Origin of the sequence: Lentzea pudingi (genome assembly GCF_014646255.1) — a bacterium.
In the GTDB taxonomy this organism is placed as follows: domain Bacteria; phylum Actinomycetota; class Actinomycetes; order Mycobacteriales; family Pseudonocardiaceae; genus Lentzea; species Lentzea pudingi.
On the sequence record NZ_BMNC01000004.1, the window covers coordinates 110,296 to 167,351 of the forward strand.

General features: G+C 70.4%; 54 protein-coding genes and 1 riboswitch (2 of these 55 only partly in view). Of the genes, 35 read left to right on the forward strand and 19 right to left on the reverse strand.

Annotation, left to right across the window (positions count from 1 at the left end; all coding sequences use genetic code 11):
• Both IEY88_RS15995 and IEY88_RS16000 read left to right on the forward strand, forming a co-directional pair.
• On the forward strand, positions 1-697 hold the 3' portion of the coding sequence (locus tag IEY88_RS15995) for an amino acid ABC transporter ATP-binding protein (RefSeq protein WP_189155558.1). Its footprint begins 62 nt before the window's first position; only the last 697 of its 759 coding nucleotides appear in the window; its start codon lies beyond the left edge, outside the window; its stop codon occupies positions 695-697.
• Between the two features lies 1 nt (position 698).
• The gene (locus IEY88_RS16000; RefSeq protein WP_189155559.1) at positions 699-2,369 is read left to right on the forward strand and encodes an aminotransferase class V-fold PLP-dependent enzyme; all 1,671 of its coding nucleotides are present in this window, start codon (positions 699-701) and stop codon (positions 2,367-2,369) included.
• On the opposite strand, the gene IEY88_RS16005 is transcribed toward IEY88_RS16000, so the two are convergent.
• Both IEY88_RS16005 and IEY88_RS16010 read right to left on the reverse strand, forming a co-directional pair.
• Positions 2,347-2,529, reverse strand: a complete 183-nt coding sequence (locus IEY88_RS16005) for a DUF397 domain-containing protein (RefSeq protein WP_189155560.1) — start codon at positions 2,527-2,529, stop codon at positions 2,347-2,349. The two genes, IEY88_RS16000 and IEY88_RS16005, sit on opposite strands and share 23 nt — an antisense overlap.
• A complete protein-coding gene (locus IEY88_RS16010) occupies positions 2,501-3,343 on the reverse strand; it encodes a helix-turn-helix domain-containing protein (protein WP_268241240.1) in 843 nt (280 codons plus the stop codon). The genes IEY88_RS16005 and IEY88_RS16010 overlap by 29 nt, the downstream gene beginning before the upstream one ends.
• A 217-nt stretch (positions 3,344-3,560) precedes the next feature.
• Here IEY88_RS16010 and IEY88_RS16015 point away from each other — a divergent pair, with 217 nt between their 5' ends.
• From IEY88_RS16015 to IEY88_RS16035, 5 genes are all read left to right on the forward strand, one after another.
• Positions 3,561-6,044 (forward strand): chitobiase/beta-hexosaminidase C-terminal domain-containing protein, encoded by a 2,484-nt coding sequence (locus IEY88_RS16015; protein WP_229693429.1) that lies wholly within the window; start codon positions 3,561-3,563, stop codon positions 6,042-6,044.
• A 66-nt stretch (positions 6,045-6,110) separates the two neighbouring features.
• Positions 6,111-6,500, forward strand: a complete 390-nt coding sequence (locus IEY88_RS16020; RefSeq protein WP_373294119.1) for a TIGR03618 family F420-dependent PPOX class oxidoreductase — start codon at positions 6,111-6,113, stop codon at positions 6,498-6,500.
• A gap of 4 nt (positions 6,501-6,504) precedes the next feature.
• Positions 6,505-7,626 (forward strand): precorrin-6y C5,15-methyltransferase (decarboxylating) subunit CbiE, encoded by a 1,122-nt coding sequence (cbiE, locus tag IEY88_RS16025; RefSeq protein WP_229693430.1) that lies wholly within the window; start codon positions 6,505-6,507, stop codon positions 7,624-7,626.
• The gene (gene cobM / locus IEY88_RS16030; RefSeq protein ID WP_189155564.1) at positions 7,623-8,363 is read left to right on the forward strand and encodes a precorrin-4 C(11)-methyltransferase; all 741 of its coding nucleotides are present in this window, start codon (positions 7,623-7,625) and stop codon (positions 8,361-8,363) included. Before cbiE ends, cobM begins: the two co-directional genes overlap by 4 nt.
• Positions 8,360-9,061, forward strand: a complete 702-nt coding sequence (locus tag IEY88_RS16035; RefSeq protein ID WP_189155565.1) for a cobalt-precorrin-6A reductase — start codon at positions 8,360-8,362, stop codon at positions 9,059-9,061. Before cobM ends, IEY88_RS16035 begins: the two co-directional genes overlap by 4 nt.
• Here the strand turns inward: IEY88_RS16035 and IEY88_RS16040 are convergent.
• The 3 genes from IEY88_RS16040 to IEY88_RS16050 are packed head-to-tail and all read right to left on the reverse strand — an operon-like array spanning position 9,033 to position 12,153.
• Positions 9,033-10,484, reverse strand: a complete 1,452-nt coding sequence (locus tag IEY88_RS16040; protein WP_189155566.1) for a precorrin-2 C(20)-methyltransferase — start codon at positions 10,482-10,484, stop codon at positions 9,033-9,035. The genes IEY88_RS16035 and IEY88_RS16040 overlap by 29 nt on opposite strands.
• The gene (locus IEY88_RS16045) at positions 10,481-11,101 is read right to left on the reverse strand and encodes a precorrin-8X methylmutase (protein WP_189155567.1); all 621 of its coding nucleotides are present in this window, start codon (positions 11,099-11,101) and stop codon (positions 10,481-10,483) included. Before IEY88_RS16045 ends, IEY88_RS16040 begins: the two co-directional genes overlap by 4 nt.
• A complete protein-coding gene (locus IEY88_RS16050) occupies positions 11,098-12,153 on the reverse strand; it encodes a ferredoxin-like domain-containing protein (protein WP_189155568.1) in 1,056 nt (351 codons plus the stop codon). The genes IEY88_RS16045 and IEY88_RS16050 overlap by 4 nt, the downstream gene beginning before the upstream one ends.
• An 8-nt stretch (positions 12,154-12,161) precedes the next feature.
• Positions 12,162-12,296, forward strand: a riboswitch (cobalamin riboswitch).
• Positions 12,297-12,331: 35 nt separating this feature from the next.
• Here IEY88_RS16050 and cobN point away from each other — a divergent pair.
• A complete protein-coding gene (cobN, locus tag IEY88_RS16055) occupies positions 12,332-15,898 on the forward strand; it encodes a cobaltochelatase subunit CobN (protein WP_189155569.1) in 3,567 nt (1,188 codons plus the stop codon).
• A 37-nt stretch (positions 15,899-15,935) separates the two neighbouring features.
• Here cobN and IEY88_RS16060 read toward each other — a convergent pair whose 3' ends face one another.
• On the reverse strand, positions 15,936-16,451 hold the full coding sequence (locus IEY88_RS16060; protein WP_189155570.1) for an EF-hand domain-containing protein: 516 nt from the start codon (positions 16,449-16,451) through the stop codon (positions 15,936-15,938).
• Between the two features lie 56 nt (positions 16,452-16,507).
• A complete protein-coding gene (locus tag IEY88_RS16065; protein WP_189155571.1) occupies positions 16,508-19,063 on the reverse strand; it encodes an AAA family ATPase in 2,556 nt (851 codons plus the stop codon).
• A gap of 281 nt (positions 19,064-19,344) precedes the next feature.
• Between IEY88_RS16065 and IEY88_RS16070 the strand changes: the two genes are divergently transcribed.
• The gene (locus IEY88_RS16070) at positions 19,345-21,825 is read left to right on the forward strand and encodes a helix-turn-helix transcriptional regulator (RefSeq protein WP_189155572.1); all 2,481 of its coding nucleotides are present in this window, start codon (positions 19,345-19,347) and stop codon (positions 21,823-21,825) included.
• Here IEY88_RS16070 and IEY88_RS16075 read toward each other — a convergent pair.
• From IEY88_RS16075 to IEY88_RS16085, 3 genes are read right to left on the reverse strand one after another with little or no spacing between them, the layout of a single operon-like run.
• Positions 21,779-22,168, reverse strand: coding sequence for a LapA family protein (locus IEY88_RS16075; protein WP_189155573.1), 390 nt, complete (start codon positions 22,166-22,168; stop codon positions 21,779-21,781). The two genes, IEY88_RS16070 and IEY88_RS16075, sit on opposite strands and share 47 nt — an antisense overlap.
• A gap of 48 nt (positions 22,169-22,216) precedes the next feature.
• Positions 22,217-22,747, reverse strand: coding sequence for a DUF742 domain-containing protein (locus tag IEY88_RS16080; protein WP_189155574.1), 531 nt, complete (start codon positions 22,745-22,747; stop codon positions 22,217-22,219).
• 39 nt (positions 22,748-22,786) lie between these two features.
• Positions 22,787-23,710, reverse strand: coding sequence for an anti-sigma factor RsbA family regulatory protein (locus tag IEY88_RS16085; RefSeq protein ID WP_189155575.1), 924 nt, complete (start codon positions 23,708-23,710; stop codon positions 22,787-22,789).
• Between the two features lie 101 nt (positions 23,711-23,811).
• Here IEY88_RS16085 and IEY88_RS16090 point away from each other — a divergent pair, with 101 nt between their 5' ends.
• Complete coding sequence (locus IEY88_RS16090; RefSeq protein WP_189155576.1) at positions 23,812-24,633, forward strand: MerR family transcriptional regulator; 822 nt, start codon at positions 23,812-23,814, stop codon at positions 24,631-24,633.
• 19 nt (positions 24,634-24,652) lie between these two features.
• Here the strand turns inward: IEY88_RS16090 and IEY88_RS16095 are convergent, their stop codons facing one another.
• From IEY88_RS16095 to IEY88_RS16105, 3 genes are all read right to left on the reverse strand, one after another.
• On the reverse strand, positions 24,653-25,279 hold the full coding sequence (locus IEY88_RS16095) for a GTP pyrophosphokinase (RefSeq protein ID WP_229693431.1): 627 nt from the start codon (positions 25,277-25,279) through the stop codon (positions 24,653-24,655).
• A gap of 25 nt (positions 25,280-25,304) precedes the next feature.
• Positions 25,305-26,276 carry a D-cysteine desulfhydrase family protein gene (locus IEY88_RS16100; RefSeq protein ID WP_189155577.1) on the reverse strand — a complete coding sequence of 324 codons (972 nt, stop codon included), beginning with the start codon at positions 26,274-26,276 and terminating at the stop codon, positions 25,305-25,307.
• 73 nt (positions 26,277-26,349) lie between these two features.
• Positions 26,350-26,880 carry an NUDIX domain-containing protein gene (locus tag IEY88_RS16105; RefSeq protein ID WP_229693432.1) on the reverse strand — a complete coding sequence of 177 codons (531 nt, stop codon included), beginning with the start codon at positions 26,878-26,880 and terminating at the stop codon, positions 26,350-26,352.
• Between the two features lie 178 nt (positions 26,881-27,058).
• On the opposite strand from IEY88_RS16105, the gene IEY88_RS16110 reads away from it, so the two are divergent.
• A complete protein-coding gene (locus IEY88_RS16110; protein WP_189155578.1) occupies positions 27,059-27,409 on the forward strand; it encodes a hypothetical protein in 351 nt (116 codons plus the stop codon).
• Between the two features lie 65 nt (positions 27,410-27,474).
• Positions 27,475-28,533, forward strand: a complete 1,059-nt coding sequence (locus IEY88_RS16115) for a transcriptional regulator (protein WP_189155579.1) — start codon at positions 27,475-27,477, stop codon at positions 28,531-28,533.
• Here the strand turns inward: IEY88_RS16115 and IEY88_RS16120 are convergent.
• Positions 28,466-29,809: an IucA/IucC family protein gene (locus tag IEY88_RS16120; RefSeq protein WP_189155580.1), complete on the reverse strand. Its 1,344-nt coding sequence runs from the start codon at positions 29,807-29,809 to the stop codon at positions 28,466-28,468. The two genes, IEY88_RS16115 and IEY88_RS16120, sit on opposite strands and share 68 nt — an antisense overlap.
• Before the next feature lie 22 nt (positions 29,810-29,831).
• Here IEY88_RS16120 and IEY88_RS16125 point away from each other — a divergent pair, with 22 nt between their 5' ends.
• Entirely contained in the window at positions 29,832-31,271 is a 1,440-nt protein-coding gene (locus IEY88_RS16125; protein ID WP_229693433.1) for an IucA/IucC family protein, read from the forward strand.
• A gap of 78 nt (positions 31,272-31,349) precedes the next feature.
• On the forward strand, positions 31,350-33,056 hold the full coding sequence (locus tag IEY88_RS16130) for an AfsR/SARP family transcriptional regulator (protein ID WP_229693434.1): 1,707 nt from the start codon (positions 31,350-31,352) through the stop codon (positions 33,054-33,056).
• Positions 33,057-33,185: 129 nt separating this feature from the next.
• Here the strand turns inward: IEY88_RS16130 and IEY88_RS16135 are convergent, their stop codons facing one another.
• Positions 33,186-35,627 carry a transglycosylase domain-containing protein gene (locus IEY88_RS16135; RefSeq protein ID WP_229693435.1) on the reverse strand — a complete coding sequence of 814 codons (2,442 nt, stop codon included), beginning with the start codon at positions 35,625-35,627 and terminating at the stop codon, positions 33,186-33,188.
• Between the two features lie 276 nt (positions 35,628-35,903).
• On the opposite strand from IEY88_RS16135, the gene IEY88_RS16140 reads away from it, so the two are divergent.
• The 8 genes from IEY88_RS16140 to IEY88_RS16175 all read left to right on the forward strand — a co-directional run bounded on the left by IEY88_RS16140 (position 35,904) and on the right by IEY88_RS16175 (position 43,212).
• Entirely contained in the window at positions 35,904-36,650 is a 747-nt protein-coding gene (locus IEY88_RS16140; RefSeq protein ID WP_229693436.1) for a lysozyme, read from the forward strand.
• 3 nt (positions 36,651-36,653) lie between these two features.
• Positions 36,654-37,826: a putative glycoside hydrolase gene (locus IEY88_RS16145; RefSeq protein WP_189155582.1), complete on the forward strand. Its 1,173-nt coding sequence runs from the start codon at positions 36,654-36,656 to the stop codon at positions 37,824-37,826.
• A 111-nt stretch (positions 37,827-37,937) separates the two neighbouring features.
• Positions 37,938-38,558, forward strand: coding sequence for a hypothetical protein (locus tag IEY88_RS16150; RefSeq protein WP_189155583.1), 621 nt, complete (start codon positions 37,938-37,940; stop codon positions 38,556-38,558).
• Positions 38,555-39,262 (forward strand): putative universal stress family protein, encoded by a 708-nt coding sequence (locus IEY88_RS16155; RefSeq protein WP_189155584.1) that lies wholly within the window; start codon positions 38,555-38,557, stop codon positions 39,260-39,262. Before IEY88_RS16150 ends, IEY88_RS16155 begins: the two co-directional genes overlap by 4 nt.
• Before the next feature lie 16 nt (positions 39,263-39,278).
• Positions 39,279-40,160, forward strand: coding sequence for a DUF3152 domain-containing protein (locus IEY88_RS16160; RefSeq protein ID WP_229693437.1), 882 nt, complete (start codon positions 39,279-39,281; stop codon positions 40,158-40,160).
• Positions 40,157-41,323, forward strand: a complete 1,167-nt coding sequence (locus IEY88_RS16165) for a glycosyltransferase (protein ID WP_189155585.1) — start codon at positions 40,157-40,159, stop codon at positions 41,321-41,323. Before IEY88_RS16160 ends, IEY88_RS16165 begins: the two co-directional genes overlap by 4 nt.
• Before the next feature lie 65 nt (positions 41,324-41,388).
• The gene (locus IEY88_RS16170) at positions 41,389-41,919 is read left to right on the forward strand and encodes a hypothetical protein (RefSeq protein WP_189155586.1); all 531 of its coding nucleotides are present in this window, start codon (positions 41,389-41,391) and stop codon (positions 41,917-41,919) included.
• Positions 41,920-41,985: 66 nt separating this feature from the next.
• On the forward strand, positions 41,986-43,212 hold the full coding sequence (locus IEY88_RS16175; protein WP_189155587.1) for a glycosyltransferase: 1,227 nt from the start codon (positions 41,986-41,988) through the stop codon (positions 43,210-43,212).
• On the opposite strand, the gene IEY88_RS16180 is transcribed toward IEY88_RS16175, so the two are convergent.
• Complete coding sequence (locus tag IEY88_RS16180) at positions 43,187-44,257, reverse strand: glycosyltransferase (RefSeq protein ID WP_189155588.1); 1,071 nt, start codon at positions 44,255-44,257, stop codon at positions 43,187-43,189. The genes IEY88_RS16175 and IEY88_RS16180 overlap by 26 nt on opposite strands.
• A 511-nt stretch (positions 44,258-44,768) precedes the next feature.
• Here IEY88_RS16180 and IEY88_RS16185 point away from each other — a divergent pair.
• The 8 genes from IEY88_RS16185 to IEY88_RS16220 all read left to right on the forward strand — a co-directional run bounded on the left by IEY88_RS16185 (position 44,769) and on the right by IEY88_RS16220 (position 51,307).
• Positions 44,769-45,005, forward strand: a complete 237-nt coding sequence (locus IEY88_RS16185) for a hypothetical protein (RefSeq protein WP_089917997.1) — start codon at positions 44,769-44,771, stop codon at positions 45,003-45,005.
• Between the two features lie 130 nt (positions 45,006-45,135).
• Complete coding sequence (locus IEY88_RS16190) at positions 45,136-45,420, forward strand: hypothetical protein (protein WP_189155589.1); 285 nt, start codon at positions 45,136-45,138, stop codon at positions 45,418-45,420.
• Positions 45,421-45,543: 123 nt separating this feature from the next.
• Positions 45,544-45,708, forward strand: a complete 165-nt coding sequence (locus IEY88_RS16195) for a hypothetical protein (protein ID WP_189155590.1) — start codon at positions 45,544-45,546, stop codon at positions 45,706-45,708.
• 7 nt (positions 45,709-45,715) lie between these two features.
• Positions 45,716-47,083, forward strand: coding sequence for a serine hydrolase (locus IEY88_RS16200; RefSeq protein WP_189155591.1), 1,368 nt, complete (start codon positions 45,716-45,718; stop codon positions 47,081-47,083).
• A gap of 39 nt (positions 47,084-47,122) precedes the next feature.
• Complete coding sequence (locus tag IEY88_RS16205; RefSeq protein WP_189156037.1) at positions 47,123-47,599, forward strand: RrF2 family transcriptional regulator; 477 nt, start codon at positions 47,123-47,125, stop codon at positions 47,597-47,599.
• 133 nt (positions 47,600-47,732) lie between these two features.
• Entirely contained in the window at positions 47,733-48,689 is a 957-nt protein-coding gene (coaA, locus tag IEY88_RS16210; protein ID WP_189156038.1) for a type I pantothenate kinase, read from the forward strand.
• Between the two features lie 106 nt (positions 48,690-48,795).
• Positions 48,796-50,127 (forward strand): FAD-dependent oxidoreductase, encoded by a 1,332-nt coding sequence (locus IEY88_RS16215; protein ID WP_189155592.1) that lies wholly within the window; start codon positions 48,796-48,798, stop codon positions 50,125-50,127.
• Positions 50,117-51,307: an MFS transporter gene (locus IEY88_RS16220; protein ID WP_229693438.1), complete on the forward strand. Its 1,191-nt coding sequence runs from the start codon at positions 50,117-50,119 to the stop codon at positions 51,305-51,307. Before IEY88_RS16215 ends, IEY88_RS16220 begins: the two co-directional genes overlap by 11 nt.
• Here IEY88_RS16220 and IEY88_RS16225 read toward each other — a convergent pair.
• Complete coding sequence (locus tag IEY88_RS16225) at positions 51,304-51,705, reverse strand: arsenate reductase ArsC (protein ID WP_189156040.1); 402 nt, start codon at positions 51,703-51,705, stop codon at positions 51,304-51,306. The genes IEY88_RS16220 and IEY88_RS16225 overlap by 4 nt on opposite strands.
• Before the next feature lie 121 nt (positions 51,706-51,826).
• Here IEY88_RS16225 and IEY88_RS16230 point away from each other — a divergent pair, with 121 nt between their 5' ends.
• The gene (locus IEY88_RS16230) at positions 51,827-52,153 is read left to right on the forward strand and encodes an ArsR/SmtB family transcription factor (RefSeq protein ID WP_229693439.1); all 327 of its coding nucleotides are present in this window, start codon (positions 51,827-51,829) and stop codon (positions 52,151-52,153) included.
• Positions 52,154-52,218: 65 nt separating this feature from the next.
• Positions 52,219-53,292 carry an ACR3 family arsenite efflux transporter gene (arsB, locus tag IEY88_RS16235; RefSeq protein WP_308425987.1) on the forward strand — a complete coding sequence of 358 codons (1,074 nt, stop codon included), beginning with the start codon at positions 52,219-52,221 and terminating at the stop codon, positions 53,290-53,292.
• 61 nt (positions 53,293-53,353) lie between these two features.
• Here the strand turns inward: arsB and IEY88_RS16240 are convergent, their stop codons facing one another.
• Complete coding sequence (locus tag IEY88_RS16240) at positions 53,354-53,710, reverse strand: ArsR/SmtB family transcription factor (protein WP_189155594.1); 357 nt, start codon at positions 53,708-53,710, stop codon at positions 53,354-53,356.
• A gap of 65 nt (positions 53,711-53,775) precedes the next feature.
• A complete protein-coding gene (locus IEY88_RS16245; protein ID WP_229693440.1) occupies positions 53,776-54,963 on the reverse strand; it encodes a PP2C family protein-serine/threonine phosphatase in 1,188 nt (395 codons plus the stop codon).
• A gap of 92 nt (positions 54,964-55,055) precedes the next feature.
• Between IEY88_RS16245 and IEY88_RS16250 the strand changes: the two genes are divergently transcribed.
• The 3 genes from IEY88_RS16250 to IEY88_RS16260 all read left to right on the forward strand — a co-directional run.
• Positions 55,056-55,547, forward strand: coding sequence for a MarR family winged helix-turn-helix transcriptional regulator (locus IEY88_RS16250; RefSeq protein WP_189155595.1), 492 nt, complete (start codon positions 55,056-55,058; stop codon positions 55,545-55,547).
• 263 nt (positions 55,548-55,810) lie between these two features.
• Positions 55,811-56,251 (forward strand): ATP-binding protein, encoded by a 441-nt coding sequence (locus IEY88_RS16255; RefSeq protein ID WP_189155596.1) that lies wholly within the window; start codon positions 55,811-55,813, stop codon positions 56,249-56,251.
• Between the two features lie 37 nt (positions 56,252-56,288).
• Positions 56,289-57,056: the 5' portion of a PP2C family protein-serine/threonine phosphatase gene (locus IEY88_RS16260; RefSeq protein ID WP_229693441.1), read on the forward strand. 453 nt of this gene lie beyond the right edge of the window; only the first 768 of its 1,221 coding nucleotides appear in the window; its start codon is at positions 56,289-56,291; its stop codon lies beyond the right edge, outside the window.

Sequence of the window (57,056 nt, forward strand, 5' to 3'; positions counted from 1 at the left end):
CATCGACCTGGAGGTCGAGCGCGGCGAGGTCGTGTGCCTGCTCGGCCCGTCGGGTGCGGGCAAGAGCACCTTCCTGCGGTGCGTGAACCACCTGGAGACCATCGACGCCGGCCGCATCTGGGTCGACGGAGTGCCGGTCGGGTTCCGTGCGGCCGGCGGCAAGCTCTACGAGCTGCGCGAACGTGACGCGGCCCGCCAGCGTCGTGACGTCGGGATGGTGTTCCAGCGGTTCAACCTGTTCCCGCACCGCACGGCGCTGGAGAACATCATGGAGGGCCCGGTCCAGGTCCTCGGTCGTCGCAAGGCCGAGGTGGGGGCGGAGGCGCTGGCGCTGCTGGAACGGGTGGGGCTGGCCGAGAAGGCTGGTTCGTACCCGGCTCAGCTGTCGGGCGGTCAGCAGCAACGTGTCGCGATCGCGCGTGCCCTGGCGATGAAGCCCAAGCTGATGCTGTTCGACGAGCCCACGTCCGCGTTGGACCCCGAGCTGGTCGGTGAGGTGCTCGACGTGATGACCTCGCTGGCCCGCGACGGCATGACGATGATCGTGGTCACCCACGAGATCGGCTTCGCCCGCTCGGTCGCCGACCGCGTGGTGTTCCTCGTCGACGGCGCGGTGGTCGAGTCCGGCACACCGTCCGACGTGCTGGACAATCCGCAGCAGCCGCGCACGCAACAGTTCCTCGCAAAGGTGCTCTGAGTTGATCGACGCCTCGTACCTCGCCCAGTTCCGCGAACCGGAGGGGTATCTCGACTTCGCCCGCTTCGGCCCGCCTTCGCTCCCGGTGGTCACGGCCACCGCGCGGTTGATGGACCAGGCCTCCCTGGCTGGTCCGTCCACTGTGGACACCCTGATGCGTGAGGAACAACGGGTGAAGGCCGCCGTGGCGCGCCTCTGCCACTCGGACACCGACCACGTCGCGCTGGTGCCGAACACCTCGATCGGCCTGTTCCAGGCGGCCTTCGGCCTGTCCGGCACGGTCATGTACTCGGCGGCGGAGTTCCCGTCCAACACCTACCCGTGGGTGCGGGCGGGCCTCCCGTCGGTCGTCCTGGACGGCCCGGTGCACCCCGCGGCCGTGTCAGTCGGCCTGACGCCCGAGGTGTCCGCGCTGTCGGTGTCCGCAGTGGACTTCCGCACCGGCTACCGCGCGGACCTGGCCGCACTGCGCGAGGTCGTCGGCGACCGCCTGCTGATCGTGGACGGCATTCAGGGCTTCGGCGTGGTCGACGAACCGTGGGAGCTCGCCGACGTACTGGTGGTAGGCGGCCAGAAGTGGCTGCGGGCAGGCTGGAGCACCGGTTTCGTGGTGCTGTCGGACCGTGCTTTGGACCGTCTCTCGCCGGTGCTGTCCGGCTGGACGGGCGCGGTGGACGCGGGCCTGTTCGACGACTCGGTCCACGACGCGGCCCCGGACGCCGCCTCTTGGAACATCACGAACCTCTCCCCGGTCGTCTCCGGCGCCTTCGCCGAAGCGCTGGAACTCGTAGAACTGGCAGGTGTTTCCTCTCTGGACGCGGCGGTGGCGGAGATCGTCGCCGAGGCCGAGGAGATCGTCCTGTCGAGCGGCGGCAAGATCGTCTCCGCCCGCGAACGCCGCGCGGGGATCCTGGCGTTCACCATGCCCGAGGCCGCCTCGGTGGTCGGCGAGGCCCTGAACACCTTCGGCATCACCGCCACCATCCGCCCCGAACACGTCCGCCTGTCCCCGCACGCCACCACCTCGCGCGGAACCCTGGAACGCCTGCGCGCAGCCCTGAAGTCGTTGTCCGGCTCCGCTTCCTCCCCGATCCCGGCAGCGCTGTCAGCTCTGGTGCCCACCATCGACAGCCTGGCCTCCGCCCTGGGCCCGGACACCGAGGTCGTCGTGCACGACCTGTCCCGCCTGCCGAACTCCATCATCGCGATCGCGGGCTCCCTGACGGGCCGCCAGGTGGGCGGCCCGATGACGGACCTGTTGCTGGGCCTGGTCCGCCGCGGCACCACCACCGACATGCCCGGCTACGAGACCTACGCACCGGACGGCCGCGCGATCTGGTCGTCCACCACCTTCGTGCGCGACGCGGCCGGCATCGCCGTGGGTTGCCTGTGCGTCAACAAACTCGCCGCGCACGAGGCATCCGGCCCGATCTCGGTGGAGTCGTTCCCCCAGGACGTGGACACCCTCCAGCGCGTACTCGTGGAGAAGGCGATCGCGGACGTGGGCGTGCCGGTCGAGCTGATGAAGAAGGTGCACAAGTCGCAGGTCGTCCGCGTGCTGGACGAGGCAGGCTTCTTCCTCATCCGCGACTCGGTCGACCACCTGGCGGGCGTCCTGGAGGTAACCCGCTACACGATCTACAACTACCTCAACGAGAACCGAGGAACCTGAGCAGGCTCCGCCAGGCGGGAGCCGAGAACGCGAGCACGCCGCCACTCGCGTTCTTCGAGTCCCGGACGAGGGCGTGGTGAGACAGCGACACCTCGACGCAGTTGCTGTCCTCCGCTCCGCCGCTGTAGCTGCTAGTACGCCAGGTGCGGTCCTGAGTCATCGAAGTCCTCTCGCGGTGGGCTGACGTAGTCCGCCAGCTTGCTCCGCGATTGTTCCGCACTCAAGGCGACCTGATCCAGGCGATCGAAGAGAAGTCGTGTGCGGGCGATGGCACCCGGATCCTCCACGAAGACGTTTGCGTGAATCGTCTCGCTGAAGACGAGCGACCTCGCCTTCTCGAACTCCCAGAGCACGAAGCTGGAGGCGACGATCGGTGCGTCCTTGGGCACGATTCTGACGGTGTGCGTGTTGAACAACAGCCGGGCGTACTGGTCCTCCATGACGTCGGCGTTGCCGACCTGGCGCGCCAGCGCATGCTCATGGATGTAAAACACGCAAGTCGGCCGATCGTGACGGCGCAGGATCGCCTGACGCTCGATCCGGTACTGGACGAGGTTCGGGATCCGCTCTTCAACGACCAGGCCGGTCATCCGGTAGATGCCGTCGGCGTACTCGGGTGACTGCGTCAATCCGGGCATCGCCAGCGCGTCGTAGCTCATGATCGTGATGGCTGTCGCCTCAGCCCGCACCATCGCCCGGAGGTTGTCGGACACCTGAACGATGTACTCCTCGAAGGCGTACTGGTAGCGACGCCGGAAGTCGTTGATGAAATCGATGTCCTTGCCGCACATGGACAAGTACTGGATGAGGTCGACCTCGCTGGCGCGGGCCCTGCCGTTCTCGACAGTGGAGACCTTGCTCGGGTCCCAGCCCAGCCTTTCGGCCATCTTGTTGCCGGCCAGGCCCATGCAGGACTCTCGGAGGCGCCGCAGCTCGTCACCCAGATCCCGGCTGTACGCGGTGGATGCAGTCATACGCCGACGCTATGGCTTGTAGCCAATACAATCAGGTGCTCGTTCGGGTGAAAACAAGTCGCGATGCTCCGTTCGTGTATCGCTGGAGCCGCCCACCTTTCTTGTAACTTACGTCTTCCCTCCACGTCATCTCGGCTTTACCGTTCCAGGTGTGAGAGCGCTCTCAAAGGTGAGATGGCGGCGGGGACTTGCCGCCGTAGCGATTGCCCTGTCGTCATTGGCGACGGTCGAGGCTGCCTACGCGGCCGACGACTACACGCAGAACGTGACCGCGATCGACGCGACTCAGGCCCGGATCAACTTCACGCCGACGACCCCTGCGAACTACGTCGACGTGCACTACCTGATCTCCGGCCAGGCGCAGCAGAACTTCCGGATGACCAACAACGCCGGGACCTGGCAGAAGACCGTCGGGTCGCTGTCGTCCGGCACGGTCATCGACTACTGGTTCACCTACGAGAAGAGCGGTCCGCAGTACGACACGCCGCACTTCACCTACACCCACCAGGGTGCGGTGCAGCCGGTCGCCACGCCGACGTTCAGCCCGCCTGGTGGCACGTACTCGACCGCGCAGACGGTCAGCATCTCCACCAGCACGTCGGGTGCGACGATCCGGTACACCACGGACGGCTCGACGCCGACCGCGAGCAGTCCGGTCTACAGCGGGCCGATCTCCGTGCCCAGCAACAGGACCATCAACGCGATTGGTATCAAGTCCGGTCAGCCGAACTCGGCGGTGGGCAGCGCCCAGTACGTGATCGGCACGCCGGTCGCGACGCCGACGTTCAGCCCGCCGGGTGGTGCCTACGCGTCCGCGCAGACGGTGACGATCTCGACGTCCACGTCCGGCGCGACCATCCGGTACACAGTGGACGGTTCGACGCCGACCGCGAGCAGTCCGGTCTACAGCGGGCCGATCTCCGTGTCCAGCAACAGGACGGTCAGTGCGATCGGCATCAAGGCCGGGCTCGTCAACTCGGCGGTGGCGAGCGCGACCTACACGATCGGGACGCAGCAAGGGTGTGTGCAGTCCGACACCCCCAACTTCGGGCCGAACACGCGCATCTTCGACCCGAGCATGTCGGCGACGAGCATCCAGACGCAGCTCGACATCGACTTCAACAACCAGAAGGACACGATCACCGCGCAGATGGCACCGCGGCGGGTCGCGCACCTGTTCAAACCCGGTACGTACAACGGCATCCACGACGACGTCGGCTACTACACGTCGGTCTCGGGGCTCGGCAAGAACCCCGGTGACGTCGTGATCAACGGTGACATCACCGTCGATGCGTTCAACGAGTCGGACAAGGGTGTGGCGCTGCAGAACTTCTGGCGCTCCGCCGAGAACATGGCCGTGGTCCCGAGCAACGGCACCAACCGGTGGGCCGTCGCGCAGGCCGCGCCGTTCCGGCGCATGGACGTTCGCGGCAACCTGGCGCTCTACCCGGCCAGTTACGGGTTCGCGTCCGGTGGCTACACGGCCGACACCCGCGTGTCCGGTCAGACCGCGTCGGTCTCGCAGCAGCAGTGGTACACGCGCGACACCAACTACGGCAGCTGGAACGGCGGCGTGTGGAACATGGTGTTCTCCGGAACGCCGGGCGCGCCCGCGACCACGTTCCCGAACCCGCCGTCGACCAACCTGGCGACGACGCCGATCTCGCGCGACGTGCCGTACCTCTACCTCGAGGGCAACCAGTACCGGGTGTTCCTGCCCTCGTTGCGCACCAACGCCTCTGGTGCGTCGTGGCTCAACGGTGGCACGCCCGGCACCTCGCTGCCGATGAGCCAGTTCTACGTCGTGAAGTCCGGTGACACGGCCGCCACGATCAACGCGGCACTGGGCCAGGGCTGCAACCTGTTCTTCACGCCCGGCATCTACAACGTCAACCAGACGATCAACATCACGCGGCCGAACACCGTCGTGCTGGGCATCGGCTACGCGACGATCGTGCCGCAGAACGGCGTCACCGCGATGCAGGTCGCGGACGTCGACGGCGTGCGGATCAAGGGCATCCTGTTCGACGCCGGCACCACGCTGTCGAACTCGCTGCTGACCGTCGGGCCCGCGGGCTCCTCGGCCTCGCACGCGTCCAACCCGACGACGCTGCAGGACGTGTTCTTCCGCGTCGGCGGCGCCATCGCGGGCAAGGCGACCAACAGCCTCGTGGTCAACAGCCACAACACGATCATCGACCACAGCTGGATCTGGCGCGCCGACCACGGCAACGCCGGCACCTGGGGCTGGGACGAGGCGATCGGCGACACCGGTCTAGTGGTGAACGGCAACGACGTGCTGGCCACCGGCCTGTTCGTCGAGCACTACCAGAAGTACCAGACCATCTGGAACGGCGAGCGCGGGCGGACCATCTTCTACCAGAACGAGATGCCGTACGACGTGCCGAACCAGGCGGTCTGGAACAGGCCGAACGGGCAGGCCGGGTACGCGGCCTACAAGGTCGGCGACAACGTCACCACGCACGAGGCGTGGGGGCTCGGCAGCTACTGCTTCTTCAACGTCAACCCGTCGGTGCGGGCGGAGAACGCGTTCGAGGTGCCCAACCGGCCCGGCGTGAGGATGCACAACCTGCTGACCGTCTCGCTCAACTACCAGGGAACGATCACCCACGTGATCAACAACGTGGGTGGGGTGACACCGCCGGGCACCGTGCCGGTGAACGTCGTCAACTACCCGTAGTGCTGCTCTGACGTGCGGCCCGTCACCTCCTCCTGGTGACGGGCCGCACCGCTGTGGCCACCTATGATGCGTGCCATGTCGATCGACCGGGGTGCCGAGTTCGCCGAGTTCTGGGCTGAACGGCACCTGTGCACGTTGTCCACCGTCCGTTCCGGCGGGACTCCGCACGTGGTGCCGGTCGGCGTCACGCTCGACGCCGAGGCCGGCATCGCGCGGATCATCACGCACGGCGCGTCGTGGAAGGTCAAGCACGTCCGCCAAGCCGGGTACGCCGCCGTGTGCCAGGTGGACGGTCGTCGTTGGTCCACGTTGGAGGGTCCCGCCGTCGTGCGCGACGACGTGGAATCCGTCGATGAGGCCGTGCGGCGGTATGCGTTGCGGTACAAGCAGCCGCGGGTGAACCCGGAGCGGGTCGTGATCGAGATCCAGGTGCAGCGTGTCACCGGTACCGTCTGACGTCGTGGTCGTCGGCATCGGCGCCGACGGGTGGGACGGGCTTTCCCCCGCCGCCCAGCAGGCTGTTTCCCGGTCGCGTGTGCTGATGGGCTCGCGGCGGCAGCTCGACCTGGTGCCGGGGGAGTTCGAACGGGTCGCGTGGCCGTCGCCGCTGGTCCCGGCGCTGCCCGCGTTGTTCGAGGAGTACCGGGACGTGTGCGTGCTCGCCTCCGGCGACCCCATGTTCCACGGCATCGGCACCACTTTGGTGCGGCTGCTGGGCGACCGGGTGACGGTGATCCCGCACCCGTCGTCGGTGTCGCTCGCCTGCGCGCGCCTGGGCTGGGCGTTGAACGAGGTCGAGGTCGTGTCCCTGGTGGCACGGTCGGCCGACCTGCTACGCCCCGTGCTGACGCCGGGACGGCGCGTGCTCGTGCTCGGTGGCGATCCGGCGACCGTGGCGGCACTGGCCGGGCACATCACCGTGCTCGAACAGCTAGGTGGGCCCGCCGAGCGGGTTTACCCTTGGTCCGGGCAGGACTCGGACCCGCTGTGCGTGATCGCGGTCGAGTACACCGGGAGCGCGCTCTCACGGGTCCCCGGACTGCCCGATGACGCTTACGAATCCGATGGCCAGCTGACGAAGCGAGAGGTGCGGGCTATTTCGCTGTCGAGATTGGCGCCGCTGCCCGGGCAGCTGCTCTGGGACGTCGGGGCCGGGTCGGGTTCCATCGCGATCGAGTGGGCGCGCACGCATCCGACGTGCCGCGCGATCGCCGTCGAGCAGTCGGCCGAACGCGCAGAGCGAATCGCCGGTAACGCGGCGTCTCTGGGCGTGCCCGGGGTGGAGGTCCACATCGGACGGGCGCCGGACGCGTTGGAGGGGCTGGAGAAGCCCGACGCGGTCTTCATCGGCGGCGGCGTGACGGTGCCCGGAGTGCTGCAGGCTTGCTGGGACTCGCTCGCGGCGGGCGGTCGCCTGGTCGTCAACGCCGTGACGCTCGAGTCCGAGGCCGTGGTGGCGCAGTGGTACGAGCGGCTCGGCGGCGACCTGGTGCGGATCGCGGTGAACCGCGGTTCGCCGGTCGGCAAGTTCACCGCCTGGCGCCCGCACATGCCCGTGACGACGTGGAGCGTGACGAAGTGACCGTGCACTTCATCGGGGCAGGGCCCGGAGCGGCCGACCTGATCACGGTGCGGGGCCGCTCGCTGATCGAGTCGTCGCCGGTGTGCCTGTACGCGGGCGCGCTGGTGCCGGTGGAGCTGCTGGACTTCTGCCCCGCCGGCGCGCGCAAGGTCGACACCGCTGAGCTGACCCTGGACGAGATCGTCGCCGAGCTGGTCGCGGCGTCGGAGCAGGGCCTGGACGTGGCCCGGCTGCACTCCGGCGACCCGTCGGTGTTCAGCGCGATGGCCGAGCAGATGCGCCGGCTGGACGCGCTGGGGATCTCCTACGACGTGACGCCCGGGGTACCGGCGTTCGCGGCCGCCGCGGCGTCGTTGCAGCGCGAGCTGACGGTGCCGGGGGTCGGGCAGACGGTGATCCTCACGCGCACCTCGCAGCGCGCCACGCCGATGCCCGAGGGCGAGGACCTGGCCACGCTGGGCCGCAGCCACGCGACCCTGGTGCTGCACCTCGCCGTGCAGCGGATCGCGGACGTGGTGGCGGAGCTGGTGCCGAACTACGGGCTGGACTGCCCGGTCGCGGTCGTCGCCTACGCGTCCCGGGAGGACGAGGTCGTGCTGCGCGGGACGCTGGACGACATCGCCGCGCAGGTCGAGGCCGCCGGGATCAAGCGGACCGCGGTGATCATCGTCGGGCAGGTGCTGGGCGCGACGCAGTTCCCGGACAGCCACCTGTACTCGGCCACCCGCGTTCGATGATCCTCATCCTCGGGGGGACGGGGGAGGCCCGGGAGCTGGCGTCCCGCGTACCGGCCGTCTCCTCGCTGGCCGGCCGCGTGAGCAACCCCGCGCTGCCCGTCGGCGGGGTCCGGATCGGCGGGTTCGGGGGTGTCGACGGGCTCGCGCAGTGGTTGCGGGACAACGATGTCAGCGCCGTGGTCGACGCGACCCACCCGTTCGCGCGGCAGATCACCGCGAACGCCTTCGAGGCTTGTGAGCGGGTCGGCGTGCCGTTGCTCATCCTGAGGCGGCCCGGATTCGCTCCGCAGCCTGGCTGGCACTGGGTGGACAGCGTCGCCGACGCCGCGCGGGAACTGACGGGCGAGCGGGTCTTCCTGACGACCGGGCGGCAGGACCTGGCCGAGTTCGCCGCGTGCCCGCAGTGGTTTCTGGCGCGCATGGTCGAGCCGCCGGAACCGCCGATGCCGCAACGGATCGAGGTGCTGTTGTCGCGCGGTCCGTTCACTGTGGACGGTGAGCTGGAGCTGATGCGGTCGCGGGAGGTCGACGTGCTCGTCACCAAGGACAGCGGTGGCTCGATGACGTCGGCCAAGCTGGAGGCCGCGCGCCGGATCGGCGTGCCGGTCGTGATCGTGCGCCGGCCACCGCTCCCGCCCGCGGACGTGGTGGCCGACGTCGACGCCGCCGTCAGCTGGTTGGGTACCGCCGGGGTGTGAAGACGACGCCCTGGGGCGTCACGATCGTCTGCGACGAGCCGATGATCAGCAGGCAGCGCATGTCGATCGTGGCCGGGTCGAGGGTGCCGAGCGTGAGGACGCGGATCTCCTCCTCCGGGCCGCCCACGTCACGTCCGACGACGATCGGGGTCTCCGGCGCGCGGTGGCGGAGCAGCAGGTCGCGCATGTCCGCCACCTGGTGCGTGCGGGCCTTGGACGCCGGGTTGTAGATCGCGATCACCAGGTCGGCCTTCGCGGTCGCTTCGAGGCGTTCGGCGATGACGTCCCACGGCTTGAGCCGGTCGCTCAACGAGATCACCGCGTAGTCGTGGCCGAGCGGCGCGCCCGCCTTGGCCGCCACGGCGTTCGCGGCCGTGACGCCGGGGATGACGCGGACCGGCACGTCCGGCGACTCCGCCGCGACCTCCAGGACCGCGGTGGCCATCGCGAAGACGCCGGGGTCACCCGACGACACGACGGCGACCCGTGCGCCCTTGCGGGCGAGGTCCAGGGCGAAGGCGGCGCGTTCGGACTCGACCTGGTTGTGCGAGGAGTGCCGCTGCTGGCCGGGACGTGCCGGGACGCGGTTCAGGTAGGTGCTGTAGCCGACCAGTTCGTCGGCGGCTTCCAGTTCCTGGCGGGCCTCCGGGGTGAGCCAGTTCCGCGAGCCCGGACCGAGACCGACGACGACCACCTCGCCCTTGGGCTTCGCGGGCCTGGACCGGCTCGGCAGCACGGCGATCGAGAAGTACGGGACGGTCTCGGGGTCGACGTCGGCCAGCGGAGCCATCCGCTGCCGGCCGGTCGTGGCGCGCTCGACGTACCAGGCGCCGTCGAGCCTGCCGGACGCCTCGAGCGCGTCGCGGACGTTGCCGAAGGTGCGGCCCAGCTTGAGGATCGCGGCGCAGTCGGTGTCGGCGAGACGGGACGCGAGCTCGGCGGGCGGCAGTGTGCCGGGCAGGATCGTGAGGACCTCGTCGCGTTCCACGAGCGGGGTGCCGAGGACCGCCGACGCACCGCTCACGGACGTCACGCCGGGGACGACCTCCCACTCGTAGCGGTCTTTGAGGCGTTTGTGCATGTGCATGTAGGAGCCGTAGAAGAACGGGTCTCCCGCGGCCAGCACGACGACGTCGCGGCCCGCGTCGAGGTGCGCGGCCAGCTTGGCGGCGGCCTCCTCGTAGAAGGCGTCGATCTCGCCCTGGTAGTCGTCCGTGTCCTCGGTCGTGACCGGGTAGACGAGCTGTTCCACGATCTGGCCGTCGCGGAAGTACGGCGCGGCGATGGTCTTGGCGACCGACCTGCCGTGCCGGGCGCTGTGGAACGCCACCACGTCGGCCTCGCTGATCAGTCGCGCGGCCTTGACCGTCACGAGTTCCGGGTCGCCCGGACCCAGGCCGACGCCGTAGAGCTTGCCCGTCATTCCTCTTCGCTCGCAATCGCGTTGATAGCCGCCGCCGTCATGGCACTGCCGCCGCGCCGGCCGCGCACCACGAGGTGCTCCAGATCCGTCGCGGCCAAAGCTTCCTTGGACTCCGCCGCCCCGATGAACCCGACCGGGATGCCCAGGACCGCGGCGGGCCGGGGGGCTCCGGCGGCGATCAGGTCGAGGAGGTGGAACAGCGCCGTGGGGGCGTTGCCGATCGCGATCACCGCGCCGCCGAACCGGTCCGCGAGCAGCTCCAGGGCGGCGGCGCTGCGCGTGTTGCCGATCTCCTGCGCCAGGGCCGGCGTGCGCGGGTCCTGCAGGTAGCACAGGACTTCGTTGTCCTTGGGCAGGCGGCGGCGGGTCACGCCGGACGCGACCATGCTGGCGTCGCACAGGATCGGGGCACCGTCGCGCAGCGCCGCGCGGGCGTCCCGCACGACGTTCGGGGAGAACGCGACGTCGCTGGGCAGGTCGGTCATGCCGCACGCGTGGATCATGCGGACGACGACCTGCGAGACATCGGCGGGGAACCCGGTGAGGTCCGACTCCGCGCGAATGGTGGCGAAGGACTGGCGGTAGATCTCCGCCCCGTCCTTGATGTACTGCGTCAACGGATCTCCTCGTAGCCGTCGCCGGTCGCGACGAACTCGATCACTTCGCCCGCGGGCCGGCCGCACCGGCGGGCACAACCCGACCAGTGCACCGCGCCCGGACTGTCGGACCTGCTCCCTAGAATTGAAATTGGGGGTACCCGGCCCGGTACGTGTGTGTGGTGAGACCCCACGAGCCACGCGCGCACATCGGCTCGTACGTCGGAGAGCGACTTCGCGCAGCCGGGGCGGCCGGTGCAGGCGCTGACACCGTGCCACGGCGAGTCCGGGTCGGTGATGAGGCCGGACGTGTCGGTGCCGGCGGGCACGACCAGGCTGCGCCACGGGGTGAGGCGCAGGGCGACGCCGGGGAGCTGCTCCGCGTCGAGGCGGCCGAGCGGTACTCCCGGGGTCAACGGTGAAGGTGCGACAGGAGTCACAGCCGGGGTGATGCGCGGGGCGTCCGAGGTGCCGAAGTGCGCGGTGATCTTTCGCACACCGTCGTCCACTTCGGACAGGCGCCAGGCGGAGCCGCGCAGCTGCTGGAAGAGGCGGGCCGCGGTGACCACCGCGTCGACGGGATCGGTGACGCGGACGCCCGTGTCGGTCCCGGCCAGGAGGAGGGCCCACGTCGACGCACCGGTCCTGACCAGCCCGAAGTCGCCGCCCAGGCCGCTCACCGCGTGTCCCACCGTCAGCAGGAACCTGCCCGGCAGCGAGGCCAGGGAGGGGTCCGCGCACAGGGCCGCGTCGATCTCGTCGACCAGGCCCTGGTCGTCCTCTAGCGGCGCCGCGATGATGTTGCGGATCCGCTCGTGCGAGGCCGACGGCAGCAGGCCCGCCGCGGCCAGGCGCGCGCCCAGTTCCACGCCGTCCGCGAGGCCTCTGATCTGGAGGTTCGCGCGCGAGGTCAGTTCCACTGAACCGTTCCCGAGCTCTGCCGCCGCGGTGCGCACGACGTCCCACTGAGCAGCGGGAAGAGTGCCGCCCGGCACCCGGATGCGCGCCAGCCCGCCGTCGGCCGCGGCATGCAGCTCGACGGCGCCGGGGCAGGCGTCCGGGTGACTACGCATAGGTCGGACTGTAACCCGCCGGTTAGGGTGAGCCCGAACGACGAAGCGCAGGAGGAAGCCGGTGCGAATCCGGCGCGGTCCCGCCACTGTGACCAGCGAACACCGCTGGGAGTCAGGAACTCTGCTTCGCCAGTCACCCGCAACCTGGGGCGCGGACCCCACGAGGGATGGAGCCTGCGTGATCCTTCTGCTGTCGACCTCCGACACCGACCTGCTGTCGGCGCGTGCGAGCGGTGCCGAGTACCGGCTCGGCAACCCCGCGCGACTCACGACCGACGACCTGCCCGCGCTCGTCGAGGGCGTGGACCTGGTCCTCGTGCGCATCCTCGGCGGCCGCCGGATGTGGGAGGAGGGCCTCGACTGGCTGCTGGCCAGCGGACTGCCCGTGGTGGTGCTCGGCGGTGAGATGCAGCCCGACGCGGCGCTGATGGAGCTGTCGACGGTGCCCGGTGGTGTGTGTGCCGAGGCGCACCTCTACCTCGCGCACGGCGGCCCGGCGAACCTCACCGAGCTGCACAAGTTCCTCTCCGACACCGTGCTGTTGACCGGCCACGGCTTCGAGGCCCCCACCGCCACCCCCACGTGGGGTGTGCTGGAGCGCGAGGCCTCGCAGGCCGAGGGGCCGACGGTCGCGGTGCTCTACTACCGCGCGCACCACGTCGCCGGGAACACGGCGTTCATCCACGCGCTGTGCGACGCGATCGAGGCCAAGGGCGGCAAGGCCCTGCCGGTCTTCTGCTCCTCGCTGCGCACCGCCGAGCCCGAGCTGCTCGACACGCTGCGGCAGGCCGACGCGCTCGTCGTGACGGTGCTCGCGGCCGGTGGCACGAACCCCGCGAAGGCCTCCGCCGGTGGCGACGACGACGCGTGGGACGTCGGTGCGCTGGCCGCCCTCGACGTGCCGATCCTGCAGGGCTTGTGCCTCACGTCGAGCCGCGAGACCTGGGACTCCAACGACGACGGACTGTCTCCTCTGGACACCGCGACCCAGGTCGCGATCCCCGAGTTCGACGGCCGGATCATCACGGTCCCGTTCTCCTTCAAGGAGATCGACTCCGACGGCCTCACGATCTACGTGGCCGACCCGGAACGGGCGCTGCGCGTCGCGGGCATCGCCGTGCGGCACGGGCGGCTCAGGCACATCCCGGTCGCCGAGCGCAAGATCGTCGTGATGCTGTCGGCGTACCCGACCAAGCACTCGCGCATCGGCAACGCGGTCGGGCTCGACACGCCCGCGTCGACCGTCCGGTTGCTCAAGGCCATGCAGGAGCACGGTTACGACATCGGCACCGACCTGCCCGGCGTCGACGAGCTCGACGGCGACAAGCTGATCCACGCGCTGATCGCCGCCGGCGGCCAGGACGCCGACTGGCTCACGCAGGAGCAGTTCGAAAGCAACCCGATCCGCATCGCCGCGGCCGACTACCGCGAGTTCTACGAGACGCTGCCCGACGACTTCCGCGAGTCGATGCGGGAGCACTGGGGCGAGGCGCCAGGCACGCTCTTCGTCGACCACTCGAAGTCGAAGGACGGCGAGATCGTGCTGGCCGCGCTGCGGTCCGGCAACGTCGCGGTGATCGTCCAGCCGCCGCGTGGCTTCGGCGAGAACCCGATCGCGATCTACCACGACCCGGACCTGCCGCCGTCGCACCACTACCTCGCGGCCTACCGGTGGGTGGAGTCGAACTTCGGCGCGGACGCCGTGGTGCACGTCGGCAAGCACGGCAACCTGGAGTGGTTGCCCGGCAAGACCGTCGGCATGTCGGCGTCCTGCGGCACGGACGCGGCGCTCGGTGACCTGCCGCTGATCTACCCGTTCCTCGTCAACGACCCCGGTGAGGGCACGCAGGCCAAGCGCCGCGCGCACGCCACGCTGGTCGACCACCTCGTGCCGCCGATGGCCCGCGCCGACAGCTACGGCGACATCGCGCGCCTGGAGCAGTTGCTGGACGAGTACGGGAACATCTCCGCGATGGACCCGGCCAAGGTGCCGGCGATCCGCGCGCAGATCTGGACGCTGATCAAGGCCGCGAAGCTCGACCACGACCTGGGACTGGACGACCGGCCGCACGACGCGGAGTTCGACGAGTTCATCCTGCACGTCGACGGCTGGCTGTGCGAGGTCAAGGACGTCCAGATCCGCGACGGCCTGCACATCCTGGGTGAGGCGCCGACCGGGAGCGTGAGGGTCAACCTCGTGCTCGCGATGCTGCAGGCGCGGCAGATGTGGGGCGGTCAGGTCGCCGCGCTGCCCGGTCTGCGCGAGGCCCTCGGGCTCGTCGGCACGGCCCGTGAAGACGTTGACGCTGTTGAAGAACAGGCTCGTGCGCTCGTCCAGGCGATGGAGGACGCGGGCTGGGACCGTGCCGCCGCAGCGGGTCTGCACGAGTCCGTGGACGTGCAGAAGATCCTGGAGTTCGCCGCCGTCGAGGTCGTGCCCAGGCTCGCGCGCACCACGGACGAGATGACGAACGTCCTGCACGCCTTGGACGGCGGGTACATCCCGGCCGGCCCGTCGGGTTCCCCGTTGCGCGGCCTGGTGAACGTGCTGCCGACCGGCCGCAACTTCTACTCGGTCGACCCGAAGGCCATCCCGTCGCGGCTCGCGTGGGAGACCGGCCAGGCGATGGCCGACTCGCTGCTCGAGCGGTACCGCGCCGAGAACGACGGCGAGTGGCCGCCCTCGGTCGGCCTGTCGGTCTGGGGCACGTCCGCGATGCGCACCTCCGGCGACGACATCGCCGAGGTGTTCTCACTGCTCGGCGTGCGGCCGGTGTGGGACGACCAGTCGCGCCGCGTCACCGGCCTCGAAGTGGTTCCCCTGCAGGAACTGGACCGGCCGCGCATCGACGTCACGGTCCGCATCTCCGGCTTCTTCCGCGACGCCTTCCCGCACGTCGTGTCCATGTTGGACGATGCCGTGCAGCTGGTGGCGGCGCTGGACGAGCCCGCGGAGCAGAACTTCGTGCGCGCGCACATGCTGCGCGATCTCGAAGAGCACGGCGACCAGCGCCGGGCCACGTTGCGCGTCTTCGGTTCCAAGCCGGGCGCGTACGGCGCCGGTGTGCTGCCGCTGATCGACAGCCGCAACTGGCGCGACTCGTCCGACATCGCCGAGGTGTACGCGGTGTGGGGCGGGTACGCGTACGGCCGCGGCGTCGACGGTGTGGCGGCACGCGCGGACATGGAGTCGGCGTACCGGCGGATCGCGGTGGCGGCCAAGAACATCGACACCCGCGAGCACGACATCGCCGACTCGGACGACTACTTCCAGTACCACGGCGGCATGGTCACGATGGTGAAGGCGTTGACGGGCAAGGCGCCCGCCGCGTACGTCGGGGACAGCACGCGCCCGGAGGCGGTTCGCACGCGGACGCTGACCGAGGAGACCTCGCGGATCTTCCGCGCCCGCGTGGTGAACCCGCGCTGGATCGGGGCGATGCGCAACCACGGGTACAAGGGCGCGTTCGAGCTGCAGGCGACGGTCGAGTACCTGTTCGGCTACGACGCCACGACCGGCGTCGTCGCGGACTGGATGTACGAGAAGCTGACCGAGAGCTACGTGCTCGACCCGGAGACCCGCAAGTTCCTGCAGACGTCGAACCCGTGGGCGTTGCACGGCATCGCCGAGCGCCTGCTGGAGGCGGCCGAGCGCAAGATGTGGGAGCACCCGGAGGAGTCCACTTTGGACGCCCTGCGCGCGGCCTACCTGGAGACCGAGGGCGACCTGGAGGACGGCGCCTGATCGAGCAGGCCACGGCAGCGGCGGGGCGGGATCCCGTTCACGCCGCCTGGACGGGGCCGAAGACGTAGGAGCCGGCGGCGTCCGGGTTGTCGCCGGCCCAGAACTCGGCCCACAGCGTCGTGAACTCGGTGCGCGACAACCTGCCGTCGCCGTCGAGGTCGAGCCTGGCGAAGTCGGTCGCCTCCACGTGACCGAGCCAGGCCTCGATCATCATCCGGTACTCCGCCTCGGAGACGTAGTCGTCGCTGTCGGAGTCCACGGCACCGAACATCGCGTCCGCCGTCCCCAGCACCGGTTCGATGTTGTCGGGCAGCACGTCCACGACGTTCAGGACGTCCTGCAGCGTCACCTGGTCCGCGCCTCCCGCGGCCGACTGCAGGGTGGTCCACCAGCCCAGCATCACCTTCGTCAGCAACTCCTCGTCGCTGCCGCGCAACGCCGCCCAGCGCTGGGCGAGCAGCTCGAAGTCCTCCTTGTTCAGCCGTCCGTTGCCGTCGGAGTCCATCGCGCCGAAGACCAGGTCCACCTTGCTCCGCTGAAATTCGCTCGCCATGAGCAGGACGATAGGGCCGAAAGTCGCAACGCAACTATCGGCCGAACGGGTCCGGACTAGTCCACGAACAGAGCATCGGCCAGATGCAAACGGCCCGACACACCCAGCTTTCGGTAGATGCCCGAGAGCACGCCTTCCACGCCTTCAGCGGGCATGAGCAGCGTGGACGCGATCTCGTCGTCGGAACGGCCGCGTGCCGCCAGTTCCGCCACCTGGTGCTCCGTCGGGGTGAGTGCCGTCGGCCCGGTCTGCCGCATCCGCCGAGGTCCGGAGCTCGTCGCCACCAGTTCGGAGTAGGCCCGCGCCGCCATCGCCGTGGATCCGCACTTCTGTGCGAGGTCGACGGCGTCACGCAAGTAGGTGCGCGCGGACGCCGTGTCACCCTGACGCCGCAGCACCACGCCGAGGTCCACCAACGCGCGCGCCAGTTCCAGGCGGCCGGGGGAGGCGCGCAGCACCCGCACGGCCTCCTCCAGCAACGTCCGCCCGGCCGCGCCCGCGGTCACCCGGCCCTCCGCGCGCAACGCCATGCCCAACGCCCTGGGCGCGCCCCAGACCCGTGCGAGCGCGACCTCCTCCTGGGCGAGTTCGCGGGCCCGTTCGCCGTCGCCCATCGCCGCGCAGGCCAGTGCCGCGCCGGAACGCCACGACAGCGCCGCGGGATTGCGGTACGGCCACGCGGCGCAGTGCCGTCCGGCGGCCAGGAACGCTTCCAGCGCCTCGTGATCGTCGCCTCGCGCCGTCAGTACGCGGCCGCGCACGGTCAGCACGCCGCCGAACGACCACGTGCGCCGCGCCTCGTCCGTCGAGGCATCGGCGATCACCGCGGCGGCCTCGTCCAGGCGGCCCTCCTCGAGGAGGATGTCGGCGAGCAGCGCGGCGTGCCAGGTGGAGACGGCGTGCCAGCGCCGGTCCTGCCGCAGGTGGTCGGACGCCACCGCGAGATCGGCGCGGGCGGAGGCGAGATCTCCCTTGCGGCGCTGGACGTTCGCGCGCATCACGTTCGTCAGCGCGCGCAACGCCGGGGCCTGGGCGCGGTCGACCTCGTCCAGCACGGCCAGCGCCTCGTCCAGGGAGTCGGCGAGGTTCAGCGTCATCGCGGACGTCAGGGCGGCGAGCACACCACCCCCTGGTGAGACGAGACGTCTCGTCTCATCGGCGCTGATGTCGCCGACCATCACGCGGTGCAGCACGCCGGCGGGGGTGTCGAGCGAGACCGACGTGGGGACGGCCTCCTGCCACACCAGTCCGTGCACGGCGAGATGTGCCCGCGCCGTCGGTGAGCCGCCCAGCACCGCGGGGATCTCGGCCGGGGCGCCCTCGGCGTGCAGGGCGTAGGACAACGCGATCGCGGACTCCGCGTCGTCCACATCGGACTGCAGTGCCTCGCGCAACCGGGCGGTCGCGCCGGGCAGGTTGCCGACCAGCTCGGCGATTCCCAGCAGTCGCAGGGCCCGGGACGGGTTCGCCACCGGTTCGCGCAGCGCCCGCCACAGCAGCCGTGCCGCGCCGGCCGTGTCACCGTGGTTGACCGCCTCCTGCGCGGCCCGGTCGAGCACCTCTCCGGCCCACGGTTCCAGGCCGGGCGACGTCTCCAGCAGGTGGTCCGCGACCGCCCGGTCCGAAGCGCCGTGCGTCCGCAACGCCTGCGCGGCCCGCAGGTGCAGCGCCGCCCGTGCCGGTGCGGGCATGTCGTCGAGCACCGCGGGCCCTGCCACGCCGAGGAGTTCGACGGTGCGCAGGGCCTCGGCGAGCTCCACCGGGCTCAGCCGCGTCAGTTCAGCCAGCACACCGGGATGGGGTGAAGGGCCCAGCGCCGCCAGGCAGTGCGCGGTCGTCACGACGGACGCGGGGCGGCGGCGCAGCCGGGCCGCCATGATCTCGCCGGACACCTCCGCGCCGCGCTGGGTCACCCGCCACGCGGCCTCGGCGGTCGGCGGGACCTCGTCCTCCGCCAGCGCCTTGACCAGTCGCGTCACCGCGAGCGGGTTGCCGCCCGTCGCGTCGAAGCAGGCGGCTGCGAACTCGGGCGCGGCCTCGCCGAGCGCCGCCGAGACGAGACGTCCCGTCTCGGCGGGGGTGAGGTGGTCCAGCGCGACCCGCCGGCACGCGGCCGCGATCTCGCCGAACGACGGGTCGTCGCACCGTTCGCCCGCGCCCACGGTCAGGACGAGCGCGATCGGCAGCCGCCGCACCCGCAACGCCAGGTAGGCGAGCCAGCGCAGGGAAGCGGCGTCGGCCCAGTGCGCGTCGTCCACGAGGACCAGCAGATCGGCCCGCGCGGCCAGGGCGGCGGTCAGCCGGTACACGCCGTGCAGCACCGGGAAATCGGCGGCCACGGCGGTGAGCTGCAGCGCTCCGACCGCCTCCACGGGCACGAGAGCGGAGTCGACCAGGTCGAACAGCTGAGCCACGATCCCGAAGGGGAGGTCGCTTTCCAGCGCACTCGCCCGTGCTCGCACCACCTGCCGGCCGGACGCCTCCCAGCGCGCGGCGAGGTCGTCGAGGGCCGCCGTCTTGCCCGTGCCGGGCGCGCCTTCCACCACCGTGGTCGTGCCCGGCACCGCCTGATCGCCGATTCCGGCGCACCACACTTTCGGCCGGTTTTCCAAGATCTCTCCACAATCCGCCGCTGAAAGCTCAGCGGAATTGATGCTAGGAGAAAGCGCTCCGCTTGCCCAGGTAAAGGTTCCCACGCTATGAGGCGTCTCAACAGGAGTACGGCCCGTATGATCCCGCGGGCTACTACTCGAATGGGTAGCGGCGGCCTGGCGGCTGCTTGTCAAGGTCATCCCGACGGCGCAGGGGTCGCCGCTCGGGTCTGGTCCTGGTACGGGTCGTTGTGGTATTGCGGCGCTTGTTCTCCGCCGCCGCGGAGCGAAAGGAAGAATGCGTGTCGGGGAATCGGGACGGGATGTTCCGCGGCCGTGAGGAGGAACGGGGGCTCCTGAACGGCGTGCTGGACGCGGGCGCCGGTGTGGTCCTGGTCGACGGCGCCGCGGGCACCGGGAAGACGCGGCTGCTGGCCGAGGCCGCCGCCGTCGCCGCCGGCAGGGGCTTCGAGGTCGTGACCGCGCGGGACGAGCTCGACCAGCCGTTCCTGTTGGCCCGCCTGGCAGAACGCCGTCCGGACGGCCCGTTGCTGGTCGTGCTGGACGATCTCCACCTGGCCGGGCCGGCCACCCTGGCCGCCCTGGGCGCGCTGTTACCCGCCTCCGCGTCCGACGCGGTGGTGTGGCTGCTCGCCCGCCGCCGCGGCGAGGGCGCCGACCGGCTGTTCTCCGCTGCCGCGCGGCGCGGTGCCACCAGGATCGAGCTGCGGCCGTTGCCGGACGGCGTGGTGACCGAGCCCGTCGCCGACCTGAAAGCGCTTGCCGGCACGGCACAGGGGTTGCTGCTCGACCGCGTCAGCGCGTTGAGCGGTAACGCAAGGCACCTCCTGCAGGTCGCCGCCGTGCTCGGGCCGCGCTTCGAACCCGGTGACGTCGCGGAGATGCTGGCGTCGAGCATCGCGGTCCTGTTGCCCGCCCTGGACGAGGTCGTCGCCGCGGGTGTCGTGGCGGCCCAGGACGACGGCCTGGCGTTCCGGCACGACCTGCTCTGGCGCCTGGTCGCCGACTCGGTGCCCCCGCCCGTGCGGCGCGCGCTGCACCGCGAGGCCGGCGAGATGCTGCTGCGCCGCGGGGACAGTGCCGTCGTCGCCGCGAAACACCTGCTGCACGGCGCCCAGCGCGGCGACGCCCGGTCGGTCGACGGACTCGTCACGGCCGCGAAAGCCCTGCTGTGGAACGCTCCCGAGGCCTCCGCCGAGCTCGCGGTGCGCGCGCTCGAACTGACCGACCAAGCGTCTGCTTCGCTGGTCCACCGCACGGTGATGGCGGTGAGAGCGCTCACCGCGGCCGGTCGGCTCACCACCGCGCACGCACTGGCGCAGGAGGCGTTGTCCCGTCAGGTCTCCCCGGAACCCGCCGCGAAACTCCGGCACTGCGTCGCCACGACGACGTTGCTCGGCGCCCGGCACGCGGAGTCGCTGGAGATCTCCGAGGCGTTGCTGCGCGACCCCGACCTGGCACCGGAACTCACGCCCTGGGTGGAGATCACCCGGCTGATGGCCTTGCTGGGCCACGACCGGGAGCGCGCGCGGGAGCTGGCCGAGGCCGTCGTGCGCACCCGCCAGGGAGCACCGGACGACGTGCTGGCAACGGCTTTGGCCGTGCTGGCCGCGATCGCGCGCGACACCGGCAGGCCCGGTGCCGCGCTGGAACTGGCCCGCGAGGCCGCGCGGGCCGGCACCTCGCACGACCTCAGCGCGTACCCGCGGCTGCTGTTCGCGACCCTGCTCGCGGGACTGCGCGAGTTCGCCGACGCCGCCGCCGTGGTGCGGCGGGTCCGGGGCGGGCCGTCCGCGGTGGTCACCGGGGAGGTCATGACCGCGGTCGTGCAGGCCCGGATCCTGTTGCAGGCGGGGCGGATCGAGGAGGCCGCCGCCGAGGCGCGCGCCGCGCTGACCGTGGCGGAGGAGACCGGGCACGACGCGGTGGTCGCGCCGGCGCTGGCGGTGCTGGCGATGGTCGCGATCCACACCGGCGACCTGCCCGCCGCGATCGAGCACGTCGGACGCTGCCGCGACGACGTCCCGGCCGACCGGATCATCTTCTCCCGCGCCTACTACCAGTGGGCCGACGTGCTCGTGACCTACGTCGGCTCCGGGCTCGAGAAGGCGATGACGCTGCTCACCGACTACCCGGACCTGGTCTCGTCGGGCCTCTTCGCGGAGGAACCCCGTGCCGCCGGGTGGTTCGTGCGGCGGGCACTGGAAGCGGGGGACGACGGGCTGGCCAAGGCCGTCGTGGACCGCGCGGAACGGCTGGCCGAGGAACATCCCGGCTTCCCGGCGGTCGCGGCGGCCGCGGTGCACGCGCGCGGCCTGCTCGACGCCGACGCGCGACTGCTGGAGCTGGCCGCCCGCGACCACCGCGACCTGTGGGCGCGGGCCAACGCGGCCGAGGACCTCGGCGTGCTGCTGGCCGGGTCACCGGACCGCGCGGAGTCGGTGAAGGCGCTGGAGAGCGCGCTCGGGCTCTACCGCGAGATCGGCGCGTCCCGCGACAGCGCGCGGGTGCTGGGCCGGTTGCGCAAGCTCGGCCGACGACGCCGTGCCGCTCCGGCGCGTCCTGAGTCCGGATGGTCCAGCCTGGACGACACCGAACGGGCCATCGCCAACCTGGTGGCCAAGGGTCAGACGAACCGGCAGATCTCGACGCAGCTGTTCATGTCGCCGCACACGGTGAACTTCCACCTGCGCAAGATCTTCCGCAAGCTCGCGATCAGCTCACGCGTCGAGCTGGTGATGAGGTCGCGGGACGATCGGTGATCCGCTTGGCCTGACGCCGCAGCTGCAGGATGCGGGCCGCGCCGACGACCGCGACCAGCAGCGCGCCGCCGATCGCGCCGAACAGCAGCGCCACGCCCAGGGGAAGGCTGAACTCGCCCCACAGGAAGTGGATCGTGGCGTTGCCGCCGTTCTGCAGGATGAAGATCAGCAGGAAGATCAGCACGATTATCGCCACCAGCACGGCGATCCAGGTGCCGCTGATCCGCGTGGGCCGCAGCTTCTTCGGTGCGGCCACCGGGGCAGGGGGTGGAACAGCCGGCGGAGCGGTCGGGATCGGTTCCGTGACCGGCGTCTTCGGAGTCTCGTCGCTGGATGTCGCCACGGGAGAATTATCGGCGACCAGGCGTGATCTCGCGCGCTGGCGAACGGGTTACAACCTGCGCAACCCGGACAGCACGCGTTCGAGCAGAGCCACGTTCGGCTTGTCGGCCGGTTCGTGCACGGCGACCAGGTTCAGTGTGATCAGGTCGCTCAGCAGCACCCGCGTGACGCCGAGCGGGATCTTCATGAGCGCCGAGATCTCGGCGACCGACCGCGGCTGCAGGCACAGCCGCATCATCGCCGCCTGGTCGTTCGTCGCGCGGTGGAGCTTGTCCTCGTCGGTGGAGAGCAGCGTTTCGAGGCGCAGGTCGTGGCGGGCCGTCGTGCGGCCGCCGGTGCGGGCGTAGGGACGGATGAGCGAGCTGTCCCTGGCGGGGGTCTGGGGCTGTTCCTCTTCTTGCACAGGCCACTCCGGTAGCGGTTCCGGTGGGCGTTGGCGCAACGGTTGCTGACGGGGCAGTTGTTGCGTCTCCGCGCCGTTGAAGACTCCACTTCCTTCGGTGCGCAGTCGTCCACGGGTCGCCGGAGACCCGAATCGAGCCCCCGTGTAACCGATTTCCGTCGCTTCCTCGTCGTGCACGTGCTCAAGCTATAACGAAGTCGCCCGAATGTGAGTGGATCACGTTGCCTTTTTGTCAGTCAGATCGAATCTGACTTGGATTGCGGTGCCGTTTGACGTCGTTTGGGTGCGCACGAGGTCCGCCAAACGGTTGACAAGCAACAGACCGCGACCGCCTGGTTCGTTTGCGTGAACAGGGGTGCGGCCAGCCAGAACATCGGTGATGTGCCCGTTGTCGTTGACTTGGCAAACAATACTTCTGCTTTCCGCCCAGACGCGGACCGTGCTCTCGCCGCCGCCGTGCCGCACGCTGTTCGTCGCGAGCTCGGTGACCGCGAGCGCGAAGTCGTCGACGCGGTCCCTGTCCAGTCCGAGCTGGACGGCCTGCTCGCGCGCGAACGCCCGCACCGCCGCCATCGCCCCCGCGCCGGCGGACGTGCTCGCCGCGCCGGACGGGATGGCCAGCGGCAGCGAGTGGGTCGCGACGACCACCCGCGCGGGGTGGAAGTGGTCACTGGGCCGGTGGCCGTTCGCGTCGATCACGACCGGATGGGTCTTCTCGGCGTCGGCCAGGATGTCATGCCCGAGAGTGGCGGTGTCGTAGGGGCACAGGATGCTCAGATCACGACCGCTGAACGCGTAGTTGACCAGCGCCTCGTGCAGCGCGCACGCCGGGTACTCGACGTCGGTGCGCAGATCCCACACCGGCTCGCTGATGATGCGGACGGCCCCGCGGTGCCGGTCGGCGAACGCGCGGAGATCGGGGATGATCCGGCCGGGGTTGCGGCCGGTGTCCTCCATGTCGACGAACGTCACGAGGTGGGCGAACCCGCTGAGAGCCTCCTGGAGCAACCGCAGGTTCCTGCGCGGCACCGCGACGGCGACCGGCTCGGCGCTCGCGAGGCCCTCCACGACGAACGGGACTGTTCCGTCGATGTAGGAGTCCTCGTCCGAGTAGAAGAGCGCCGGATGTGCGAACGTCATGTGCCACCTCTCGTCAACATCCCAGGATGCTCACCCGGAGCGTTGTTCAAACCATCATTTCTTGACCCTCACACCGTGTCAGCCCCTACACAGGAGCAGTCATGTTCACCATCGGAGACTTCGCCCACCTGGGGCGCGTGTCGGTGCGGATGCTGCGCCACTACGACGCGGTCGGGTTGCTCCCGCCGGCCCACGTCGACCCGTCCAGCGGCTACCGCTTCTACACCGCCCTGCAGTTGCAACGGCTGAACCGCCTCGTCGCGCTGAAGGACCTCGGTCTGACGCTCGACCAGGTCCGTGTCGTGCTCGACGAAAAGCTTTCCGTCGAACAGTTGCACGGCATGCTTTCGTTGCGGCGAGCCGAGCTGCGGCAACAGATCCTCGCGGACTCCTCGCGGCTGCGCCGGGTCGAAGCACGTCTCCGCGCCATCGAAAGGGAGGGCGCCATGCCCACCGACGAGATCGTCGTGAAGTCCGTCCCCGCCGTCCGGGTCGCCCGCCTGACGGCGACCGCCGCGTCGTACGGGCCCGAGGACATCGGCCCGGTCATCCAGCCGCTGTACCCGCAGCTCTTCGAACGCCTCGGCCGCGCGGGAGTCACGCCGGCCGGCCACGGCATCGCCACCTACGAGTCCGCTGCCGGTGACGAGGTGCTCGTGCGGGCCGGCGTGACCGTGGCCGTCGACCCGTCCCCGGCCTACGACTTCGAGGTCGTGGACCTGCCCGCGCTCGCGGAGGCGGCGACGATCGTGCACCGCGGCACGATGGACGACGTCGACACCTCGTACCAGGCCGTCGCGGCGTGGATCGAGGCACACGGGTACAAGCAGAACGGGCTCGCCCGGGAGGTGTACCTGAACTACGGCGAGGGTGACCCGGCGGACTGGGTGACCGAGCTGCAGCTGGAGATCACCAAGGTCTGAGTGCGCGATGGTCGCGGTGTCAGTCCTGGTGGATGCGCCGGTGGAGTGACTCCATGCGTTCGTCGAGCTGCGCCGCGATCATCGCCGTCGACATCAGCTCGCCCACGAAGTCCGCGGGCGGGCTGTCGTCGTACTTGTAGAACAGCTTGTGCTCCAGCGTCGCCCAGAAGTCCATCGCGATGGTGCGCAGCTGCAGCTCCACCTTCACGTGCTCGACCCGGTCCGACAGGAACACCGGGATCCGCACGATCAGGTGCAGGCTGCGGTACCCGTTGGGCTTCGGCTGCGCGATGTAGTCCTTGGTGTGCAGGATCTCCACGTCGTGCTGCCGCGCGAGCATCGCCTTGACGCGGTACACGTCCGACACGAACGGGCAGATCACCCGCACGCCCGCGATGTCGTCGAGCCAGTCGCCGATCGAGTCGAGGTCGAGCGGAAGACCCTTGCGGCGCAGCTTCTCCAGGATGTTCTCGGGTTTTTTCACCCGATTGGTGATGTGTTCGATCGGGTCGTGCCGGTGGACCGAGTCGAACTCCTCACTCAGGATGCGGAGCTTCGTCATGAGCTCCTCGATCGCGAACTTGTAGACGAGCAGCCGTCTTTCGAGGTCGCGCAGTACACCCAGATGGTCGGCCAGATCGGTCACCACACCAGAGTACTGATCACGGCCTTCAGAACTGCGCGACGGCCTCGGGCGCGTAGCCGTAGAAGCCGGGGAGACCACCGGTGTGGAGGAACACGACGGGCACGTCGCTCCTCGGGGCGATCTCGCGGAACTTCACCGCGGCCTTGCCGGTGTAGACCGGGTCGAGGAGCACGCCCTCGGTCTCCGCGAAGAGCTTCAGCGCGTTCCACATCTCCGGCGTCGGCACGCCGTAGCCCGGGCCGATGGTGTCGTCGGTCACCGTGACGTGGCCGAGCTTCGGGGCCTGCTCGCCGAGGAGGGTGGCGGCGGCCGCGGCGAGGGTGCGCAGTTCGGCCTCGGCTTCGGCGGCGGTGTGGGAGACGCTCGCGGCGTGGACGGTGCCGCCCCAGCCGAGCAGTTCGGTGCCCAGTGCGATGCCCGCGGCCGTGGCGCCGCTGCCGTCCGGGACGACGATGGTGGCCCTGTCGATGCCTTGGTCGTGGAGCTGGCCGACCAGTTCCACGGCCGCGGCGACGTAGCCGAGGGTGCCCAGGCCGTTCGAACCGCCCACGGGCAGGGTGACGGCCCTGTCGTGGTTGATCTTCTCGTACGTCTGGACGGTCTCGTCGGCGTCCGCGCAGACGTGCACGTTCGCCCCGAACATGTGGTCCAGCACGACGTTGCCGGACCGCTCGTACGCGTCGCCCTTCATCGGCACCTTGGCCGTCAGCACCAGTTCGCAGCGCAGGCCGAGCTTCGCGCACGCCGCCGCGGTCTGGCGGCCGTGGTTGGTCTGCAGCGCGCCGAACGTGATGATCGTGTCCGCGTCCTGCTCGATCGCCTGGCCCAGCAGGAACTCGAGTTTGCGCAGCTTGTTGCCGCCCGCGCCGAGGCCGTTGACGTCGTCGCGCTTGATCAGGACCGGCGGGGAGCCGAGCGCGGCCGCGAGCCTCGGAGCGGCCTCCAGCGGCGTCGGCCAGTTGCCCAGGGACACTCGGGGGAACGCGCTCAGATCCATGGGGCGAGCTTAATCGCCTCGTGTTCGGCGGGGGGTGTCTCCGACTCCGGGGCAGCGGCGGGACGATCCGCGCCTAGACCTCCCTGCCGAACTCGGCGTACCGCGTGGAACCGCTCTCAAGGGCGCTGAGAGCGAGCGTGAGGCGTCGGTGGAGTGAGGGGTAGATGCTGGGCTCCGCCTCGGCCAGCGTGAGGTACAGGACGCCTTCCAGCTCGGGATCGCGCGCCGTCGCGCCGTCCACGACGCCACCGTCGAAGACGAACTGGTGGCAGTCGCGCCAGACACCGTTGCGCGGCGTCCAGTCCACCACCAGCAGCCGTCCCAGCGGCACGGTGAGGCCGAGTTCCTCGTGGATCTCCCGCAGCGTCGCGGCCTTGGGGGACTCGTCGTCCTCGGTCATGCCGCCGGGGATGTCCAGCACCGCCTTGTAGTTCGGCACGACGAACAGCACGCGTCCGGCGGAGTCGCGGATCAGCGCGCCGCCCGCGCACGTCTTGGTGGGCCTGTGGGACGCCACCCCCGGCACGTGCTCCAGCTCGGCCGGACCCTCGTCGAGAACGTCGGCGGCGAATGATGCGGGGTCCCCCGCGTGCAGTGCGGACACCGGCCGATGATCACACCACCGAGTGAATCGCGCACGTGTTGTGCACCGGTTTCGCACTGGTGGGCGGATGTGCCGAGGATGACGGTCCGCAACCAAACGATCGGGGAGTACGCTTGGTGCTGTAACTCCGTGCGATCAATCGCCGATGTCCACGGCAGCATCGGTGGAGGTGACGCCAATGGGGGCAAGTGGTGCCGCCCAGCGCAGACGTGACGGTGGTTCGGCCCCGTGGTCGGTGGTCGGCCTGACCGTCGTGTTCGTGGTGGTGGCCCAGGTCCAGTTCGCCATCGCGATCGCGGAGATGGTCCTGTGGCCGGCCGTGGTCGGGGCGCTGCTGCTGGGTGCGGCGGTCGCGTTCGTGAAGACGGCGCGCAGGCTGCGGCTGGACGACAGCGACTCGTACGAGGCGCCGCCCGAGGTGGCCAAGCCGCTTCCGGCCGAGCACTACGAGAGCCACGTCGACGCCGACGGAAGCCTGGCACGCGCGGTCGGCGAGGTCGTCCACGCGTCACGGCGCTGGCGGGCCTGACAGCTTCATCACGCGGAGGCCGGGCCACGGTGGCCCGGTCATCTCGCCATGTGATCGGGAATGAGATGCCGACGTCTGCCGAGTGGCTCGAAGTGCGCGCTCACCTGCTGCGCCACCGTCATGCGCTGGCCCTGGAGGCCGTCTCGGAGTACCCGGACCTGCCCAGGGTCGCGGGCACACCGCTGCTGACGTCACCGGACTGGATGCCGTCCGCGCCGGTCCCGCTGGCCGATCTCTCCCTGACGCTGACGGACTCGCCGGCGTTGCCGGAACTTCCCGCGACCGCGCTCCCGGACGGGTTCGGCAGCTACTCGGAGGCCATGGCCGCGCTCGCCGCGCCGGCCGTGTTCCAGAACCGCGCGACCTACCGGCTGCTCGGCTTCAGCGGGCGGCAACTGACGTTCGGGCTCGGCACCTACTTCGACGGCATCGACGTCGGTGAGGCCTGCGCGCACGAGTACGCGGAACGGGCCGGCGGGTTGCCGTTGCGCGCGGCGGTCGGCAATCCGTGCACTTCCTCGAATCGGCCGGTCAACGTCGCGATCAGCACGCTGACCCTGCGGCACGACGAGGCTTCCGGGGAGGCGACGTTCTTCCTGCACTGGCGTGACCCGAAGCGCGTCGGGCACGCGGGCGGCATGTTCCAGGTGCTGCCGGTCGGGGTGTTCCAGGGGTCGACCGACGCCGACTTCTCGGTGTGGCACTGCATGATCCGCGAGTTCGCCGAGGAGATGCTCGGGGCGGAGGAGATCCACGAGGCCGACTACGCGGCCTGGCCGTTCGCGTCGAGGCTCACGGCCGCCGCCCGCGTGTTCTACCTCGGCATGGGCGTGGACCCGCTGACGTTCGCCACCGACATGCTGACCGTGGCGGTGATCGAGGCCTCGCGGTTCGACGAGCTGTTCGGCGATCTGGTGTCGCACAACGAAGAAGGCCAGGTGCTGCGCGGGCTCCCGTTCACCGCCGCGAACGTCGAGAGGTTCGTCCACCGCGAACCGACGCAAGCCGCCGGTGCCGCACTGCTGGCGCTGGCCTGGCAGCACCGGGCGGAGCTGCTCAGGGCCGGAACGGGTTCGGCAGGTACGCCCACTTCGTCGTCTCCGGGTCCAGCCGCATCAGCGTGAGTGGCTTGGCGGGCAACGGATCGTGCAGCAGCGCGTGCCGGTCCGGCGTGTCCGGGACCGTGCGCGCCACCACCGCCCACAGGTCGGCGGCCGGGGCGTCGAGCCGGTCGACCAGCCCCGTCAGCGCGGTCGCGAAGAACGTCGCGAACGTCTTGGCGCGCAACGCTTCCGGGCTCGCGTGCAGGCGGGCCGGCAGATCGGCGCGCGGGCTGACGCGGATGTCGGCGAGGTCGCGGTAGATCACCCTGCTGGGTCTGCCGTTCACGAGACCCAGCACCAGGTTCTGCTCGTGCGCCTCCAACGCCACCCCGCGGGCGAGCAGCGTCATCAACGGCGGCACGGTCAGCTCGGCGAACTCCGCGAGCCACCCGATCGGGTCGGTGATCTCGCCCGCGTCCAGCGCGGCCAGGGGAAGCAGGGTCTCGCCCTCGCGGGGCACGGGCCTGTCGCGCAGGACCACGCCGAGCCGCCGGTCCGGCTCACCGTTGGTCAGAACGGCCGCCGACGCCCTGTTGTGCTGCAGTTCGATGCCCTCGACGACGGAGCCCAGGAAGTCCGAGACCGTCGTCGCGGTCGCGATCGACTCGCCGGAGATGTCCCGCACGGCCGAGGTGATCTGGGCGCTCAGCGTCGTCTTGACGTGCCAGGCACCGGTCGAGAGCGTGCGCAGCGCCATCAGCGGGCTGGCCGGCAGGGTGCCCGCCGTGGTGACGTTCAGCCGGTCCGCCTGCCACGGGTGCACCGGGAGCAGGATCCGCTCGCCGTCGCGGAGCTCGCCCGGCCAGTCGCCGAACACCACGTGGTCCGCCGCCGGGTGCAGCCGGAGGTGGACTACCGGACGGTGCTCGGGGCCGTACGCGAGGTGGTCCGCGGCGGTGAACCCGGTGCGGTTGCGGCAGCACGGGTGCAGCGGATGGCCGTCGACGACGCTCTGCTCGTGCTCCTCCAGCGACCTGCTCGCGAACGGGGTCGTGAGCGGGCTCGCCGTGCGGGACAGGGCCAGTCCGGCGACGCTGTGGGCGACCTCCGTGACGAGGCTCTCAGCGTGGCGCCAGCGCAGCGCGGTGAGGAGGTCGACCGGGTGGAGGAAGTCGGCCGGATCGACGCTGACCTGCGGCAACGGTTCGATCGCGAGCGCCCGGCGCAGGCGCGCGAGGATCGCCGCACGAGCTCCCGGCAACGCCTCGATGAACCTTTCGGCGCGTCTTTCGTCCAGTGCGGCGAGGAAGTCGGACTCGACCGGTGTTTGCGTCAGAATGATCTGATCCTGACACATCGCCCGAGGGAAGCGGTCACCGGTGGAAGCGATCACTGATCCCGACGGCATCACCTCGACGGCGCTGCTGAACTGCCTGCGCCGAGAGGTGGGGGAGTGGGCCGAGGGCACGATCCGGCTGCCCCGCACCGGCACGCTGCTGCGCGTGCGGGAGGGCCGCTGGCTGTCGGACCCCGAGGTGTTCGCCGGGTCGTGGCAGCCGTTGACGTGGCACGAGCTCGCGGTGCTCATCACCAAGGAGCTCGGTGATCCGCCGGTCGGTTTCCTGGACGAGATCGCGGGCTCGCGATCGGCCATCGCCGCCGTGCTCGACGCCCGTGGCGCCCCACCCGCCGACCTCTACCAGCGTTCCGAGCAGGCGTTGGTCGCCGGTCACCGCTATCACCCGGCGCCGAAGGGCCGCGGCGGGCTGCCGGCGTCGGAGTGGCTGCCGTACTCGCCCGAGGTGCACGCTCGTTTTTCGTTGGCACAGCTGGAAGGCGCGTTCGCCGACGACGGCGAGGTGCCGTTGCCTCCCGGTGTGCTGCCTGCGCATCCGTGGCAGCTTTCCCTGCTGGGGCTGGAAGGCGCGGCCACCGGGCCCGAGGTGTGGCCGACGTCCTCGGTGCGCACGGTCTACGACCCGGCCGCCGACCTTTTCTACAAGTTCAGCCTCGACGTGCGGATCACCAACGACGTGCGGCGGTTGTGGGCGCACGACCTGCGGTGGATCCCGCCGCTCGCCCGCCTGCTGGGACCGGTGTTCTCCGACATCGCCTCGGTCTTCCCCGGCGCCGCCTTCCTGGTCGACCGCGGCTACCGGACCTCACCGGACTCGTTCGAGGGCCTGGCCGTCGTCGTGCGCGACGGCCTCCGGCGGCACGTGCTGCCCGGCGTGACCCCGTTGCTGGCGGCCGGGATCAGCGAGGGTTTCGACGGGAACCCGTTGGACGGCCTGGACTCCGACGGCGCGCTGCGGTGGTTCCGGCAGTACGTGTCGGTCGTCGTCCCGCCCGTGCTGCACGCGTTCTTCGCGCACGGGGTCGTGATGGAGTGCCACCTGCAGAACGTTCTGGTGGGTGTGGACGCCGCGGGCATGCCGGTGCAGGCGATCTTCCGCGACCCCGAGGGCATGCGGCTGCTGCCCCGCCACGCCGAGCTGCTGTCCTCAATGGACGGAGCGGACGGGTCGCGCGGGGTCTCCGAGGCGAAGGGCTGGGAGCGGCTGCGGTACTGCCTGGTCGTCAACCACCTGATCGAGATTGCCGGTGCGGTGCTCGACCGGCATCCCGGTCTCGACGTGTGGGCGGAGGCACGGTCCGTTTTCGTCGCTTACGCCCGTGATCACGGATACGACCTGGTCCTGTCGTTGCTGACGAACCGGTTCGTGCCGGCGAAGGCCAACCTGCTGCTGCGCTGGACGCGCGCGGAGGGCGCCGCGAGCCGCTACGTCGACTGCCCGAACCCGTTGCTCCAGGAATAGCTCCTTTCGTTGCGACCGGCGCGGCAACCTGGACGCACGCTGCCGCGTGAAGGATGCGTGCTGTGTCTCTTGGGGGAAGTGAGCGCGGGCCCGGTGGACCTGGGTGCGCCCAGGCAGCGATGCGTCCTCGCGGCGCTCGCGGTCGACGCGGGGAAGGTCGTGCCGGTCGACCGGCTCGTGGGCCGGGTCTGGGGTGCCGACGCGGCGCCACGGGCGCGGACGACCCTGCACAGCTACGTGTCGCGGCTGCGGCGGGTGGTGGCCGCGATCGGCGGGCTCGCGATCGAGCACCGGTCGGGCGGGTACGTCCTGACCGGGGACGCGATCGACCTGCTGAGGTTCCACGACCTGCGCGCGCGGGCCCGGGCCGGTGACGCGGCCGGGCTGTTGACCGAGGCACTGGCCCTGTGGCGGGCGGAGGCCCTGACCGGTCTCGACGGCGAGTGGGCGCGGGAGGAACGCGACCGGCTGGAGCAGGAACGGCTGGCGGCGTCGCTCGAGCTGGTCGACGCGCGGCTGGAGGCCGGTGAGGGCGGGGAGCTGGTCGCCGAGCTGGCCGCACGGGCCGCGTGCCACCCGTTGAACGAGCGCGTCGCACGCCAGTTCCTGTTGGCGCTGCACCGGTCCGGGCGCAGCATCGACGCGCTGGAGCACTACCGGCACACCCGGGAGCGGTTGCGGGCGGAGCTGGGCACCGGGCCCTCGTCCGCGTTGCGCGAGCTGCACCAGCGGATCCTCGTCGCCGATCCCCTTCTCGTCACGCCGGTGGTCCCGGTGGTGCCGCGTCAGCTGCCCCCGGAGCCCACGACGTTCGTCGGCAGGCAGGAGGAACTGGGCCGCCTCGACGCCGCGACCGCGGTCGTCTCGGCGATCGTGGGCACGGGAGGCATCGGCAAGACCAGCCTCGCGTTGCGGTGGGCGCACCGCAACGCGGGCCGGTTCGCCGACGGCCAGCTGTTCATCGACCTGCGCGGCTTCTCCCGGGCGGAGGAGCCCATGGACGTCGGGGAGGCGCTGGGAGGCCTGCTGCACGCGCTGGCCGTCGAACCCGCCCGCATCCCCGCCGGCACCCAGGCCCGCTCGGCGTTGTTCCGCTCGCTCGTCGCGGGCAGGCGGATGCTGCTGGTGCTCGACAACGCGGCGAGCACCGACCAGGTCGTGCCGTTGCTGCCCGGCACCGAGCTGTGCCGGGTGGTCGTGACGAGCCGCAACCGGTTGCCCGGCCTGATCACCCGGTACGAGGCCGACCACCTGGTGCTGACCGAGCTCGGTGACGCCGAGTCGCGGGCGTTGCTCACCGGCCGGCTCGGCGCCGGGCGGCTGGAGGCCGAACCGCGCGCCGCGGCCCGGGTGATCGCGATGTGCGGCGGGTTCCCGCTGGCGCTGAACATCGTCGTCGCGCACGCCCAGATCCGGCGGGGCCTGCCGCTCGCGACCCTCGCCACCGAACTGCGCGACGCCGTCATCGACGTGCTCGACAGCGAGGAACCCTCCGCCAGCCTCCCCGCCGTGCTGTCCTGGTCGTTGCACGCCCTGAGCCCGTTGCAGCGCGAGGCGTTCGCGGTGCTCGGCACCGCTCCTGGCCCCGACATCGGCGTGGCCGCCGTGGCCGGTCTTCTCGGCGTCGCACCGGCGGAGGCCCGGCAGGTGTTGCGCGCGTTGGAGGAGGCTTCCTTGCTGTGCCAGGACGTTCCGGGTCGATGGCGGATGCACGGGCTGGTGCGCGCCTACGCCGGCACGCGGGTACGGCGACTGCTCACCCGTGCCGCCACCTCCGTCGTGTGATCACAGGAGGAGGTGCGCTCACCACTTCCCGGCCCTTCCGCTCTGTCCGTCACTGCTTCTACCCGGTGGGCCGCGCGAATGGTTGCCCGCCGGGGAAGAAGCCGTGAGAACAGGTGGTGAGGGCGATTCTCACCGGGTGGGCGGAGCCGGCTCCGGGGCGGACGACTCCGGGACGGGCGGCGCCACGGCGGCGGGGGGCGGGGTCTCGCTCGCGGGCGGGGTCTCGGTCCGGGACGGCGCGGGCCCCGAACTGACCGAGAGCGTCACCTTCATCCCCCTCATCGCCACGCCGCGCAACGACTGCGCCACCACGGCGCCACGCGGTTGCGGAGCGCTGACGGACACGGTGGTCACCTCGTAGCCCGCGTCGCGCAGCATCGCCGACGCCTTGTCGACGCCCGACCCGACGACGTCCGGCACGTTCATCTTCCCGTCGCCGTGCCGGTAGCGGTCCTCCACCTGGGGCAGGGGCTTCTCCGGCAGGTCGGCGTGCGCCTTCATCATCGTGTCGAACCAGGTGGCCGCGGGCACGGTGCCGCCGTAGATGTTGCCCTCCGAGCACAACGTGGGCGGTCCCGAGCCGATGCAGATGCCCTTGGGCGACGTGCTGTCGTTGAACACCTGGACGGCGCCGGCGTAGTCGGGGGTGGCGCCGATGTACGCCGCCGACTTGTACTCCTCGGTCGTCCCGGTCTTGCCCATCATCGGCCGCGTCCAGCCTGCCTTGCGGGCCGAGTACGCGGCGGTGCCCATGCCCTTGCTGTCCTCGCCGAGACCGACCGCCAGGGCGTTCGCGAGTGGTTCGGGCACCGCCTGTTCGCACGGGAGCTTCTTCAGCTCGACGGGCTTGCCGTCCCGGTCGACGATCTTCTTGACCGGGGTCGGCGGGCACCACGTGCCGCCGCTCATGATCGTGGCGGCGACGTTGGCGAGCTCCAGAGTGCTCGACGGCGCGGGGCCGAGGGTGAACGACGCGTTGCCGTTGCCGGCGTAGAACTGGGCCTGGGTGACGCGGAGGTCCTTGGCGGCCTTGGGATCCGGTGCGACGCCCGCGATGTTCGTCGCCATCGTCCTGCGCATGCCGAGCCGGGACGCCATGTCCACGACCGTGTCGAGGCCGACCTGTTCCTCCAGGATCACGAACGCCGTGTTGGGCGAGGTCGCCAGCGCCTGCCGCAGCGGCATCTGCGGGGGGTAGCGGTCGTTGTGGTTGGCCAGGCAGTACCAGTACGTGCTCGGTTCCCCTGTGGACGGACAGTTCGGGGCGCCGCCCTTGAAGACCCGTGAGGTGTAGGTGTTGGGCGAGGCGATGACGGTGTCGATGCCGATGCCCTTCTGCAGCGCGGCGGCCGCGGTGAAGACCTTGTAGACCGACCCCGTGCCGAACTTGTTCTCCACGCCGCTGGGCAGGTCGAACTGGGTCTGGAACTCGTCCTTCTTCAGCCCGTAGTCGCGGTTGGCCACCAGCGCCACGACCTCGTGCGCGTCCTTGCCGGGACGCACGACCGCCATCGTGTTCGCCACACCGGGAGTGGTCTTCGGCGCCTGCGCCTCGACCGCCTGCTTGGCGTACTCGGTGATCTTCGGGTCCAGCGTGGTCTCGATCCGGTAGCCGCCGATCTTGAGCTCCTCCAGGTCGAACCCCGCCTCGGTGAGGTGCTGGACCAGGAACGAGCAGAAGAACCCGTACGACGGCCCGGCGCCCACGCAGCCGGTCTGCAACGTGCGCACCGGCTCGCTCAGCCCGAGAGGCGCCGCCTTGAACGTGTCGGCCTCCTCCCGCGACAGCTTCTCCTCCGCCAGCATCGCGTCGATCACGAGGTTCCTGCGCTCGATCGCCTTGTCCGGGCGGGCCTCGGGGTCGAGCGCCGTGGGACTGTTCACCATGCCCGCGAGCGTGGCCGCCTGCGGGACGGTCAGCTTGTCCGGAGTCGTGTCGAAGTAGGCCTGCGAGGCGGCCGCGACACCGAAGATCGTCGAGCCGAACGGGACCAGGTCGAGGTACCGGCCGAGGATCTCGTCCTTGCTCAGCACCGTTTCCAGGCCGACGGCGATGCGTGCCTCGCGGAGCTTGCGGGTGATGCTCTGTTCCTGGGCGAGCCGCTGCGCGTTCTTGTCGGTGCGGGCGAGCACGTGCACGAGGTAGTTCTTCACGTACTGCTGGGTGAGCGTGGACGCGCCCTGTTCCACCGCTCCGCTGGACTTGTTGCGCGCGGCCGCGCGGAGGGTCGCCAGCCAGTCGACGCCGTGGTGGTCGTGGAAACGGCGGTCCTCGATCGCGAGCAACGCGGTCTTCATGTGCGGGGAGAGCTTGTCCGGTGGCGTTCGCACGCGATATTGGTCGTAGAGGTACGCGATCGGCGCGCCGTCCTTGTCCGTCACCGTCGTCATCAACGGCGGGTGGTCGGTCACCATGAGCGCGAGAGTGGACGCCACCTGGTCGCTGACCTTGTTCGAGATGGCACCGAGCGATCCCGCTACGGGGAAGAGCATCCCGGCGAGAACGACGCCGGCGAGCGCGCACAGCCCCGCGAGCTTGGCTACGCAGGGCCCGATCCTCTTGCGATCCACCGTCAGACTCCCCTCACTGAACCAGGTTCTGACGGTTACCCGGCGAAATCGCGATCAGGCGCCCACATCGAATGAACTGTGATCCGGAAACCGTTACCTGGCGTGGCCGAACGGCATTTCGCTCACTCGCTCGTGTCAACAAATCGGTGTCCGGTTTTTCCGTTACTGCGACGGGTAGCTGGCGAACAGAACCATTCACGCACCTGGGAGGAACCGATGTCCCCGCAACCACGGGCCCGCCGTCGTGGCGTTCGCACCGCTTCGATCATCTTGGTCATGAGCGTGCTGAGCCCCTCGCCCGCGCTGGCCGAAGGCTCCGAAGACCACGCCGCAGGCTCCCAGATAGCCAAGCACGAAGGTACCGGCGAGATGCTGATGACGCCTCCGGCGCTCGAGGCGGCGGGCCGGGTGGACGGCATCGACGTCAGCAGCCATCAGGGCAATGTGGACTGGGGGCACTGGTGGCGCGCGGGGAAGAGGTTCGTCTACATCAAGGCGACCGAGGGCACGAACTACCGCAACCCCAAGTTCACCCAGCAGTACAACGGATCCGCCTCGGTCGGCATGATCAGGGGCTCCTACCACTTCGCCCTGCCGAACCGCTCCGACGGCGCCTCGCAGGCACGGTTCTTCGTGCAGAACGGCGGTGGCTGGTCGCGTGACGGCCGGACGCTGCCGGGCGTGCTCGACATCGAGTACAACCCCTACGGCGGCGACACCTGCTACGGCCTGAGCCACGCCGCGATGGTGGGCTGGATCCGCAGCTTCAGCGACACCTACCACGCGCTCACCAAGCGCTGGCCCGTGATCTACACCTCCGCGCAGTGGTGGGACAAGTGCACCGGCCGCGGCGGCGACTTCAGCTCCACCAACGCGTTGTGGGTTGCCCGGTACTCGGCGTCGGCGGGCCCGATGCCGTTCAAGTGGCCGTTCCACACCATCTGGCAGTACACGTCGTCGCCGATCGATCAGAACGTCTTCAACGGCGGACCTGACCGGCTGGCCGCGCTGGCCACGGGGTGAGCCGTGAACGCCCCGCCGCGCAGGTCGGAGCTCATCGTGCTCGTCTACCTCGCCGTCGTCTGCTCGCTGACGGCCACGGCGATGGCGGTCGTGGTGCACCACAAGAGCTTCGGGCTCGCCGTCGACGGCCTGGAGGACGGTGTGGTCGTCCAGGCGGACGCCGTGCGGGAGGCCGGCGTCACCGCCGACGACCCATCCACTCTGGACCGGATCGACGTGTTCGTCGACGGCGAGGAGATCGCCACGCGCCGCGACGGCGACAGGTTGCGGTTCACCGGCTTCGAACCGGCCGAAGGGGAGCACACCGTCCGCGTCCGGGTGCGCGACACGACCATGCTGGGGATGGAGGCCGAGCTCGAGCACACCTTCACGGTCGACGACACCGCACCGGAGCTCACCGTGGACCGGGCCGGGACGGCGGACCCCCGTTCGCCGGTCACGATCCGGGGTACCGCCGAGGGTGCGGAATCCGTCCGCGTGGCCGAGAGCCCGGCGACGCTGGTCGGTGGCGCGTTCGAGGCCACGGTGCCGTCGTCGGCGACGGTGTTCGTGGAAGCCCGCGACTCGGCCGGCAACACGACCCGGCGACGGGTGGCGGTGCCGGCGCGGCGACCCGAGACGCGGGTGATCCGCCTCAGCGCGGACGACTGGATGTCGGGCCAGGCGCGTGAGGCGATGTTCCGGCGTGCCCGGCAGGGCGAGATCGACACGGTCGTGCTCGACGTCAAGGACGAGAGCGGCCGGGTCCTGCACCACTCCGGGGTGCCGCTGGCCCAGCGGGTCGGCGCGGTCGACGTCCGCTACGACCTCCGGGCCGCCGTCCGCGAGTTGCACGGCGCCGGACTGCGCGCGGTGGCACGGGTGGTCGCGTTCCGCGATCCGGTGCTGGCCCGCGCGTCGTGGCGGGCCGGGATGAGGGACCACGTGCGGGACGGCTCGCTCGTGCTCACCAACCCCGCCCACCCCGAGGTCCGCGGCTACGTCGTGGCCCTCGCCCGGGAGGCCGTGGCACTCGGGTTCGACGACGTGGTGCTCGACCACGTCGGGGGCCAGGAGGCCGAGGGTTTCCTCGCCGAGGCGTGGGAGGCGGTACGCGCCGCCGGTGCCTGTCTCGGAGCCGTCCTGCCCCAGGGCGCCGAGGACGTCGACTTCGTCGTTCCCGGTGACACTCCGTGAGGAATTCACTAGAGAGAGTGCTTGCTGGGTCAAGAATGACTGGCCGGCTTTCCCGGGGGTATTTGCCCAGTACAACGCACGTTCGCCCACGTTCGGGAAAGGACAGGGGCAATGGATGTCGAAGACCTCCTGAACGAGGGCCCGCAGGTGTTCCGCACGCGGTGGCTCGGCTACGACCGCCGCCAGGTCGACGAGGAGCTCGCCCGGCTGGAGGCGCAGGCCGAGGTCGCGTGGGCCGACCGCGACGCCGCGCTCGCCACGGCCGAGGACCTGGCCCGGCACCTCGAGGAAGCGCGGACGGAGCTCAACGAGTACCGGACGCTGCACGCGGGGCACAGCAAGGACGACACCGTCTCCGGGTGCATCCGCTATCTGCTGCACTCCGCGCGCCGCAAGGTCGAGGAGATCGAGGCCGAGGCCCGGTCGCGTGCCGAGCAGGCGGTGGGCCGGGCGCAGGAGGCCGCCGACCAGCAGGCCCGGTTGCTGGAGGAAGTCGAGCAGGAGTCCCAGCGCAGGCTCGCCGAGGCGGGCAGCCGGGCGCGGGAGATCGTCGGTGAGGCACTGCGGGAGTCGCGTGCCGTGCTCGCGGAGGTCGCGGAACGGCAGCGGCTGCTCGAACAGTGGTACGCGGCCGTCGGGTCGGAACCGGGCCTGCCGCTGCCGAGGCGGTCGGAGGCCCTGCCCGCCCACGAGGCGGACGTCGACACCGGCACGATGAGCGTGACGTCATGACCGCCGTCCTCAACTCCGCCCGCCTCTCCACGACCTGCGTGGTCGTCGACGTCCGTGATGCCGGGGTGATCGGTGTCCGCTGGGCGGCGGCGTGCGCGAGCGCCCTCGACGTGGGTCTGGTCGTGCAGGCGGGGCCGAAGGGCGATCCCGTGCACGCCGACGTCGCGAGGCTGCTGGCCGAGCACCCCGACCTGTCCGTCCACTTCGAACACGAGGGTCGCCCGCCCGGCCGCTGGGAAGGCGGTCTGGTGGTGATCTCCCGGTCCCGGGCCAAGGCCGCGCCACCGCTCGCCGGCCAGGACGAACGCGACGTCGTGGTCGTCACCGGCCCGCCCGCCGCGATCGCGGGCCGGTTCGGCGTGGTCACCGCCGTCATCTGCGCCGTGGGAGGCGAGGGCGTGCTGCACCGGGCCGTCGCCTTCTGCCGCCTCCGGCAGGCCACTCGCCTGCGTGTGCTCGCACGCCCGTACCCCGGTGCCACTCCCGCGCTCGACGACATCGCGGACCGCGTCCACGCCGTGGCGCCCGACGTCATCGTCGAACTCGTGCGGGAACCCAGGTCGGTCCAGGTGGAGACGCGCACGCACCCGAGCGACCTGCTCGTCGTGTCCGGCCGGGAACGCGGCCCGGCGGAAGGCCTTCAACCGGGCGCGCGCGCGGCGCTGCACCACGCGCAGTGCCCGGTGCTGTTCAGCTGCGTGTGACAGGGGGAGTGACCTCATGACCGTCGGCAGAATCTTCATTTTCGTGTTCGCCTCGATGCTCGCCGGGGTGATGATCGGCATGCTGGGCAACCTTCCTCCCGGCGAACCCGCGCTGGAGAACGTCGCCGGACCGCGCGTGCCCTCCGTCGCCACCGTGTCGGTGCGGCAGGCCCCGTCCTCGGCTGCTCCCGTCCCGTCCTCGTCGTCGCCTTCGCCGGCGCCCCCGTCCACGCCGACCCCGGTCGCCCGGGTCAAGCCACGGCCAGGGCCCGAACTGCCGCCGGGACAGGCGGTGCGCGCGGAGGGCGAGGGCTGGTGGCGGACCGTGGCCGGCACCACCGCGCAGGTCGGCGGGGGCCGGGTGCACACCTACTCCGTCGAGGTCGAACAGGGCGCGGTGCTGCCCGCGGAGCAGCGCCGCTTCGCCGAGGTGGTGGACAGGACGCTGGCCGACCCGCGGGGCTGGACGGCGTCGGGCGACCTCGGGTTCCGCCGGGTCGACGTGGAGGAGCCGGACGTGCGGATCCGGCTCACCGCGACGGGGACAGCGCGGTCGATCTGCGGTTTCCAGCTGCCCTACGACACCTCGTGCTACGCCGGTGGCGTGGTCTACGTCAGCGCGCCCCGGTGGTTCCGCGGCGCCGAGTCGTTCGCCGGCGACCTGGCGGGCTACCGGCAGTACGTCGTCAACCACGAGATCGGCCACTTCCTCGGCCGCGGCCACGAACCGTGCCCCGCGGACGGCGCTCCAGCGCCGGTGATGATGCAGCAGACGTTCTCCGTCTCGAACGACCGGCTCGCCGAGATCACCGCCGCCACACCGCAGGGTGTGCACGTTCCCCGTGACGGCAACACCTGTGTCCCGAACCCGTGGCCCACGGCGGCGGTGACCCGGTGAAGATCGCCGTCGTGTCCCTCGCGGCGAACCCGCTGACCGCGTTGCGCGACCCCGACGTCGCCGGAGCACGACTGCGGATCGCCAAGCTGTCCGAGGCGTTGCACCGCCTCGGGCACGAAGTGACCGTCTACACGCGACGGGCGGACTGGCGCCCGCCGGACGTCGTGCGGATCAGTCCAGGGTTCCAGGTCGTGCACGTGCCGGCGGGACCGGAGGAACCGCTGTCCCAGGCCGATGTCGTACCGCACCTCGGGGCGTTCGCCCGGTTCCTCGGCTCGCAGTGGGGCGCCGACCCACCGGACGTCGTCCACGCGCACCACTGGACGTCCGGCCTCGCGGCGGTGCTCGGCACCCGGAACACGGCGATCCCGGCGGTGCAGAGCTTCCACGAGCTCGAAGGCGGTGACCACACCGGCGTCGAACGCCTCGTCGGCCGGGAGGCGACCTGCGTCGTGGCCGCGTCGGAACACGAGATGAAGGCGTTGATGGGCATCGGCCTGCGGCGGTCCGCGATCGTCACCGTCCCGTGGGGTGTCGACGTCGAGGAGTTCGCCACCACCGGTGCTGTCGCGCCCCGCACCGACGTCCCGCGGATCGTCACGGCGGGCAGGCTCGCGCCGCACGACGGTGTCGACGACCTGATCGTGGCGCTGACGAGGACGCACTGGGGCGAACTGGTGATCGCCGGTGGTCCCGCCAGGTCCGAGCTGCCGGAAGACCGGGAGTACCAGCGGTTGCGGGACCTCGCCACGTGCTGCGGCGTCCTGGACCGGGTCACCTTCCTGGGACACGTGCCGCACTCGAAGATGCCCGCGTTGTTGCGATCAGCGGACGTCGTGGCGTGCGCTCAGCACCACGCTCCATTCGGGACCGTGTCCATCGAGGCGATGGCGTGCGGGATTCCCGTGGCCGCCACGGACGTGGGCAGCCTGAGCGACACGGTGGTGCACGGCGTGACCGGGCTGCTGGTCCCGCCGCGGCAGCCTTCCTCGCTGGCGCGGGCGCTGCGCTCGTTGACGGGGAACGGCCTGCGGCATCAGGAGTTCAGCTTCGCGGGGCAGGACCGCGCCCGCACCCGCTACGCCTGGGACCGCGTGGCACTGGAGATGGCCCTGGCCTACCAGCGTGCCGGTCACCCGATGCGGTTGACCTCGGCCCGCTGAGTGCAACGCGCGTTCCTGCGGGTACGCGCCAGGTGACCGAAGATCCGGTGAATCAGGAGGACGACATGAAGACGAGGACGACCGCACTGGTCACGTTGCTCGCGGCGGTTCCGCTGGTGCTCGCTCCCGTCGCCGCCAACGCGGTCGCGTGCCTCGGCAACTTCAGTGACACCGTGGGCACGTTGACGACGATCACGCGCGAGGAGTTCATGTCCCGCGTCTGTGCCGCGCAACTCCAACCGGGGACAGATCGCGAGGACGTGCGGGAGCTCACGGACGTCGTCCTGCCCGAGGCGGTGGCCGGGCTCGGCGGGATGGACCAGATCTACAAGCGCGGCAAACCCGTTGTCGACGGTGCCGTCGAGAAGTGCTACTCGCCGGACGACTACTGCGCTCCCGCCGCGGTCGCCCGGGCGACCCGGTGCATGAAGGACGAACTGCCCGGCGTGGCCATGAACGCGCTCGGCCCCGACGTGCTCGGCTCCACCTGCGAAGGGGTGAAGGCCGCCGCCGGAACGGATCCGCGGGCGTTGCGGGAGAGGGCCCGCGCCGCCGCGGAGTCCTACATCGCCTCCCTGCGCACCGGCCGGCGCTGATCCGGGGTCCTGCCGTCCCCCTGCGCGGCAGGACCCGTGCACCGCGAACCCGTGGAGATGACCAGCGTGAAGATCGCCATGATCTCGTTGCGGGACAACCCGCTGACCGCACTGCACGACCCGGACGCCGTCGGGCAGCGGCGGTACGTCGCGAGGCTGTCGGCGGAACTGCACCGGCTGGGGCACCAGCTGACGATCTACACCCGCCGGGCCGACGCCCGGCTGCCGCACCGGATGCGGGTCGAACACGGCTTCGAGGTCGTGCACGTTTCAGCCGGGCCCGCGCGGAAGCTCTCCCCGGACGACGTCGCGACCCACATCGGGGAGTTCGCGCGGTTCCTGAACGCCCAGTGGACGGCCGACGCGCCGGACGTCGTGCACGCCCACCACTGGACGTCCGGCCTGGCCGCGGTGCTCGGCGCGCGCCGCACGGGCATCCCGGTCCTGCAGAGCTGCCACGGGCTCGTGGGCGGTGAGTCCGGTGAGATCGAGCGGCTCGTGGGGCGCAGCGTGGCCGGGGTGGCCGCCACGTCCTCCCACGAGGCGGACGAGCTCGCGCGGCTCGGCGTGCGCCGGTCCCGCATCTCGGTCGTGCCCTGGGGCGTGGACACGCGGACGTTCACGCCGGAAGGACCGGCCACGGCGCGCACCGGACGGCTCCGGCTCCTCGTCGCGGGCGACCTGAACCCGCAGGCCGGCGTCGACGACCTGATCACCGCGCTCGCCGTGGTGAGCGGCACCGAACTGGTGGTCGCCGGTGGTCCCGACCGGCATTCACTGGCGGGCAACGCGGAGCACGAGCGCCTGCGCGCACTGGCGGCCCGGCACGCCGTCACCGACCGGGTCGGCTTCCTCGGGCACGTGCCGCACTCGCAGATGCCCGCGCTGATCCGGTCCGCGGACGTCGTCGTCTGTCCCCAGCGGCACTCGTCGTCCGGGGCCGGCTCGCTCGAGGCGATGGCCTGCGGCGTGCCGGTGGTGGCAGCGGCGGCGGGCGGCCTGGCCGAGGCCGTGGTGCACGAGGTGACCGGACTGCTCGTGCCGCCGCACACCCCCATGGTGCTCGCGCGGGCACTGAGAGCGCTCCTCGGAGACGAGTTGCGCCGTCAGGAACTCGGGACGGCGGGCCGGGACCGCGTGCTCGTCCGGCACGCCTGGGACCGCGTGGCGCCGGCCGTCGTCCGGGCGTACGAGCGGGTGAGCGGGCCCGAGGTGATCACGGCCCAGCGCAGGCCCCCGAAGGCCGCCGACGAGGCGCGGCGAGCCCTCACCCGCGACGAACGGGGCGAGTGAGGGCGCGGTCGCCGGCGGCACGGCCGTACACGGCCAGGGTCTCGTCCGCGAGCCGCCGCCGCGAGTACCGGCCGGCGACGCGGTCGCGCGCGGCCATGCCGTACCGCTCCCGCTGCGTCTCGTCGTCCAGCAACGACTTCAGCGAGCGCGCCAGCCGCCGGCTGTCGTGCGGCGGGACCAGCTGACCCGTCACGCCCGGCAGGACGATGTCGTTCAGCGCGCCGACCGCCGTGGCCACCACCGGCAGACCGCAGGCCATCGCCTCCAGCACCGCGATGCCGTACCCCTCCTCCGCGGGCGCGCACACCGCGACGTCGGCCGACCTCAGCACCGCCGGTCTGTCCACGCGCGCAATGTCGTTCGCGCTCATCAGCTCCACGTGGTCCACAGTGGACAGAACGGCGCCGACCGCCGCCGAGTGGCCGCTCGGGGAGAGCTCTCCGGTCACGACGACGCGGGCCCGTCCGTCCTGGACCTCGACCGGGCCGTCCGGGGTGAAGAAGGCGGAGTCCACGCCGCTGGGCACCACGGACAGGTGGGACCGCCGCACCCCCATCCGGCACAGCCGTCCGGCCTCGGCCGCGCTCGTGGCGATGAACCACGCCGCCTCGCGGGCGAGCAATGCCTCAGTGCGGCAGCGATGGTCCTCCTCGGGATCACCGAACCCGTGGTAGGACAGCACCACCGGGACCCGGAGGCGGTGCGCGGCGATCACCGCGACCAGCCCGGACGTCCAGTGGTGCGCGTGCACGACGTCCGGGGGACGCGTCCGCCACTGCCTGGTGAGGAACTCGGCGAAACCGCCCAGGTGCGCGACGAGCTCGTCCTCCGTGAGGGGGCGGGCCGGCCCGGCGGACACGTGCACGACTTCGTAACCCTCGTCGGTGCCGGCGCGCGCGGGTGACGCGGGATCGTCGCGCCGGGTGTGCACGACCACCTCGTGCCCCGCGGAACTCAGTCCCGCGCACAGTTCGGCGACGTGGGCGCCCTGTCCTGTGCGTTCCGCCAGCGGGTTTGCCTGTACCGACACCATCGCGATTCGCATTTTCCCGGTCGCATCCTCGGTCCCCAGTGCGATTCCGAGCTGCCGGCTCAACTCGTCCAGATCCGGTGCTGAATGGCCGACCGTATTGCGTGGAGGCATCCGTGACAACCGCGCGCGCATGCCCCTGATCGGCGTGTGCCGGGGCTGATTACCAACCGGACCGCAGTGAAGACGCAGGTCAGGCGTGGTGTCAGTGTCCGAGGCGGGGTCTTGTGGGCAGCCGCAGCGGGGCTGCCCCGACGCGATCGGGGGCAAAACCCACGAGATCTTCACCCTATCGCAGGATGACGAGATGGAATATGCGGATTCCTCCTGCTCAGCTCGTCGGAAACCTCCAAACATCAAGGGCGATTCATCACCCTAAAGTGTGATCCGGGGCAGTCGCGTTCATGCCATCGCGTGATCGCTGATTTGGCTCGTTCTGACCGTTTGGATACGGTCCTGTCGGACTTGCGAACGGTGTCCACCGTCGACGTGGTCCTTTCTGAACAAAATCAACTAGGAGATTTCTGTGCTGAAGAAGGCAGGGGCGGCCGTCGCTATCGCGGGCGCTTTCCTCGGTATTGGTTCCACCGCGCTGGCCGATGCCCCTGAGCTGGACATCACGGACCAGGTGGGCGTCGCCGACCTGAACGACTCCGAGGTCGCCAGCGATCTGAACGCCTGCTTCATCGACGTCAACGTCATCGCGGTGCCGGTGCTGTCGGACAACGACAGCGGCCTCTGCGCCAACCCCGACGACAAGTGACGTGAGGCGGCGCCCACCCCGGTGAGGCGTCGTCCCAGGTGGGGGAGCGGAGCTTTCGACAGGGGTGTCAGCTCCGTTCCCCGTTTCGCACGCGCAGATCACACGACTGGTTCATGAGGAGCAATTCGTCATGCTGAAGAAGGCTTTTGCCGCGGCTGCCGTCGGCGCCGGTTTCCTGATGATGGGTTCCCCGGCGTTCGCGACGCAGGGTGACGCGATGGACGACATGATGGACCTCGCGTCGAGCTACGAGCACGACCACCAGGTGGGCCTCGTCAACATGGAGGACTCCGAGCTGCTCAGCGACATCAACGTCTGCCACGTCGACGTGAACGTCATCGCGGTGCCGCTCTTCTCCAACAACGACGGCGGACCGTGCGTCAACCCCGACATCGAGGCCGACTCGGACCGCTGACCCGCAGCACGTGAAGCGCCCTGCTGGAACGGTCAGCAGGGCGTTTTCGCGCCCATCACCCCATCTGGCGGTTTAGATGCGTTGCCACGTGATCCGTGACCTCACAACTTCACCATTGTGCGCATGACCAGGACGCCGATCTTCGACGAGCTCTACGCCAAGTACGTGGCAGGTGCACCCGCGAGAGACGTGCCGGCACCGCCGACCACGACACCGGCGGTCGAACCGCCCGTGCCCACCTCCTACGCGTGGACGCACCAAGCCCCGCAGTGGCCCGCCGAGAACTGACGACGCGATGAAGCTGGTCGCCGTCGTGTGCGCGGCTCTCACCATCGCGGCCTCCACGACGCCCGTGGTCAGTGCGGAAACCCAGCCGCTGGCGGAGCGCCTGCGCCTGGCGATCCTCGCGCAGGACTTCCAGGACGTCATCGACCTGACCCCGCCGGCCACGGGACCGGCGGAGCAGCGGGAGAAGGACCACCCCTCCGCCGCCGAGCTGATGAACCGGGTGCGGGCACCTGCCCCCGGCGCACCGTTGCACCAGCCCCCGAACCTCGACGTGGCGGTCATCGAGCTGGACCAGGCCGGCCGCCCGGGACTCGCCGCGAACGTGCTGTTCAGCCCGCAGCACCCGGACGGCGTGGTCGTGCCGGTCCGGGCACTGTCGACCGACCAGGTGCGCTACCGCTGGTGGAACAACGCGGAGTGGGACACCAACGGCGGCAGGGGCACGCGGGACGTGCTGCCGGGCAGGGAGACCGCGCCGATCGACTTCTCCTCGCCGTACCCCGCGTCGGTGCTCAAACTGCTGGTCGGCTTCGGCGTCCTGCGCCTGGTGGACCAGGGCAGGATCGACCTCGACGCCGACTACGCCTACGACCCGGACCCACCCCGCGCGGCGTGCGGCGGCCGGTCGGTGAAGAAGGTCCGGCAGCACTTCGACGAGATGATCACCAAGTCGCAGAACGAATCCACCTGCGCGCTGGTGAAGCTGCTCCACGACCTGAACGCGTGGGACCACGTCAACCGCACGTTCGCGGACCTGGGCATGCCGACGCTGATGCTCACCGGCACGATCCGCGGCAACGGCGGCGACTGGGGAGGCGCGAACATGAGCGCCCTCGACACGGCCAAACTCCTGCTGCTGCTCAACGGCGGCCCGGACGTGCTGTGGACGACGAACGCGGGCGCACCGGTGACCGCCGGCGAACTCTCGCCGTCGTCGCGGACCTTCTTCCTGAGGACCCTGGCGGACCAGGGCCACAACGAGATGCTCTCCACGCCGAACTGGTGCGGCCGTGACTACCCGGCACAGGGCATCCCGCAACAGGTACCGCAGCGCTGGATCGGCCCGGACGGCACCGTGAAGGTCGGCGAGGCGATCTACGACCGCGACGTGAGGCCGTGCAACGAGGCCGCCGAGGTGACGTTCGCGCACAAGACCGGCTGGACCGCCAACGCGGGTTCCGACGCGGGCATCGTGAAGTCGTTGCCCGGCAAGGGCAAACGCGACTACATCGTGGTCGTGTTCGGAAACCTGGGAATGGACTACGTCGACGCGGCCCGGCCGGCCGACGTGCCCGGCGTCTTCCCCGTTCTGTACACGCAGAAGTACGCGCGGCTGGGCAAGGAGATCGACACCATCATGATGGGGAAACGTTGACGCTCGATGTCCAGGTTGCCTAGCATCGAACCGGTGCGGATGAACCAGGGTGTCGAGTGGGCCGTGCACGTGCTGCTCTCCCTCGCGTGGGTCGACGACGACCGTCCGGTGAGCACCGCGGCCCTGGCCGCGAGTTACGACCTTCCGCAGGCCTACCTGCACAAGCAGCTGCAGGCACTCGCCAGGGCGGGTCTGCTCGAGTCGCTTCCCGGCGTGCACGGCGGTTTCCTCCTGGCGCGGCCGGCGGAGAAGATCACCTTGATGGACGTCGTCACCGCGATCGAGGGCCCGGAGCCCGCGTTCAAGTGCACGGAGATCCGCAAGAACGGCATGGGGGAGAACGCCCCGAAGAGCGCCTTCCGCCGGACCTGCGCCGTGCACGGCGCCATGCAGCGCGCCGAGCTGCGGTGGCGCCAATCCCTGGCGTCGCAGACGATCGCCGACATCAAGGAGGAAGCGGAAGCCCACGCACCCTCCGCCGCCCGCATCGCGAAGCAGGCCTACGGACGGGTGTGAGCGCCGGTCCGGGTGGTTCCAGCGGAGCTGACGTGGTGGTCAACCTCACCCCGTCCCCGCACCTCGGTGCCGCGTGGCTTGGCAAGACTGGGGTGGAACACGTGCACCTGATGATCGGGGGACAGGGTTGTCCATCACGGAACTGGCCGCGCAGGAGCGCACGGCGGCCGGCCACTTCGACTTCAGCAGGGCCGAGTGGGCCGCGCTGAGGCAGTCGACGCCGATGACGCTGACCGCGGAGGAGCTGACCGATCTGCAGGGCCTCAACGAGGCGCTGTCGGTGGAGGAGATCGAGGAGGTCTACCTCCCGCTGTCGAGACTGCTGAACCTGTACGTCGTCGCGACGCAGGGCCTGCACCACGTGGCGAACGACTTCCTCGGCCGCGAGCCCGTCAAGTCGCCGTACGTCATCGGGATCGCGGGCAGCGTCGCGGTGGGGAAGAGCACCACGGCGCGCGTGCTCAGGGCGTTGCTGTCGCGGTGGGAGAACCATCTGCAGGTCGCACTCGTGACCACGGACGGCTTCCTCTACCCGAACGCGGTGCTGCGCGAGCGGAACCTGATGGACCGCAAGGGTTTCCCGGAGAGCTACGACGTGCGCCGGCTGATCCGCTTCCTCGACGAGATCACCTCCGGGCACAGCGACGTCGAGGTGCCGAAGTACTCGCACCTCGTCTACGACGTGCTGCCCGACGTGGAGAGGATCTCGACGCCGGACATCCTCATAGTGGAGGGCCTGAACGTGCTGCAGTCGTGGACCGGCAGGACCGAGGACGCGCCGTCGAGGTTCGTGGCCGACTTCCTCGACTTCACGATCTACCTCGACGCCGACCACGACCTGATCAGGCAGTGGTACGTCGACCGGTTCCTCACGTTGCGCCGCACCGCTTTCCGCGATCCGGCGTCGTACTTCCACAAGTACTCCCGGCTGTCGCTGCGGGAGGCGCGCAAGACCGCGCTCGACATCTGGGACCGGATCAACAGCCCGAACCTCGCGCACAACATCGCACCGACGCGGTCGCGGGCGCACCTCGTGTTGCAGAAGGGACCTGACCACCGGGTGGATCGGGTCCGATTGCGCAAGCTGTAGCCCGTCACGGCTGAAGCATCGACCAGCGTCGATGGTTGCTTCGATCGATCCCTGTCGATACAGTCCGACTCGTTGATTTGAAGTTCTTCGATTCAAGGAGCGTGTCGTGAGCGAGTTGCCAGTCGTCGTGGTGGGTGCCGGACCTGCGGGTTTGTCCGCGGCGGCGCATCTGGTCGAACGGGGCGAGCGGGTGCTCGTGCTGGAGGCGGGCGATCGTGCCGGTGCGGCGGTGTCGCAGTGGAACTACGTCCGGCTCTTCTCGCGGTGGAGCGAGCTCGTGGACCCGGCTGCGGAGCGGCTGCTCGCCGCGGCGGAGTGGGCACGCCCCGACGGCGACACCTACCCGACCGGCGCGGAGTGGGCGGACCTCTACCTCGCTCCGCTCGCCGGCGTCCTGGGCGACCGGGTGCGGTTCGGCGCGCGAGTGGTCGGTGTCGCTCGGCGTGGGCGCGACCGGGTCGTGGACGCCGGTCGTGAGGACGAGCCGCTGACCGTGCACGTCCGGACCGGCGAGGCCGAGGAGCGGATCTCCGCTCGTGCGGTGATCGACGCGTCCGGGACCTTCGGCTCGCCGAACCCGCTGGGCGGCGACGGTCTGCCCGCGGTGGGGGAGAAGGCCGCGGCCGCGCGGATCGGCTACCGGGTGCCTGATCTCGGTGCTGAGCGCTCCCGGTACGCGGGCAGGCGGGTCGTGGTCGCGGGCAGCGGGCACTCGGCGCTGACCGCGTTGGTGGTGCTGGCGGAGCTGGCCGAGCAGGCGCCCGGTACGAAGGTCGTGTGGCTGTTGCGCCGCGGTGCGGTCGGCAACGTCTTCGGCGGCGGCGAGTCCGACCAGCTGCCGGCGCGTGGTGCTCTGGGGTCGCGGGCTAGGAAGGCGGCCGAGGCCGGGTACGTCGAGACCGTCACCGGGTTCCGCACCTCGGCGGTGGAGCGCGGCGAGGACGGCACGCTGTCCCTGGAGTCGTTCGACGGCCATCGGGTCGAGGGTGTGGACGAGGTCGTGGTGCTGACCGGGTTCCGGCCTGACCTGTCGTGGCTGTCGGAGGTCCGCCTGGACCTGGACCCGGTGTTGCAGGCGCCGTCGAAGCTCGCCCCGCTGATCGACCCGAACGTCCACTCGTGCGGCACCGTCTACCCACATGGTGAAAACGAGCTGCGGCACCCGGAGCCGGGTGTTTACCTGGTCGGTATGAAGAGCTACGGGCGTGCGCCGACGTTCCTGTCGCTGACGGGCTACGAGCAGGCTCGCTCGGTCGTGGCCGCGATCGCCGGTGACCACGAGGCCGCGAGTCGCGTCGAGCTCGTGCTGCCGGAGACCGGGGTGTGCGGAGGTGCGGGCGTGTTCGACGCGCCGCAGGAGCAGAAGAACAGCGGTGGCTGCTGCGGAGCGCCGGAGACGGTCGACGTGGCGATCGGCCTCGCGCCCGGTGCCCGCTGACACCGCGACGGCGCGGCCCGGCCTCGGCGCCGGGCCGCGCCGCGTGCTGATCGTCCTGTGCGTCACCGAGATCATCAGCTGGGGCGTGCTCTACTACGCCTTCCCCGTGCTGCTGCCCACCATCAGCTCGGACACCGGCTGGTCGTACGCGGCGATCACCGCCGGGTTCTCCGCGAGTCAGATCGTCGCGGGCCTGGTCGGCATCCCGGTCGGCAAGCTGCTCGACCGGCATGGTCCCCGCGCCGTCATGACCACCGGCTCGGTCGTGGCCGTGCTCGCGCTCGTCGCCCTGGCGAGCGCGCGTTCGCCGGCGTTGTTCACCGCCGCGTGGCTGCTGGCCGGAGTCGCGATGGCCGGGGTGTTCTACGCTCCCGCCTTCGCCGCGCTGACCCGGTGGTACGGGCCGCGCCGGGTGTCCGCGCTGACCGCCCTCACCCTGGTCGCCGGCCTGGCCAGCACCGTGTTCGCACCGCTGACCGCAGTGCTCGACGACCACCTCGGCTGGCGCGGCACGTACCTCGTCCTCGCCGGACTCGTTGCTGTCACGACGATTCCGCTGCACCTGTTCGGCTTGCGGCTGCCGTGGCCTGCGGTCGAGCACGAGACCGCCCACACGCCGTCCGCGGTCGCGCGCAGCAAGCCGTTCCTGGTGCTGGTGGTCGCGATGAGCCTGGCCGCGTTCAGCGTGTACGCCGTCGTGATCAACCTCGTGCCGCTGCTGACCGGACGCGGCATGACGACCTCGGCCGCGGCGATCGCGCTCGGTCTGGGCGGGATCGGTCAGGTGCTCGGCCGTCTCGGTTACGCCAGGCTCGCCGCGAAGACGTCGGTGCGCACCCGGACTCTGCTGATCCTCCTGCTCAGCGCGCTCGTCACCACCCTGCTCGGCGTGGTGCCCGGCCCGGCGCTGCTGCTGATCACGGGTTCCGTGCTGGCCGGGGTCACGCGCGGGATCTTCACGCTGGTGCAGGCGACCGCGATCACCGACCGCTGGGGCGCTGTCCACTACGGACAGCTCAACGGCCTGCTGACCGCACCGGTCATGCTCACCGCCGCCATCGCGCCGTGGGCGGGTAGTGCCCTAGCCGCCGTGCTCGGCGGCTACCCGGCGGTGTTCGTGGTGCTGGGCGTGATCGGAGTGCTGGCGGCCGTGTTGTCGACCGCCAGCGTGCCGCGCTAGCCGAGCAGTTCGGCCACCAGGCCGCGCACGCGGCGGTCGATGTCGTCGCGGATGGGCCGCACGGCGTCGATGCCCCGGCCCGCCGGGTCGTCGAGCTGCCAGTCGAGGTAGCGCTTGCCGGGGAAGACGGGGCAGGTGTCGCCGCAGCCCATCGTGATCACGACGTCGGAGGCCTCGACGTCGGAGGTGGTGAGCTTCGAGGGCACCTCGGCGGTGATGTCCAGACCCCACTCGGCGAGTGCGGCGGCAGCGGCGGGGTTGACCTTCTCGGCGGGCTCGGAGCCGGCCGAGCGCACCGCGATGCGGCCCATGCCGTAGTGCTGCAGCAGTGCGGCGGCCATCTGGGAGCGGCCCGCGTTGTGCACGCAGACGAACAGCACCTCGGGAGTGGCGGACACGGTGTTCTCCTTCTTCACGGCTTGATCTCGGTCAGCAGGTCCTCCTTGGACCAAAGTATGTCGATCCAGATCACACTCGGTGTATCGACTTTTGTCAATCCAAGCCGCTATGGTGCTCGTCATGACGAGCCCGGACCAGACGCTGCTCGACTCGGCGACCGCCGCACGCCTGTTCAAGGCCCTCGGCGATCCGATCCGGGTCGAGCTGGTCGGCCTGGTGCGCCGGACCGAGGGTCAGGAAGCGTGCTTCTGCGACCTGGCCGACCAGTTCGACATGCCGCAGTCCTCGCTGAGCCACCACCTCAAGATCCTCGTGCGGGCCGGCGTGCTCAGCCGCGAACGTCGCGGCACGTGGAGCTGGTACCGCATCGACAACGCCGCCATCGACACCCTCGCCGCCGTGCTCGCACCGGGAGGACCGCTGCGCGACAGCAGCGCCTGCTGCTGACCCCGCCCCCGAGTCACCGATGTCCGTCATCGGGTGGTGACGCTTGCCAGATCCAGGAGAACCTGTTGAGCACCAAGGAAACCGCGGCACCGGACGTGCTGCGCGAACTGTCCTTCCTGGACAGGTTGCTGCCGGTGTGGATCGGCGTCGCCATGGTCGCCGGCCTGCTGCTCGGCCGCTTCGTCCCCGGCCTGCAGGGCGTGCTCGACGCGGTCAAGATCGGTGAGGTGTCGCTGCCCATCGCGCTCGGCCTGCTGCTGATGATGTACCCGGTGCTCGCGAAGGTCCGCTACGACAAGCTCGACACCGTCACCCGCGACCGCCGCACGATGGTGTTGTCGTTGGTGCTGAACTGGATCCTCGGCCCCGCGCTGATGTTCGCGCTGGCGTGGATCTTCCTCGCGGACCTGCCCGAGTACCGCACCGGCCTGATCATCGTCGGCCTCGCCCGCTGCATCGCCATGGTCATCATCTGGAACGACCTCGCCTGCGGCGACCGCGAAGCCGCCGCAGTCCTCGTGGCACTGAACTCCGTGTTCCAGGTCGTCATGTTCGGCGTGCTCGGCTGGTTCTACCTCGACCTGCTGCCCGGCTGGCTCGGCCTCGACACCACCGCGGTCGACTTCTCCGCCTGGGAGATCGCCCAGTCCGTGCTGATCTTCCTCGGCATCCCGCTGCTGGCCGGCTACCTCAGCCGCAAGCTCGGTGAACGGTCGCGCGGCCGGGACTGGTACGAGTCCAGGTACCTGCCCCGTGTCGGCCCGATCGCCCTGTACGGCCTGCTGTTCACGATCGTCATCTTGTTCGCCCTGCAGGGCGAGACGATCACGAGCAGGCCCCTGGACGTCGTGCGGATCGCGCTGCCGCTGCTGGTGTACTTCGCGATCATGTGGGCCGGGTCGTACGCGCTGGGCAAGGCGTCCGGGCTGTCGTACGAGCGGACGACGACGTTGGCGTTCACCGCCGCCGGCAACAACTTCGAGCTCGCCATCGCGGTGGCGATCGGCGTGTTCGGCGTGACCTCCGGCCAGGCGCTCGCGGGCGTGGTCGGCCCGCTGATCGAGGTGCCGGTGCTCGTCGCGCTGGTCTACGTGAGCCTGTGGCTGCGCCGTCGCTGGGTGGCCCGTGATCGAGTCTGACGTCGCGGTGATCGGCGGTGGCTGAGCGGTCGCGAAGATCTCCGCGACGCGGAGCTGACGCTCACGCCGAGACGGCACGCCGTTCACCGGCGACACTGCTCAGCACCGCGGCCATCCGATCGATCGTCTCCGGCCGCGCCCGGTAGTACACCCACGTGCCCCGCCGCTCCGAATCCACCAAACCCGCCTGGCGCAACAACTTCAGGTGGTGCGAGATCGTCGGCTGCGACAGCTCGAACGCCGGCGTCAGCTCGCACACGCAGACCTCGCCGTCCGGACGCGAGGCGATCATCGACAGCAACCGCAGTCGCACGGGATCACCGAGCGCCTTGAACATCACCGACAGCTCCGCCGCCTGCGCCACGGCGAGCGGCTCCTCCGACAGCGGCTCGCAGCAGTCCGGCTCTTGCTTCGACATCTTTCAATACTGACCCGTCTCCCCCTCCGGTGCAAACACGACATTGACATGCGTGACGAGCCGGTTCAGCCGCTGGAACCGGTGGTTCCGTGCCAGTCCAGGCAGAGGACCATCGCGTCGTCCGTGACGGTCGTGGTGGTGCGGTGCCTGGTGAGCTGCTGGAGGATCTCGCGGGGGACCTGCGCGGCGGGCAGCAGACGCGTCAGGTTGATCGCGCGGGCCAGTGCGCGTTCCCCGTAGCGTTCGCCGGCGGGGGAGGCCACGTCGTACACGCCGTCGCTGACGAAGATCAGCCGGTCGCCTGGCTGGACGTGGAAGTCCTCGCTGGCGTACTGGGTGTCCTCGAACATGCCGAGGGGCAGTTGCTCCTCGAACGTGATGGTCTCGATGGTGTTGCCGCGCTGGCGCCACATGCGGGGCGATCCCGCGTCGATGACCTCGACGCGTCCGGTCGCGAGCTCGAACCGCAGCAGGAGGACCGCGAGGTGCAGGCGGCCCGCGTGCTGGCCGTAGACCGCCTGGTCGGCCAGTGCGGCCTGGTCGGCGAGTGGGATGCCGGCGCGGCGGGCGTTGCGCAGCGCGTTGATCGCGAGGTTGGTCAGCAGTGCGGCGTCGATGCCCTCGCCCATGCCGTTGGTGACGGTGAGCGTGAGGTGTTCGGCGGAGGTCGACCAGTCGAAGTTGTCGCCGTAGATGGCGTAGGCCGGTTCGAGCTGGGCGCCCAGGTCGTACTCCGAGCGCTTGCACGATCGGCCGGGCAGCAGTTGCCACTGCATCTCGGCCGCGAGGGTCAGCCGTGCCGCCCGGCGGGCTTGCAGGTACAGGTCGGTGTCGCGTTCCGCGACGACGATCTCGTGGCCGAGGGCCTGCGCGACCTTGATCAGTTCGGCCAGGTCGTCCCGGCCGGGTGCCTCGGGCAGGGTGACGGAGAGAACCCCGAGGCGGTCACCGCGGACGGTGACGGGCAGGTGCGCGGTCGCCGAGGCGTCGGCGTGGCGTTCGACGAACTCGTGCTGGGCGCCGAAGGCCTGACCAGGGGTGCTGCCGTTCACCGGGATCGGCCGGCGGGTGTAGGGCAACTCCGAGACCTGCTGCAGCATGGTCAGCGCGTAGTCGGCCAGCAGCAGGTCCACCGAGTTGGCCCGGTAGAGCTGTCTCAGGTGTCTGCGTGCGATGTTGAGCAGGTCGTGCGGTGCTCCGGCACGGAGAGCCTCCTCGACGACGAGATATCGGTTCACTGCCGGTGCGGCCACGAGGCGCCTGCCTTCTGTCGATAGGTGTCGATCATGCAGCGCGGACGCGGCCGGACATGACACGGAATCCCGGGAGTGCGACAGTGGGAGCTGTGAACCGGATTCGGCCGCACGCCACAACTGACGACGTACTCCAGGTTCTCACTCATGTGGTCGAGCAGATCGAGGTGATGTGGGAGCGGAGCAAGGAGGTCTCGCCCGCCCCGCTGTCGGTCTCGCAGCTGCGGGTGATGTTCGTGCTCGAAGCGTCCGAGGGTGCCAACCTGCGCACGCTCGGCGAAGCGCTGGACGCGGCCCCGTCGTCGGTCAGCCGCCTGTGCGACCGGCTGCAGGCGGTCGGGTTCCTGGATCGTGATGTGAGCTCCACGAGCCGTCGCGAGGTCGAGCTGACGTTGAGCGATCGCGGCCATTCCTACCTGCGTGACCTGCGTGAGCGGCGCCGGGAGCACCTCCGCTCCGTGGTGGACACCCTGCCGGCGTCGGCCAAGTCCTCGCTGGTCACAGGGCTGAGGCAACTGCGTGACGCGGCCCCGGTGGTGCACCACCTCGACGAGGGTGAACGGCCCGGGACGCAGTCCGCCTGACCTCCCGATCGCCATCCTCGTCACCTGCCACATCTTCTGCTCCGCACCACGCGTGTGCCGCGCTCGTGTCTGCTAACGTTTGTCGTGCGACAATAGTTTAGTGGTGAGGGCATCTTGTCGTGATCGTGGACACGGCGACGAGGGAGGATGCTGTGCGCGACTCCTCGGCGTGGCCGTGGAACTCCGAGCTGCGGTCCGGACAGGGTGAACTGTGACCCCGCCCCGGTCCGCGCGTGCGCCGATCCCGCGCCGGAACTGGCCGCATGCGGCCCGATGACCCACTCGTTCAGACGTCACCGGGCGATCCCTTGCGGACTCGTCAGGTCCGGTCCGGGTCGGACCTCCTCGCCGCACGGCAGGCCGTGCGGGCGGCGGCCGTCGAGGTGGGGTTCGACCTCGTCGGACAGACGAAAGTGGTGACCGCGGCGAGCGAGCTCGTGCGCAACGCCTACGTGTTCGGCGGTGGCGGCACGATGGACATCACCCCGGTCGTCATGTCGAGCGGGCGCCGCGGACTGCAACTGGACGTCAGCGACCACGGACCAGGAATCTTCGACGTGGAGGCGGCACTCGTGGACGGGTTCAGCACCGGCGCGGGGCTCGGGCACGGGCTCGGCGGGGCGCGCAGGCTCGTCGACGAGTTCCACATCGACACCGAGGTGGGCAGAGGGACCACGGTCACCGTTGTGAGGTGGGCGCCGTGACGGCACCAGCTCTCGCGCCACACCGGAGCTCGGCAGCATGACGGCTGACCGCCACGTCGTCTCCGCTATGGCTGACGACGTCCACGCTCTGAGGGCACAGATCCGGTCGCTGTGCGACGCGTACGACGTGCCCGTCGAGCTGCGGGGAAGGTTGGTGCTCAGCGCCACCGAGCTGGTCCGCGACCGCCTCGCCGTCGAACCTTTCGCCGTTCGGGCCGTGCTCAGGACCGAGCCGGACGGCACGACCACCACGCTGGTCGTGACCATGCCCCTTGTCGCGCCGCTCGATCCCGTCCGGCCGCTGGGCCTGCCTCTGCTCCCCGATGTCTCGGACGCTCCCGAGGCCGTGTGGCGGTTGCCCGCCAAAGCACACCAGCGCAAGGGTGAGGTGACGGAGCTGAACGACGACCGGAGTGCGACCGAACTGGAGCTGCGCGCCAGCCTGGCCCGCGTCGACGCGCTGGAACGCCAACACGTCCAGCTCAAGCACGAGCTGTCCGAGACCAACAGCGGCGTGGTCGCCATGTTCGTCGAACTCGAAGAACGAGACGAACAACTCCGACGCGCACACGCCGTGATCTTCCGCGAGCTCGAGGACGCCCTGCGCCCGCCGCCGCCCACCGTTCACGGTGTCGAGCTCGGAGTGCACTACCAGCCCGCAGATCCGGACGCTCCCACGGGAGGCGACCTCTACGACTGGTTCGTCCTCCCGGACGGCACCCTGCAGATCACCATCGTCGACGCCATCGGCCACGGCGTCACCTGCACCCGCAACGCCCTCCACGTCACCCACACCATCCGCACC

Coding starts and splice junctions, on each gene's coding strand:
- IEY88_RS16240 (WP_189155594.1), bottom strand. CDS start 53,710: ATGTCGAAGCAAGAGCCGGACTGCTGCGAGCCGCTGTCGGAGGAGCCG.
- IEY88_RS16160 (WP_229693437.1), top strand. CDS start 39,279: ATGACCGTCGGCAGAATCTTCATTTTCGTGTTCGCCTCGATGCTCGCC.
- IEY88_RS16110 (WP_189155578.1), top strand. CDS start 27,059: ATGGGGGCAAGTGGTGCCGCCCAGCGCAGACGTGACGGTGGTTCGGCC.
- IEY88_RS16060 (WP_189155570.1), bottom strand. CDS start 16,451: ATGGCGAGCGAATTTCAGCGGAGCAAGGTGGACCTGGTCTTCGGCGCG.
- IEY88_RS16085 (WP_189155575.1), bottom strand. CDS start 23,710: ATGACGTTCGCACATCCGGCGCTCTTCTACTCGGACGAGGACTCCTAC.
- IEY88_RS16180 (WP_189155588.1), bottom strand. CDS start 44,257: ATGCGAATCGCGATGGTGTCGGTACAGGCAAACCCGCTGGCGGAACGC.
- IEY88_RS16010 (WP_268241240.1), bottom strand. CDS start 3,343: ATGACTGCATCCACCGCGTACAGCCGGGATCTGGGTGACGAGCTGCGG.
- IEY88_RS16090 (WP_189155576.1), top strand. CDS start 23,812: ATGTTCACCATCGGAGACTTCGCCCACCTGGGGCGCGTGTCGGTGCGG.
- IEY88_RS16005 (WP_189155560.1), bottom strand. CDS start 2,529: ATGACTCAGGACCGCACCTGGCGTACTAGCAGCTACAGCGGCGGAGCG.
- IEY88_RS16150 (WP_189155583.1), top strand. CDS start 37,938: ATGGATGTCGAAGACCTCCTGAACGAGGGCCCGCAGGTGTTCCGCACG.
- IEY88_RS16100 (WP_189155577.1), bottom strand. CDS start 26,276: ATGGATCTGAGCGCGTTCCCCCGAGTGTCCCTGGGCAACTGGCCGACG.
- IEY88_RS16040 (WP_189155566.1), bottom strand. CDS start 10,484: ATGACGGGCAAGCTCTACGGCGTCGGCCTGGGTCCGGGCGACCCGGAA.
- IEY88_RS16115 (WP_189155579.1), top strand. CDS start 27,475: ATGCCGACGTCTGCCGAGTGGCTCGAAGTGCGCGCTCACCTGCTGCGC.
- IEY88_RS16140 (WP_229693436.1), top strand. CDS start 35,904: ATGAGCGTGCTGAGCCCCTCGCCCGCGCTGGCCGAAGGCTCCGAAGAC.
- IEY88_RS16035 (WP_189155565.1), top strand. CDS start 8,360: ATGATCCTCATCCTCGGGGGGACGGGGGAGGCCCGGGAGCTGGCGTCC.
- IEY88_RS16195 (WP_189155590.1), top strand. CDS start 45,544: ATGACCAGGACGCCGATCTTCGACGAGCTCTACGCCAAGTACGTGGCA.
- IEY88_RS16155 (WP_189155584.1), top strand. CDS start 38,555: ATGACCGCCGTCCTCAACTCCGCCCGCCTCTCCACGACCTGCGTGGTC.
- IEY88_RS16200 (WP_189155591.1), top strand. CDS start 45,716: ATGAAGCTGGTCGCCGTCGTGTGCGCGGCTCTCACCATCGCGGCCTCC.
- IEY88_RS16050 (WP_189155568.1), bottom strand. CDS start 12,153: ATGCGTAGTCACCCGGACGCCTGCCCCGGCGCCGTCGAGCTGCATGCC.
- IEY88_RS16120 (WP_189155580.1), bottom strand. CDS start 29,809: ATGTGTCAGGATCAGATCATTCTGACGCAAACACCGGTCGAGTCCGAC.
- IEY88_RS16170 (WP_189155586.1), top strand. CDS start 41,389: ATGAAGACGAGGACGACCGCACTGGTCACGTTGCTCGCGGCGGTTCCG.
- IEY88_RS16190 (WP_189155589.1), top strand. CDS start 45,136: ATGCTGAAGAAGGCTTTTGCCGCGGCTGCCGTCGGCGCCGGTTTCCTG.
- IEY88_RS16020 (WP_373294119.1), top strand. CDS start 6,111: ATGCGTGCCATGTCGATCGACCGGGGTGCCGAGTTCGCCGAGTTCTGG.
- IEY88_RS16205 (WP_189156037.1), top strand. CDS start 47,123: ATGAACCAGGGTGTCGAGTGGGCCGTGCACGTGCTGCTCTCCCTCGCG.
- IEY88_RS16230 (WP_229693439.1), top strand. CDS start 51,827: ATGACGAGCCCGGACCAGACGCTGCTCGACTCGGCGACCGCCGCACGC.
- IEY88_RS16255 (WP_189155596.1), top strand. CDS start 55,811: ATGCGGCCCGATGACCCACTCGTTCAGACGTCACCGGGCGATCCCTTG.